This is a genomic window from Halobacillus sp. B23F22_5, assembly GCF_043497085.1.
Taxonomy (GTDB): domain Bacteria; phylum Bacillota; class Bacilli; order Bacillales; family Halobacillaceae; genus Thalassobacillus.
In genome coordinates this window covers 1-57,671 of record NZ_JBIEKI010000007.1, presented here as the reverse complement: position 1 = coordinate 57,671, position 57,671 = coordinate 1, and the positions used below count along the sequence as shown (strand labels likewise).

Annotated in this window: 62 protein-coding genes (1 of these 62 running past the window's edge); 16 read left to right on the top strand and 46 right to left on the bottom strand. The window is 40.6% G+C overall.

Annotated elements, in window-relative coordinates; all coding sequences use genetic code 11:
- The 9 genes in view from ACGTN9_RS11405 to ACGTN9_RS11365 are tightly spaced (at most 39 nt apart) and all read right to left on the bottom strand, a layout consistent with a single transcriptional unit that may run on beyond the window.
- Positions 1-696 carry the 5' portion of a carbohydrate ABC transporter permease gene (locus ACGTN9_RS11405; RefSeq protein WP_499592864.1) on the bottom strand. 171 nt of this gene lie to the left of the window's left edge, so 696 of the gene's 867 nt are visible here — the first part of the coding sequence; its start codon is at positions 694-696; its stop codon lies beyond the left edge, outside the window.
- Positions 693-2,966 (bottom strand): DUF5696 domain-containing protein, encoded by a 2,274-nt coding sequence (locus tag ACGTN9_RS11400; protein ID WP_499592862.1) that lies wholly within the window; start codon positions 2,964-2,966, stop codon positions 693-695. The genes ACGTN9_RS11405 and ACGTN9_RS11400 overlap by 4 nt, the downstream gene beginning before the upstream one ends.
- Positions 2,959-4,980: a YIP1 family protein gene (locus ACGTN9_RS11395; protein ID WP_499592860.1), complete on the bottom strand. Its 2,022-nt coding sequence runs from the start codon at positions 4,978-4,980 to the stop codon at positions 2,959-2,961. Before ACGTN9_RS11395 ends, ACGTN9_RS11400 begins: the two co-directional genes overlap by 8 nt.
- 18 nt (positions 4,981-4,998) lie before the next feature.
- Entirely contained in the window at positions 4,999-5,877 is an 879-nt protein-coding gene (locus ACGTN9_RS11390) for a carbohydrate ABC transporter permease (RefSeq protein WP_499592858.1), read from the bottom strand.
- A 29-nt stretch (positions 5,878-5,906) separates the two neighbouring features.
- Positions 5,907-6,794: a carbohydrate ABC transporter permease gene (locus ACGTN9_RS11385; protein WP_499592856.1), complete on the bottom strand. Its 888-nt coding sequence runs from the start codon at positions 6,792-6,794 to the stop codon at positions 5,907-5,909.
- Positions 6,787-9,720, bottom strand: coding sequence for an extracellular solute-binding protein (locus tag ACGTN9_RS11380; RefSeq protein ID WP_499592854.1), 2,934 nt, complete (start codon positions 9,718-9,720; stop codon positions 6,787-6,789). Before ACGTN9_RS11380 ends, ACGTN9_RS11385 begins: the two co-directional genes overlap by 8 nt.
- A gap of 30 nt (positions 9,721-9,750) precedes the next feature.
- A complete protein-coding gene (locus ACGTN9_RS11375) occupies positions 9,751-11,130 on the bottom strand; it encodes an ABC transporter substrate-binding protein (protein WP_499592852.1) in 1,380 nt (459 codons plus the stop codon).
- Positions 11,131-11,169: 39 nt separating this feature from the next.
- Positions 11,170-13,506, bottom strand: a complete 2,337-nt coding sequence (locus tag ACGTN9_RS11370; RefSeq protein ID WP_499593040.1) for a beta-galactosidase — start codon at positions 13,504-13,506, stop codon at positions 11,170-11,172.
- Positions 13,507-13,528: 22 nt separating this feature from the next.
- On the bottom strand, positions 13,529-14,518 hold the full coding sequence (locus ACGTN9_RS11365; protein ID WP_499592850.1) for a LacI family DNA-binding transcriptional regulator: 990 nt from the start codon (positions 14,516-14,518) through the stop codon (positions 13,529-13,531).
- Positions 14,519-14,844: 326 nt separating this feature from the next.
- On the opposite strand from ACGTN9_RS11365, the gene ACGTN9_RS11360 reads away from it, so the two are divergent.
- Positions 14,845-16,053 (top strand): prolyl oligopeptidase family serine peptidase, encoded by a 1,209-nt coding sequence (locus tag ACGTN9_RS11360; RefSeq protein WP_499592849.1) that lies wholly within the window; start codon positions 14,845-14,847, stop codon positions 16,051-16,053.
- 167 nt (positions 16,054-16,220) lie between these two features.
- Here ACGTN9_RS11360 and ACGTN9_RS11355 read toward each other — a convergent pair whose 3' ends face one another.
- Complete coding sequence (locus tag ACGTN9_RS11355) at positions 16,221-17,429, bottom strand: Bcr/CflA family efflux MFS transporter (RefSeq protein ID WP_499592847.1); 1,209 nt, start codon at positions 17,427-17,429, stop codon at positions 16,221-16,223.
- Between the two features lie 194 nt (positions 17,430-17,623).
- Here ACGTN9_RS11355 and ACGTN9_RS11350 point away from each other — a divergent pair, with 194 nt between their 5' ends.
- Positions 17,624-18,340, top strand: coding sequence for a vanadium-dependent haloperoxidase (locus tag ACGTN9_RS11350; RefSeq protein WP_499592845.1), 717 nt, complete (start codon positions 17,624-17,626; stop codon positions 18,338-18,340).
- A 274-nt stretch (positions 18,341-18,614) separates the two neighbouring features.
- Here ACGTN9_RS11350 and ACGTN9_RS11345 read toward each other — a convergent pair whose 3' ends face one another.
- From ACGTN9_RS11345 to ACGTN9_RS11335, 3 genes are read right to left on the bottom strand one after another with little or no spacing between them, the layout of a single operon-like run.
- On the bottom strand, positions 18,615-19,079 hold the full coding sequence (locus ACGTN9_RS11345; RefSeq protein WP_499592843.1) for a thioesterase family protein: 465 nt from the start codon (positions 19,077-19,079) through the stop codon (positions 18,615-18,617).
- 13 nt (positions 19,080-19,092) lie between these two features.
- On the bottom strand, positions 19,093-20,046 hold the full coding sequence (locus ACGTN9_RS11340; protein WP_499592841.1) for a 3-hydroxyacyl-CoA dehydrogenase NAD-binding domain-containing protein: 954 nt from the start codon (positions 20,044-20,046) through the stop codon (positions 19,093-19,095).
- Positions 20,047-20,048: 2 nt separating this feature from the next.
- A complete protein-coding gene (locus tag ACGTN9_RS11335; protein ID WP_499592839.1) occupies positions 20,049-20,939 on the bottom strand; it encodes a beta-keto acid cleavage family enzyme in 891 nt (296 codons plus the stop codon).
- Positions 20,940-21,237: 298 nt separating this feature from the next.
- Here ACGTN9_RS11335 and ACGTN9_RS11330 point away from each other — a divergent pair, with 298 nt between their 5' ends.
- Positions 21,238-22,782, top strand: a complete 1,545-nt coding sequence (locus ACGTN9_RS11330) for a BCCT family transporter (RefSeq protein ID WP_499592837.1) — start codon at positions 21,238-21,240, stop codon at positions 22,780-22,782.
- Between the two features lie 45 nt (positions 22,783-22,827).
- Here ACGTN9_RS11330 and ACGTN9_RS11325 read toward each other — a convergent pair whose 3' ends face one another.
- Positions 22,828-23,370: a TetR/AcrR family transcriptional regulator gene (locus ACGTN9_RS11325; protein WP_499592835.1), complete on the bottom strand. Its 543-nt coding sequence runs from the start codon at positions 23,368-23,370 to the stop codon at positions 22,828-22,830.
- Positions 23,371-23,584: 214 nt separating this feature from the next.
- On the opposite strand from ACGTN9_RS11325, the gene brnQ reads away from it, so the two are divergent.
- A complete protein-coding gene (gene brnQ, locus ACGTN9_RS11320; RefSeq protein WP_499592833.1) occupies positions 23,585-24,961 on the top strand; it encodes a branched-chain amino acid transport system II carrier protein in 1,377 nt (458 codons plus the stop codon).
- A 40-nt stretch (positions 24,962-25,001) separates the two neighbouring features.
- Here brnQ and ACGTN9_RS11315 read toward each other — a convergent pair whose 3' ends face one another.
- The 8 genes from ACGTN9_RS11315 to ACGTN9_RS11280 form a co-directional block, all read right to left on the bottom strand.
- On the bottom strand, positions 25,002-25,184 hold the full coding sequence (locus ACGTN9_RS11315; RefSeq protein ID WP_499592831.1) for a hypothetical protein: 183 nt from the start codon (positions 25,182-25,184) through the stop codon (positions 25,002-25,004).
- An 86-nt stretch (positions 25,185-25,270) separates the two neighbouring features.
- Positions 25,271-25,642: an iron chaperone gene (locus ACGTN9_RS11310; RefSeq protein ID WP_499592829.1), complete on the bottom strand. Its 372-nt coding sequence runs from the start codon at positions 25,640-25,642 to the stop codon at positions 25,271-25,273.
- A gap of 11 nt (positions 25,643-25,653) precedes the next feature.
- Entirely contained in the window at positions 25,654-26,238 is a 585-nt protein-coding gene (locus ACGTN9_RS11305) for a YdeI/OmpD-associated family protein (RefSeq protein WP_499593038.1), read from the bottom strand.
- A 118-nt stretch (positions 26,239-26,356) separates the two neighbouring features.
- Positions 26,357-26,551 carry a hypothetical protein gene (locus ACGTN9_RS11300; protein ID WP_499592827.1) on the bottom strand — a complete coding sequence of 65 codons (195 nt, stop codon included), beginning with the start codon at positions 26,549-26,551 and terminating at the stop codon, positions 26,357-26,359.
- Positions 26,552-26,597: 46 nt separating this feature from the next.
- A complete protein-coding gene (locus tag ACGTN9_RS11295; RefSeq protein ID WP_499592825.1) occupies positions 26,598-27,065 on the bottom strand; it encodes an NUDIX hydrolase in 468 nt (155 codons plus the stop codon).
- Between the two features lie 200 nt (positions 27,066-27,265).
- Positions 27,266-28,915 carry a catalase gene (locus ACGTN9_RS11290; RefSeq protein WP_499592823.1) on the bottom strand — a complete coding sequence of 550 codons (1,650 nt, stop codon included), beginning with the start codon at positions 28,913-28,915 and terminating at the stop codon, positions 27,266-27,268.
- Between the two features lie 257 nt (positions 28,916-29,172).
- Complete coding sequence (locus ACGTN9_RS11285; protein WP_499592821.1) at positions 29,173-29,685, bottom strand: hypothetical protein; 513 nt, start codon at positions 29,683-29,685, stop codon at positions 29,173-29,175.
- Between the two features lie 12 nt (positions 29,686-29,697).
- On the bottom strand, positions 29,698-30,099 hold the full coding sequence (locus tag ACGTN9_RS11280; RefSeq protein WP_499592819.1) for a hypothetical protein: 402 nt from the start codon (positions 30,097-30,099) through the stop codon (positions 29,698-29,700).
- Positions 30,100-30,313: 214 nt separating this feature from the next.
- Between ACGTN9_RS11280 and ACGTN9_RS11275 the strand changes: the two genes are divergently transcribed.
- Positions 30,314-30,478 carry a hypothetical protein gene (locus tag ACGTN9_RS11275; RefSeq protein ID WP_499592817.1) on the top strand — a complete coding sequence of 55 codons (165 nt, stop codon included), beginning with the start codon at positions 30,314-30,316 and terminating at the stop codon, positions 30,476-30,478.
- A gap of 119 nt (positions 30,479-30,597) precedes the next feature.
- Here the strand turns inward: ACGTN9_RS11275 and ACGTN9_RS11270 are convergent, their stop codons facing one another.
- From ACGTN9_RS11270 to ACGTN9_RS11245, 6 genes are all read right to left on the bottom strand, one after another.
- Positions 30,598-30,945 (bottom strand): DUF4260 domain-containing protein, encoded by a 348-nt coding sequence (locus tag ACGTN9_RS11270; protein WP_499592815.1) that lies wholly within the window; start codon positions 30,943-30,945, stop codon positions 30,598-30,600.
- Between the two features lie 155 nt (positions 30,946-31,100).
- Positions 31,101-31,574, bottom strand: a complete 474-nt coding sequence (locus tag ACGTN9_RS11265; RefSeq protein WP_499592814.1) for a DUF4367 domain-containing protein — start codon at positions 31,572-31,574, stop codon at positions 31,101-31,103.
- Between the two features lie 75 nt (positions 31,575-31,649).
- A complete protein-coding gene (locus tag ACGTN9_RS11260) occupies positions 31,650-32,204 on the bottom strand; it encodes a DUF488 domain-containing protein (protein ID WP_499592812.1) in 555 nt (184 codons plus the stop codon).
- Positions 32,205-32,306: 102 nt separating this feature from the next.
- A complete protein-coding gene (locus ACGTN9_RS11255) occupies positions 32,307-33,068 on the bottom strand; it encodes a class I SAM-dependent methyltransferase (RefSeq protein WP_499592810.1) in 762 nt (253 codons plus the stop codon).
- Positions 33,068-33,556 (bottom strand): GNAT family N-acetyltransferase, encoded by a 489-nt coding sequence (locus tag ACGTN9_RS11250; protein ID WP_499592808.1) that lies wholly within the window; start codon positions 33,554-33,556, stop codon positions 33,068-33,070. Before ACGTN9_RS11250 ends, ACGTN9_RS11255 begins: the two co-directional genes overlap by 1 nt.
- A gap of 135 nt (positions 33,557-33,691) precedes the next feature.
- The gene (locus ACGTN9_RS11245) at positions 33,692-34,051 is read right to left on the bottom strand and encodes a VOC family protein (protein ID WP_499592806.1); all 360 of its coding nucleotides are present in this window, start codon (positions 34,049-34,051) and stop codon (positions 33,692-33,694) included.
- A 148-nt stretch (positions 34,052-34,199) separates the two neighbouring features.
- Between ACGTN9_RS11245 and ACGTN9_RS11240 the strand changes: the two genes are divergently transcribed.
- Positions 34,200-34,622 carry a VOC family protein gene (locus ACGTN9_RS11240; RefSeq protein ID WP_499592804.1) on the top strand — a complete coding sequence of 141 codons (423 nt, stop codon included), beginning with the start codon at positions 34,200-34,202 and terminating at the stop codon, positions 34,620-34,622.
- 58 nt (positions 34,623-34,680) lie between these two features.
- Here the strand turns inward: ACGTN9_RS11240 and ACGTN9_RS11235 are convergent, their stop codons facing one another.
- The 6 genes from ACGTN9_RS11235 to ACGTN9_RS11210 all read right to left on the bottom strand — a co-directional run bounded on the left by ACGTN9_RS11235 (position 34,681) and on the right by ACGTN9_RS11210 (position 38,606).
- Complete coding sequence (locus tag ACGTN9_RS11235) at positions 34,681-35,313, bottom strand: YczE/YyaS/YitT family protein (protein ID WP_499592803.1); 633 nt, start codon at positions 35,311-35,313, stop codon at positions 34,681-34,683.
- 228 nt (positions 35,314-35,541) lie between these two features.
- Positions 35,542-35,943, bottom strand: coding sequence for a VOC family protein (locus ACGTN9_RS11230; RefSeq protein ID WP_499592801.1), 402 nt, complete (start codon positions 35,941-35,943; stop codon positions 35,542-35,544).
- Positions 35,944-36,198: 255 nt separating this feature from the next.
- Complete coding sequence (locus ACGTN9_RS11225) at positions 36,199-36,558, bottom strand: VOC family protein (RefSeq protein ID WP_499592799.1); 360 nt, start codon at positions 36,556-36,558, stop codon at positions 36,199-36,201.
- A 125-nt stretch (positions 36,559-36,683) separates the two neighbouring features.
- Positions 36,684-36,974 carry an RNA polymerase alpha subunit C-terminal domain-containing protein gene (locus tag ACGTN9_RS11220; protein ID WP_499592797.1) on the bottom strand — a complete coding sequence of 97 codons (291 nt, stop codon included), beginning with the start codon at positions 36,972-36,974 and terminating at the stop codon, positions 36,684-36,686.
- A 670-nt stretch (positions 36,975-37,644) separates the two neighbouring features.
- Positions 37,645-37,875: a hypothetical protein gene (locus ACGTN9_RS11215; protein ID WP_499592795.1), complete on the bottom strand. Its 231-nt coding sequence runs from the start codon at positions 37,873-37,875 to the stop codon at positions 37,645-37,647.
- 164 nt (positions 37,876-38,039) lie between these two features.
- Positions 38,040-38,606, bottom strand: a complete 567-nt coding sequence (locus ACGTN9_RS11210) for a GDSL-type esterase/lipase family protein (RefSeq protein WP_499592793.1) — start codon at positions 38,604-38,606, stop codon at positions 38,040-38,042.
- Between the two features lie 690 nt (positions 38,607-39,296).
- Here ACGTN9_RS11210 and ACGTN9_RS11205 point away from each other — a divergent pair.
- Positions 39,297-40,346 carry a DUF3231 family protein gene (locus ACGTN9_RS11205; RefSeq protein WP_499592792.1) on the top strand — a complete coding sequence of 350 codons (1,050 nt, stop codon included), beginning with the start codon at positions 39,297-39,299 and terminating at the stop codon, positions 40,344-40,346.
- Between the two features lie 56 nt (positions 40,347-40,402).
- Positions 40,403-40,858 carry a hypothetical protein gene (locus ACGTN9_RS11200; RefSeq protein WP_499592791.1) on the top strand — a complete coding sequence of 152 codons (456 nt, stop codon included), beginning with the start codon at positions 40,403-40,405 and terminating at the stop codon, positions 40,856-40,858.
- 146 nt (positions 40,859-41,004) lie between these two features.
- Here the strand turns inward: ACGTN9_RS11200 and ACGTN9_RS11195 are convergent, their stop codons facing one another.
- Together ACGTN9_RS11195 and ACGTN9_RS11190 are read right to left on the bottom strand one after the other, a co-directional pair.
- Positions 41,005-41,793 (bottom strand): hypothetical protein, encoded by a 789-nt coding sequence (locus ACGTN9_RS11195; protein WP_499592790.1) that lies wholly within the window; start codon positions 41,791-41,793, stop codon positions 41,005-41,007.
- A gap of 43 nt (positions 41,794-41,836) precedes the next feature.
- Positions 41,837-42,235: a DUF6157 family protein gene (locus ACGTN9_RS11190; RefSeq protein WP_499592789.1), complete on the bottom strand. Its 399-nt coding sequence runs from the start codon at positions 42,233-42,235 to the stop codon at positions 41,837-41,839.
- Between the two features lie 422 nt (positions 42,236-42,657).
- Between ACGTN9_RS11190 and ACGTN9_RS11185 the strand changes: the two genes are divergently transcribed.
- The gene (locus tag ACGTN9_RS11185) at positions 42,658-43,041 is read left to right on the top strand and encodes a VOC family protein (protein ID WP_499592788.1); all 384 of its coding nucleotides are present in this window, start codon (positions 42,658-42,660) and stop codon (positions 43,039-43,041) included.
- Positions 43,042-43,106: 65 nt separating this feature from the next.
- Here ACGTN9_RS11185 and ACGTN9_RS11180 read toward each other — a convergent pair whose 3' ends face one another.
- The 5 genes from ACGTN9_RS11180 to ACGTN9_RS11160 form a co-directional block, all read right to left on the bottom strand.
- Positions 43,107-43,577 (bottom strand): NUDIX domain-containing protein, encoded by a 471-nt coding sequence (locus ACGTN9_RS11180; protein ID WP_499592787.1) that lies wholly within the window; start codon positions 43,575-43,577, stop codon positions 43,107-43,109.
- 307 nt (positions 43,578-43,884) lie between these two features.
- Entirely contained in the window at positions 43,885-45,138 is a 1,254-nt protein-coding gene (locus tag ACGTN9_RS11175; RefSeq protein ID WP_499592786.1) for an aminopeptidase, read from the bottom strand.
- A 199-nt stretch (positions 45,139-45,337) separates the two neighbouring features.
- Positions 45,338-46,141, bottom strand: a complete 804-nt coding sequence (locus ACGTN9_RS11170; RefSeq protein WP_499592785.1) for a pentapeptide repeat-containing protein — start codon at positions 46,139-46,141, stop codon at positions 45,338-45,340.
- 211 nt (positions 46,142-46,352) lie between these two features.
- Complete coding sequence (locus ACGTN9_RS11165) at positions 46,353-46,847, bottom strand: DinB family protein (RefSeq protein WP_499592784.1); 495 nt, start codon at positions 46,845-46,847, stop codon at positions 46,353-46,355.
- A 255-nt stretch (positions 46,848-47,102) separates the two neighbouring features.
- On the bottom strand, positions 47,103-47,552 hold the full coding sequence (locus tag ACGTN9_RS11160; RefSeq protein WP_499592782.1) for a VOC family protein: 450 nt from the start codon (positions 47,550-47,552) through the stop codon (positions 47,103-47,105).
- Positions 47,553-47,963: 411 nt separating this feature from the next.
- On the opposite strand from ACGTN9_RS11160, the gene ACGTN9_RS11155 reads away from it, so the two are divergent.
- From ACGTN9_RS11155 to ACGTN9_RS11145, 3 genes are all read left to right on the top strand, one after another.
- Positions 47,964-48,203 (top strand): hypothetical protein, encoded by a 240-nt coding sequence (locus ACGTN9_RS11155; protein ID WP_499592780.1) that lies wholly within the window; start codon positions 47,964-47,966, stop codon positions 48,201-48,203.
- Positions 48,204-48,682: 479 nt separating this feature from the next.
- Positions 48,683-50,221, top strand: a complete 1,539-nt coding sequence (locus tag ACGTN9_RS11150; RefSeq protein ID WP_499593036.1) for an alpha/beta hydrolase — start codon at positions 48,683-48,685, stop codon at positions 50,219-50,221.
- A gap of 156 nt (positions 50,222-50,377) precedes the next feature.
- Positions 50,378-50,500, top strand: coding sequence for a hypothetical protein (locus ACGTN9_RS11145; protein WP_499592778.1), 123 nt, complete (start codon positions 50,378-50,380; stop codon positions 50,498-50,500).
- Positions 50,501-50,875: 375 nt separating this feature from the next.
- On the opposite strand, the gene ACGTN9_RS11140 is transcribed toward ACGTN9_RS11145, so the two are convergent.
- The 5 genes from ACGTN9_RS11140 to ACGTN9_RS11120 form a co-directional block, all read right to left on the bottom strand.
- A complete protein-coding gene (locus ACGTN9_RS11140) occupies positions 50,876-51,241 on the bottom strand; it encodes a DoxX family protein (protein ID WP_499592777.1) in 366 nt (121 codons plus the stop codon).
- Positions 51,242-51,283: 42 nt separating this feature from the next.
- Positions 51,284-51,967, bottom strand: a complete 684-nt coding sequence (locus ACGTN9_RS11135; protein ID WP_499592775.1) for an ABC transporter permease — start codon at positions 51,965-51,967, stop codon at positions 51,284-51,286.
- Positions 51,954-52,877 (bottom strand): ABC transporter ATP-binding protein, encoded by a 924-nt coding sequence (locus tag ACGTN9_RS11130; protein ID WP_499592773.1) that lies wholly within the window; start codon positions 52,875-52,877, stop codon positions 51,954-51,956. Before ACGTN9_RS11130 ends, ACGTN9_RS11135 begins: the two co-directional genes overlap by 14 nt.
- Before the next feature lie 132 nt (positions 52,878-53,009).
- Positions 53,010-53,945, bottom strand: coding sequence for a sensor histidine kinase (locus tag ACGTN9_RS11125; protein ID WP_499592771.1), 936 nt, complete (start codon positions 53,943-53,945; stop codon positions 53,010-53,012).
- 3 nt (positions 53,946-53,948) lie between these two features.
- Complete coding sequence (locus tag ACGTN9_RS11120; RefSeq protein WP_499592769.1) at positions 53,949-54,644, bottom strand: response regulator transcription factor; 696 nt, start codon at positions 54,642-54,644, stop codon at positions 53,949-53,951.
- Between the two features lie 383 nt (positions 54,645-55,027).
- Between ACGTN9_RS11120 and ACGTN9_RS11115 the strand changes: the two genes are divergently transcribed.
- The 4 genes from ACGTN9_RS11115 to ACGTN9_RS11100 all read left to right on the top strand — a co-directional run bounded on the left by ACGTN9_RS11115 (position 55,028) and on the right by ACGTN9_RS11100 (position 57,267).
- Positions 55,028-55,573: a dihydrofolate reductase family protein gene (locus ACGTN9_RS11115; RefSeq protein WP_499592767.1), complete on the top strand. Its 546-nt coding sequence runs from the start codon at positions 55,028-55,030 to the stop codon at positions 55,571-55,573.
- A gap of 226 nt (positions 55,574-55,799) precedes the next feature.
- Positions 55,800-56,288 carry a MerR family transcriptional regulator gene (locus ACGTN9_RS11110; protein ID WP_499592765.1) on the top strand — a complete coding sequence of 163 codons (489 nt, stop codon included), beginning with the start codon at positions 55,800-55,802 and terminating at the stop codon, positions 56,286-56,288.
- Between the two features lie 25 nt (positions 56,289-56,313).
- On the top strand, positions 56,314-56,766 hold the full coding sequence (locus tag ACGTN9_RS11105; protein ID WP_499592763.1) for an SRPBCC family protein: 453 nt from the start codon (positions 56,314-56,316) through the stop codon (positions 56,764-56,766).
- Between the two features lie 24 nt (positions 56,767-56,790).
- A complete protein-coding gene (locus tag ACGTN9_RS11100; protein ID WP_499592761.1) occupies positions 56,791-57,267 on the top strand; it encodes an SRPBCC family protein in 477 nt (158 codons plus the stop codon).
- Positions 57,268-57,671 lie beyond the last annotated feature (404 nt).

Below are 57,671 nucleotides of genomic sequence, written 5' to 3'. Positions count from 1 at the left end.
CGAGTAGGTGACGATCGTGTAGATCAGATTAACGATGATCATCGGATATAGCGTTGGTAAGGTCACTTTCCAAAAACACTCCCAGTTGGAAGCACCGTCAATTTTTGCTGCTTCATAAATTTGCTTGTCCGTCTTCTGCAACGCTGCTAAGAATATTAATATTTGGACGCCTGAATACCAGAGAATGATGATTAAATTATCCATCAAGTACACGAGAATCGTATTCAGTAACCCGCCTGTACTCGCTAACACCGTGGCAAAAATGGCATATTCCTCAACCGAAGGAATCGATGTGACATCCTGGGCCATCAAGTCCGTGATTACCGGGCCGCTGGCAATGATAACAGGGAGAAAGAATATCGTCCGGAAGAAACCTTTCATTCGGATCGGCTGATTCAATAACAACGCAATAATCAAAGAGAACACGATGATGATCGGCGTCGAAATGAGCAGCTCTCGGAGAAACTTAAGCAATATTGTTGTGAATTGACTATCCACAGTAAAGGCATAGACGTAGTTTTCAAATTTGATGAAATCGGTTTTTATACCACTTGGTGTGATTTTCACCTTTTGAAAACTGAGGAACAGAGAATAAACGAGCGGAAATGCCGTAAATACAAGGAACCCGATGATCCAGGGAGATAAAAATGAGATTCCCATCAGACTTCGCTTCTTTTTCAGTGACATTTGCTTCATGATTGATTCCCCCGGTCGGTAACCTTATATCCTTTGGCTTTCACTTCGGTTCCCTCTATGTTTATATCCTCATTAGTATAATTGACAATAATCGATTTTCCGTTCGAATAACCGACTTCCACAACCCCTGTGTCATGGACCTTCCGGAACGTGATAGTCTCCCCTTCCACTTGTCCCAGGCTTTCTTTCACCATTTTGTATTGATCGACAATCGCTTTCTCCCAATCCTGGAACTGGGAGGTATAGAGGTCCTCAGAAGGCGTATGCATCAACTGGTGAGAAGGTTCCGTCGTCAAGTAGAACGAAGGATAGGCACCATACTCAATCATGCGCAGCACTTCATCTTCGGGACTATACTGGAAATTAGAAAAGGAAGCGTAATAAGGAATATAGCCTTTCAACACAATTTGCAAAAAGGGAACCGTATCCGTCACAAAACTATAATTGGACGAGTACAGCGGAATATCCAGGTAACGATCCGCTTCAGAAAGTAAATAATCATTCGGTTTGTATAATGAGAGAGAATCTACAGATGTCTGCAATTCTTCAAACATTTCCTGGTAGACTTCCATCACTTCCGGCCGCAGTGCATCGTGGTTAAAATCAGAGAATAAAAGATTCGCACTGGAATCGACCGCTAAGTTATCCATACCGTTTTTCTCATATTCGGAAAGGTCATCCTTTGCTATTTCCAATGATTTTAATGGACTGAGGTAATAAAAATCTGCCTCTCCATCTTTTCCTCCCATTGTTTCCTTACTTATTTTTCTTGCAATATCTGTCTTTCCGGAAAAACCGGACGCTCCTTCATAGGCCTTGGTGTAATCCGTATAATAATAAAGCGGAATCTCGTGATCTTTGAAAAAGTCATTCACCTTTTCGAACTCGGCGTCACTGCCCAATTCATTTTCAAACGGAAATTTCTTCGGAAGTGTCCCTGTATATCCGCCTTCTGTCCAGCCGCGGTAAATGACATGCATATCCTCTACTTCCTGTTGTTTCAAACGTTCCACATAGTCTGGCAGGTCTGTTACTTTCGTCATTGGCTGGACAGAATCCCGCAACAACCCGCTTTTCACTTCCCCGCCTAAAAATTCCAATCGGATATCTGCCTGATCTTTCCGGGCAGTGAGCATCTCCTGATCAATCAGGTATTGCTGGTATGCTTGAGCCATCCCGACATAATTAGCTGCTTTATCCTCAAGAAACGTAATGCGTTCGTTCACATCGAATTTATTTCTTTCTTCCTGGTAGACATTATAGCCACTCATATTTTGACTGGTTGGCTGATAATATTGATAGCGGTAATTATACTGGGCCGTAATCCAATGGAAGTCAGTGGCGATACCCGATGGATAGGCGATGATATCTGCGAACGCTTTTCCTTCATCAATCACATTGATAAAACCGTTCTCATCGACTCCGTTCGTCACGCCATACACTGGCATCGTTATTTTTTGAGCAGGATTCACTTGGATGTCTTCGCCTTCTTCCTTGGCCGTCCGTTTGAATCCTTCGTCATCCCCATATATGGACGCTCGATACGGAGCCATCGACTGCACTTGTTTTTCATCGAAGCGCATGAGAGCCCCGCTTCCGTCCGGGATAAACAGGTAACCATCCGTGTCCGTACCTTCGACAGCACCTAAGAATGGGTAAAGCCGCATGGTGGCGAGTTTGTTTTCACCCTCTTCAATCCCGTCTTGCGGAACATGGATTTCAATCGAATCGCCATCTAAGTGGACGTCCAATTGAACCGTGATTTCTGCGTCTTCAAATGCAACTTTCGCTGAGAAGCCGTTGTCCTGTTTGGTCAGCGACACTTCAGATTCATTAGACAAAATGCTCTCGGTAGACGATTTATCTTTGTCATCGATATAATCAATGGTTATCGCCGAATGTGCCATTTGCGACCAGGTATTGTTCAAATTATATTCTTTGCCTTCTTCAAGACCCGAACTCCATAGATAACCGGTATGTTTATTTTTAATCTTAAGTGCCAAGGACTCCGGTTCTACATAAAGAGCAAGGCGATCATTCTCTGCCACCTGCTCATAACCATCGAGCGAGACGTCATTAACTACGGTCGCTTCCTCATCTTCCGGCTGGGTGTACTGGTTTGATTGATAACGAAGCATTTCATTCGAACGCTTTTCCTGCTCTTCCGTGATATCTGTATCTGGCTCATCATCCATCAGAGAATCGGCGATTACTTGGATAGGAAACAATAGGACAACGACAAGTACCATCCATTTCCATTTGTTAGACACGAAGCAGCACCTCCTCAATGATTGAAGTTACGAAGTCAATTACCTGGTCGAATAATACATAAAGAACAAAGAAAACAAGTACGGTAAGGAACATGCCGAACAAGGTGACCAGAATGTTTCTGACTGTCCCCCAGAAGGTAAAGTCATGCACTTCTTTGATCGTAGTAAACAAAATAATGATCGACCAGACGATGATGATTTGCATCGAAAATGTATAAATGAACGCTTCGTTGAAAGTAAGTACATTTGAGATCAGTGTCACCGGCAGTAAAAATAAAATAACCGGGGCCAGCGAGTAAATCGTACCAATATAAACGTCCCTGAATTTTCCTTCTCCGTCTGTAATCGTACTAACCAAATAGTTGACGACAATGAATAATAACAGCGGGAGCAGAACGGTACCGATCTCAAAAAAGATGTTGACGTTTTCCAATATTCTATTAGTGAACAAAAAGCCCGTCCAATAGATCGTCAATAAGTATTCCACTACCAGAACAAGATACAATAGGCTTGCGGATAATATCGATACACGTTCATAGTTTTTCAAATAATAGACACTATCAATCGGATGCTTGATGAATCGCGTTAAAAACAATAGTTCCTTAACAAGGCTTTGTGATGTGACCTTCTTCGTTTTCCTTCTGGCCGGGTCCAGAATATGCTTCTTCTTATCAGCAAATTTAACTGCGTACCTGGCCGTAAAGAATGCAAAGATGATCATAAAAGCACCAGACAGATTCGATTCGAGCCAGCGGTAGCGAATTTCCCAAAAAGCATTGGAGTAGCCGTCCTTATCATTGGCTAATTCGAATTCTTTCAGCGCTTCATCATAGTGCTGCTGTTTGTAAAGGGCCTCCCCTTTGGCTGTGTGTGCAAGTCCAAACGAAGAGTTCAGCCGAAGAATTTCATTCCAATATTTTTCACTCTCGACATAGTATCCTTCTTCAAAAAGGGCTAAGCCTTGATGAAGGACAGTCGTGAATTCCGTTGGCTCATAGACCTGGATATTTCCTTGCTCCCGGTCGGTCACATACAACCGGCCCACTTCGTCCACTTCGATACTGGACGGCTGCATAGTCAATCCCAGGCGGTTGTTTTCATTCGTTTTTCCCCCAAAAGAAAAGAGAAGGTTACCCGAACTATCATACTCATAGATGATGCCGTCATTACCTATTGTATAGATGTTTCCGATCGACCCTACGGAAATATCGACCAGGTTTTTCTCTTCCGTCATCTCGGAAGGAAGCACGTTTCCGCCAGCAATATTCAACTTTCGGATAGCTTCCCAGCTGGTACCGGAAGTGACGGTGTAGACTAACCCTTGTTCATCAATCGAAATGTTCCCTGGAGCAGGTGGTTCTTTCATGAAAAGATTCGCTTTTTGCCGCTGGGTCGTAATCATATCCTGCACGAAGGTACCTATGGAAGGCGGCAACGTATTGGCACCATAATAGCCCAGGAAGGTTCCATCCTGACTTAATTGAATAATACCGTTATTCGCACTTTCACCGATGATATAGATATTCCCGCGCTTATCTACCGATACTTTTTCCGGTTTATATGGAGCGCTTTTTCCGAATAATGGGGATTCCGGCCTTTCATACTCCTGGACTAGTTCACCATCTTCCTGGAATTTAAAAACCTTTTGACTCCCATAGTCCGCAACATATACATTGCCATTCCGATCGGCATGAACCCCCATTGGCTGCTTCAGTACATCTGTACCATATACCTCCATGTTATTTCCTTTTTCATCAAACTTGGTTACGGTTTTCATACCGGAATCCGCGACATAGATATAACCCTTATGATCGATATAAATATCTTCAGGATTGACAATTTCTGTTCCTTTGGCAAAAAGACCGATAGGGACATATGCGGTTTGCGTTTCGATAACATTTCCATCAGCTGTCAATGTTTCTGTTTTATAAGGAACAGAAACGGAAGCAGAGGAAAGTGTGGGAAACAATATGATCAACCAAAAGCAAAATACTGCAATGAAGAATTCCCTCATTTCCCTTCCTCCTAAAAATTACTTGATACCAGAATGTGCCATCGTGTTCATGACTTTGCTTTGCATGAAGATGAAGATGATCAAGTTAGGTACAAACATGATCAGTGATGCAGCAGCGGCCATCCCTTGACCTGCCACAGAGTTTCCGCCTGTATCAGCCGCTAACGTCGACATGAAAAATGCGAATGTCTTCAAGTTTTCATCATCGACGAATAAGGTGGATGTCTCTGCGTTGTTCCACACAGCCTGAAAAGCAAGAATGGAAATCGTAGCGATGGCAGGTTTCACTAACGGAATGATGATCTTAAAGAAAATTTGAAAATCGTTGGCACCATCAATCCTTGCCGCTTCGAGCAATTCATCTGGTATTTGGTCGATGAACTGCTTGACCAGAAACAATCCGACGGGCATCGCTAGTAACGGAAAGATATGAGCGAAAAATGTATCCAATAGTCCGACCTCATCAATCAACAGATAGCGTGGAATAACGACTGCTGCAGGTACAAACATCAAAGCCAGCGTATTGATTTCAAACAACGTCTTCTTGAACTTGAAGTTCTTTTTTGAAAACACGTAACCAGCCATCGTACTGATCAGCACGGTCAGGAAAACAACGATGATGGTGACGACGACACTGTTGAAAAGGTACCTTGACATCGGTACACCGGTAGCATTCGTGTTGCTGGCCAGGTCATAGAAATTCTGAAGCGTAGGCTTCTGTACAAAAAAACGCGGCGGATAAGCAAATAGCTCATCGATCGGCTTGAATGCATGGGAAAAGATATAGACGATCGGAATGATCATCAATGTTGCCATTGGTATTAGAAAGAAGTAAAACTTCAATTGGCTCCGGTGAAACCTGTCCGGATTAATTTTCGTTCCATGAAAAGATGCCATAGTCACACCCCTCTTAAGTTAGTAACCTATTAATCTTTTTCTGCAAATAGCTTCATAGCCACCCGTGAAAATCCATAGATGAACAAAAGCAATAGTACGGACAACGCGGCAGCGTATCCCATTTCATAACGGATGAACCCGAAATCCTCCAGATGGTTGACGATCAGCTGACCGGCATATTGCGGTGTCGGGTTCTGCCCCGAGAGTTCAACCCCGATTGCCCCGGCCTGAAACGTGGTAACCACCGCCATGACGGCACCAAATAGCATCTGTGGTTTCATCGAAGGAATCGTAATATAAATAATTTCCTGAAAACGGTTCCTGATTCCGTCGATATAGGCCGCTTCATAGATTTCTTTATCGATGTTAAGCACCCCGGATAACATCGCGAGGAAACCGACACCCATACTCCCCCACAAGGTCACGAGAATCATAATGAGCATCAAGTAGTCCGGCGACTGCAGGAACTGGATCGGTTCATGGATGAACCCCATTGAAATCAGTAAATTGTTCAAGTAACCGGTCTGATCTCCACTGAATATGATTTTCCAAACGACGGCCATCGCCACACCCGCTGTCATGGACGGGGAGAATAGAATCAAGGCGAGTACCGTTCGCGGACCTTTGGAAATCTGGGCTAGCATCCAGGCCAGTAAAAAGGCCAGGATGTAACCGCCAGGTCCGACAATCAGTGAGAAAATCAGTGTGTTAGGTAATACAAATTGCATGAACGTGTTGTCCTGCGTGATGATATTGACATAATTCGACAGTCCGATGAACGACGGCATTTCGATGGTATTGAAGTACGTGAAAGACAAACCGATGGCAATCGCCACCGGGATGACGATGAATGTTGTAAACAGGATCAAGTAAGGCGCCAGAAATATGGATGTACTTAAATAATTTCTGTTATTCATCTGCTTCCAGCCACCTTTCGATTGTTTCTATGGTCGGGATCGTATACGGCTTGACCACTTCACCATCTTCCATATAACCGAATTCTTCAAGCTTCCTCCGCATTTCACGATTGATCAATATCACGCTGTCATCGACAGCGGCACGGGCATTTTCGCCATCAAAGACGACCTTATTCCATACGTTACTAATCTCACGTTCTACCATATAGGAGTACGGTGTTTTCGGTACTTCCCTTAAATACTTCCACTGCTCGAGGACGACTTCTTTGTGCTCTTCCGGCAATGGCAATTGTTCAAACGATTGGAGATTCGCTGTGTTCCACATATATTCCGGTCCGAATAACGTCTGTAACGTAACGGCAAATTCTGTCTGAGTTTCTGTCGACATCCACCACTTCAACAGCTCCCAGGCATCTTCTTTTTTACCGCTCCCGTCAAAAATCATCGATGCCTGGCCGGAACCAGGTGCCCATCTTTCCACCGTGCCATCTTCCTGTTCGATCCCAGGCTGCGGGGTGATATCCCACCACCCGGAGATTTCCGGAGCGGCGGTTGTCAGCTCGACATAGGTCCCAAATGGCGCTACACCGATAGGAAGCGTCGAGTACCGGAAATGGTTATAAAATTTCGGCACCTGCAATGGCATGCTGTAAATCGTACTTAAATCAGCCATGAACTGGATACCTTCCAATGCATTCTCTTCATCAATGGTCGTTCCCATGCCATCTTCTTCATATAGGCTGCCGTTAAACTGATAGATGAACGGTGTAGTGACCTGGAATGCTTTGAACGCAGATTCCTGTGCTAATGGGGTATAATAATTCATCCCATAGCGCTGTAATTCCGGCAAAATTTCTGTCACTTCATCCCATGTATTTGGGATAGGGATGTCCAACTCTTCCATGATGTCCTTTCTGTAAAACTGGACGAAAAAGTCCTGCGTCTCAGGTAAAGCGTAGACACCATCTTCTATCACTAACGGCAGGAATGCACCTGGTGAAAATTGTTTCCCTACCTCGTTGAAGTCTTCGAATTGTCTCAAGTCCACGGCAGCTCCACGAATCGCAAGTTCATACGGCACCCAGTTACTGATCCCAAGGGCCAAATCCGGCTGCGTGTTGGCAGCGCTTGCCAGAACGAGCTTTTGTTCATCCGGCATCAAAGAGTACTTTACTTTGATCCCTGTTTCCGGTGTAAAATTCTGATCCGTAATATTCTGAAGCAATTCAACATACTGTCTCGGACGGTTCACCCACACTTCGAGCGTATCGTCCGCGACTTCAGAGGTAGCGAGATTATCTTCTCCGAATGATTGTAAAAAGCTTACGACCGAGTCTTTCGCTTTTGTTAAAAATCCAGCCTCAGCATCCGGGAGTCCAGTGTCTCCGTGAACATAGAAGCGATCCAATAACAATGGCTGTGCAGAAAGGTCCATCGCTATTTCACCCAGCAGCTGGGCAGCGGAATTAGAGCCTGTCGATAATTGGGTCAGGCGATTCGGAATCTCATCCGGTTCTGCTGCCAGTTTTTCTAACTTATCGATCGCGATATTCAAAGAAGTAACCTCAGTAGAATCCTCCCCACTACTTAGCGAACGGAGATAGGCCACTTCTTCTTTCAATTGTCCGGCCCAGCCCTCTATTTGTTTATCGATGCCAGGGATATATTCTTCAATCTCCCAATCTCGGGATCCTGACTGATTACCCACTAACTTTCGAATCGATAAGGATAACTTATCAATCTCCCGCATGACTTCATCGATTACAAATAAGACACGCGAATGAATAGAGGGATCTGCTTTCAGACTTATCTTGTTTGTTCCTTCTTCTAAATAAAAGAAGTAAGGGTCTCCATCTTCATTACTAATGGTCTCGTTGAACCATTTCTTACTATATTGGAATTGGTACTGTTCCACTTCCTCAAAAGGAACATGTCCATTGATCAATAATTTCCGGTAAACAGGGGATTTTGATTCTTTATCCTGTAACGCCTTGAATGTCAATTGATAGAACCCGGCTTCATCGACATCCACTTCCCAGCTGACTGTCTGCCCCGGCTCACTCCAGGAATCGCCCCCAAATGTGTTCAATAGCAGGTTATCTTTATCATAAGGGTGTACGGATGGGTCCTCTGTCGACTCCGGTCTGATATAAGAGCTGTTTTTCTCAGAAGGATGTTCTGCTTCAAATACCTTCAATTCCTTCTGTTTATCCGCATCCGGATGATTATCTAAGTAGCTTTGATAATCAGGGATTTGCTTAGGGGAAGTAACATGAACATCACCAACTAGCATCTCGCCCCTTAAGTTAAGTAATGTAATCGTATTTTTTCCTTCATTCAAATGAAATTTAAGCGGGCGTTTGTACATGTATGTAGAATCCTCGGCTTTTACATGCGACCATTCCTTGATAGGCTGCTGCTTCGGAATGATTTCATTGCCTGAGCGATCGGTTTCGAAATCTTCCGTTTCGTTTTTCCATTTACTCGGAAACACGATCTGCCTGCTCTCTGAGAAAGGATATTTACCATTAACCTGGATTGCACCCTCTATTGGCATTATCAAATCACCTTGTGGTAAATAATCAAAACCAATCTCATATACTCCTTCTTCTTCTACCTCTACTTCAACCGTTAATGATTTTTGATTACGCCAATAGAATACGCGATCCCCATAACCTTGGCTCTCCGAAGATGGTAATAATGCATCATCATCAATTCCTGTAAATGAAGAAGGTGGGATAGCACGCTCGAATTGAGCGGTGCTATCCAAACCTTGTTCCTTCCATTCGTTGAGTTCGAGGCGATAACTCTGTTCTTCGACTTGTTCGACAGCATCAATTCCGTCTTCATCACCATTCGCTTGAGCAATCGACTGGGGCATAAAAAACACCACTAATAGCGACCATAACAGCACTTTAGATTTCATGATGTTACCTCCTCAACCTTTCTCAAAGCTTTACTCTCCGATTGCTTCAAGTTCTTCCTGGTATTTCTGATTAGCCAGCTCATTGATCTGGCCCGTATAATTTTCGATATTGATATCTCCTTTGGTACTTGCATCAATCAAAGCACCCATCGTAGCATTTCCTTCTTCCCCTACGGCTACGCCAGTCGGTGCTTCCCATCGTGCTTGTCCATATCCAGGTGTCGTTTTGAACGGTTCAACCACCGCATTTTCAATGTTCTCGTAAGATTCCTCAAGACCTGGCACGTCTACTCTTTCAAAGTAAGCATCCAGCACTTCCTGATCGTTCAGCAAAGGTACACCATTAAGGCTTACTTCTTCTTCCGCATCAGCAATTTCCATCCGCTTCATGTATCCTTCTTTACCAAAGCCCATCCATTTCGCTAGCTCATATGCTTCTTCCGGATGCTCTGTAGCACTGGAAATACCATAATAGTCGTGGGTAATGACGGTTCTATCACCTGGAATACCGATGAAATCCCAGTCGAAGTCCGCGTTTTGCTCATAGACACCGATTGCCCAGCTGCCATCCCATCTGATTCCGATACCACTGTTCATCCATACTTCATTAGCATCTTCACCGTCGAAGTTTGCTTTTTCATCTTCCGATAAAGTGGCATAAGCATATCCATTCGTATTAATATTACTTGCCAGTTCGATTCCGCTAATAAATTCGTTACTATTTAAATGAAATCCATCATTGAATGTATACCAGCCCAATTCGTCGCTTGCAGCAGCGGGGTACCACTCAGGAATGGCATTGGCTTCGTTCAAACCGATGACACCTTGGTTAACATTCGTAATATTACTTACAGCTGAAGTAAATTCATCGATACTCATGCCAAGGTATGGAACATCCAGGTTCGCTTCATTGAACAAATCTTTATTTACGTAATAACCAAGAATGTGTTGAGCAGCAGGAATGCCATATACTGTCCCACTATATGAGTTAGCTTCCTTTACGGTATCAGGCAGAGTGTCATAGTCTTCATCTGCTTCCACATACTCCGTAACATCCAGCATCCAGTCATTAGCGATAGCAGTCGGTAAATGAGGAACTGCGTACACATCCGGCATTTCACCGCCACTGGCTGCTGAAGCGAGAGATTCATTCCAAGGATCACTGATGGAATCATCAATTTCCACCTTGATGTTCGGGTGCTCTTCCATGAACGCTTCCAGCATCATACGATCCAGGTTTGCTTCTCCTTCTGCACCGAACGACCAACTCGCTATGGAAAGGGTTACTTCTTCCCCACTGTCACTGCCACCATCATCTGATTCTTTTCCTTCTGACTGGGAATCGTCAGAACAAGCAACCAAAAGTGCGAAAATCGCAAACAAAGATACGAAAGAAAACCATTTTTTCATCTTATACACCTCTTCTAATTTTTTGGTAAATCAAAGGGCTTAAGTAGCTTCAACAAAATTGATTGTCACTTTTTCTTCCATTGATGGAAGCAGTTTGACTTTGAACTGATGGTCCGTTTTTTTCTCCACCTCCACTCCAGCAGTTTCCAATGGCTGCCAGCGTGTCGATTCCAACACGATTTCATCCTCGGTCTGTTTCAGTTTCACATCCAGGGATAACGTGTCTTTGGTCCGGGTAACATCAAAGATTTCTGCCGTACCATATAGGAGCTTTACATCCTCCGTAATTGGAATATTAACCGGAAGCATCAACCCGCTTTTCGGCGGAACTGTAATCGATGCGCCATCAAATAATGGTTGTGCATCTTTTTGAATGGGAGTTACCTTCTTGTATTCATCGAAATTATGGAGAAACACAAAATAACTATCTTTAGCAATCTCTCTTATAGAGATATCCAGTTCATCTTCTAATGTAAAGCTGCTTGTGATGCCCACTCGTTCAGCCAGTTGTTGAACCACGTCATATTGATAATGGTAATTAAGCTCCAGGCCGATACCGAAAACAGTCACCCTGCCTTTACCCAACTTCTTCTCAAAAGCCGCAACACTCTTGTCCTCATCTTCCGACCAGGCAAATGCACCTTCATCCACGTCGAATGTCTCCATGTATTTCGTTTGGACGCTATCGATGTCACCAACCGTGGCAAAACCAGTCTTCCTGCCATTCAAACCAACATCGATGTAATCTTTGAGCAGCGTACAAGCGTTGTAATTAATATCCTTGGCAGGAATAGATGGAAACAGAACCAAGTGTCCGCCATCTTCCAGATAATCGACCAGCTTCTGCTGCACACGGGCATCCATCCAGTTCATGGAGAACATCCACAGCGTCGGCACTTCTTCTACATTGATCCGCTCGCTGTTTTGGATATTGAGACTTTCAAAAATGATGTTATTGACTCGCAATCCCCTCGCTACACCGTTGTAGAGATGGAGATCTCGCTCCCGTTGAAACGTTTCAATAATGGTGGAAGAAAAAAGATTACTATATTCCGTCATGTAGTAATCCGGATAAAACGCCACACAAGTATTGGTTGTTTGGGTCGAATCAAGTAATGATTTTTCAAACGTATGGAACATCTTTCCTAAGTGCTGGATTGTCTGAAAATGCGGTTTCTTCTCTCCAGAAGCTGACAGCGGTGCCTGCCATTCATGCCTTCTTCCATTCAACCCGATATTTTCATAGTTTTCGCCACCGACGAACATGTAATAATTGACGGCATTCATCCCATTCGCAAAACAAAGACGTGTCGTCAAATCGAAGGTGCTCGGCTGCAATCGCGGCTTATCAGAAGAACATCCGCCCTGGAACTCAGCTGAAAACAGCGGCTGATCCGGCGATTGAATTGCTTTTGTAAAAGCATTGGCCAGTACGACATCGACATAATTATCAAACTCAATATTGCCTATATAATAATCGCCGGCCATCATGGTATCTTCCATTTTCGCCGCTTCCATCAATTGCGCCACACCAATCGGGTACATGGTGCCCCTTTTCAGGTAATCGATCGTATGAAAACCGTGTATATTGACGACAAAAGGAACGCTTATGCCCTTTTGGTGCGCCAGGTCTTTCAAGTGTTCAAGATAAATACGATAATGATTTCGCATAAACAGGTAATATTCATTTTTAAGTAGTTGCGCAATAGGTTCCTCGGGATGATTCACCATATAGGTAACCGGCTTATCGATATTGTAGGCAGTTTCATAGACTTCAAGATTTGCAGTTTCTGCCACTTGTTTTTCTTTTAAGTATCGTTCGAATTGTTGGGTCGTCACTTGATTGTAATCACCCTGATTGGTAACCCAATGGAACATGCCGACTTCATTGTCAAGCTGGAACATGATCACCGGGCCGCCTGCGTCGACCTGATAAGGCTTAATGATGGAACAGACTTCGTTGTACCAGTTTTCCACCTTTTCTAAAAAGGTCGGGTGCATATAACTGACCACCCTTGTCGGATGTGCCTTCCCTTCATCTGTCTGTGCCATAGCTTCCGGATAATTTTCAATGAACCAGGCTGGAACCCCGTGATCCACAATTTCCGCCATGACATAGGGGCCCGGACGAACAAGACAATACATATCCTCTTCAGACACCACTTGTAAAAATGCCTGGAAATCGCGTTCACCCCTCGTTTCCCCTGTAAGGTCAATGGAGCCCTCTTCATATTCATGGAACATCCACGGTACATACGTGCTGATCATATTGATTCCAGCATCTTTCGCTTCCTGGATACGGCTGCGCCAGTCCTGTTTAGGGATACGGAAATAATGAAGTTCAGCTCCATAAAGCAACGTCTCTTTACCATTGATAATGATTTTTTCGTTTTCTACTTTAATCTACCTTCACTCCTTTCATGCTTGATTTCCTCGGAATAAATTCAATTGTAATCTCCTCCTCTGCCACAGCGGCCTTTTTATCCAGCATATGGAATAATGTTTCTGCAGCAATCCGTCCCCATTGTTTTTTCTGGACACAGACGGTTGATAAAGATGGCTGAAAATAGCGGGCTAAGTCAATATCATCAAAACCAGTAAAAGCGATATCTTCTGGAACTTTCAAGCCTTTTTGCTGTGCGGCTTTGATCGCCCCCATCGCCATTTCATCATTGGCAGAAACAAACGCTGTCGGATAATCATCTTGCTTGTCCAGATACTCATTCATGCTGAGAAGACCGCTGATTTCTGTAAAATCAGCCCTGATCAAATCATTCTCATCAAACACCAAACCTCTATTGGCAAGGGATTCTTTGAATCCTTCCAAACGACTTTCACCATCAAACGATTCTTCAGATCCGGCAATAAAACCGATCCGCTTATGTCCTTCTTCTACTAAATGATCAACGACCTGCTCCATGCCAAGTTTGTTCGGAAGTAAAACCTGGCTGATATGAGGATTTTTCAGATCTCGATCCAGAACAACCAACGGAAACTTTTCACTCGCCAGACTGTCCAGTAAACTATCGTCGATATGATAATTCAGGATAATGGCACCATCCACGTATTGTTCCAACAATAAACGGTGCTTATCGTCAGAGGCACATACGACCATCTCATAGCCCTTCTTAATGACCGTATCCTGAATACCTTCTAACAATTCATTAAAAAACGGTCCCGTGAATCCACTTAAGAAAAAGCCGATGATATGGGTTTTGTTCTTCTTCAAATTTTTCGCATTTCCATTGGGGCGATATCCTAGTTCTTTCGCCGCCGATAGAACTTTTTCTTTCGTTCCATCAGTAATAAGATTACTTCCATTCATTACATAAGAAGTAGTTGCTAAACTGACGCCAGCTTTTTTTGCTACATCCTTTAAAGTAGCCAATATATTCCCTCTTCTCTAAGCTTTCATCTGCAAGTTAACATTTCATTGAAACGTTTCAATAAAAATTATAGCTAAACTTGAAAGCGATTACAATATAATTTTCAGAAATTTTTCACGGCTTGTCAAAATTCAGGTTTTAAGTACTATACTTTGGTTTGTTTTACCATTTCAATGAGTAATTTATTAGATACTGGATTGCTTCCTGCCTAATATTAATATTAAGCTTTAACAAAACCTCTTAATGAAAAACATGGTAACCTTAAATGAAGAGACTATGAGTGTATATCACTTCGGGGAGGTTGAGAATTATTTTAACAGGAAAGGACATGTCTTATCGTACTGTCACAGAGGTTCAGGACTGGGGTCCTGTGGTTACAAAGGTGATTATTCATTTAGGCAAAACAATACCCGTCAGCTCCATTACCAAGAAAACATTTAACGTTTATGTGCAAAGATTCGACAAACGGTTAGATACGCCATTGCTGGATGAAGGCTACCGTCCCGTAACAAAAGCCTATGTTTGTAATGAGGAAGGACTCCCGGCTGCAAAGGATGAAAAATTCATTTGCTTAGATATGAAAATCGGGCCTACTGATAAATTGGGTTCGGTTCATCATTTTGATGGGGAAGCTAATCAGTGGATCGATTCACACTATACAATCACACAAGCGGAAGATATCAAACTTGGTAATGAAACCCTTTCCGGGTTGGTTATTGACACATTTGCTGGAGACATAAAAAAAGTTGTAGAGGATTTTTCGACCGGAAAATTCACACATCATGATATTGCCTTGACCTATGCTGATTACGTACCGAAGAAAAACAATCAGAAAAGGCCATTGCTCATTTGGCTTCATGGCGGCGGAGAAGGCGGCACCGACCCAACGCTTCCCCTGTCTGCTAACAAGGCTGTCAGTTTTGCCACAGAGGATATACAACAATACTTTGATGGGGCATACATATTGGTTCCCCAAGCTCCGACGAGATGGATGGACGGGTTTACGGGAAAAGCGGATGGAACTTCCATTTACAAGGAGGCATTGATGGCTTTAATCAAAGCCTATGTTTCAGACCACCCTGCAATCGATACCAATAGAATATACATTGGGGGAGCATCGAATGGCGGATATATGACGTTGCTTATGACTCGCGATTACCCTGGGTATTTCGCGGCCGCATTTCCGGTATGTGAAGGGTTGGATGACTCGCTGATTTCCGAAACAGACCTTAAAAATATGATAAGGACGCCAACGTGGTTCGTTCATGCTAAAGACGACACTGTTTTACCGCCTAAGCTCTACACCATTCCAACGTATAACCGGATGATTGAAGCTGGCGCAGACAATGTCCTTCTATCCCTATACGATGATGTCCATGATAAAACGGGGCTGTACAAACGTGGCGAAGGATCACCATACCAATACCATAGTCATTGTTCATGGATTTATCTGTTCAATAATGACCCCTCTACAAAAATCAATGGAAAAATAACTACGATTATGGAATGGCTGGCTTCCCAATCATTAAATGATTAGCATGCAATATTTAAAGATGATTTTCGTTTTTTTGCAGGTTAAGTAAGAACATGTAAGCGTTAGGGCGGAACATAGCGGAGATTAGGCAGAAGATTCAAGCTCAAAGAGTAAATTAAAAGTGCCTGCCCCTCATTAAACAGGGACAGGCCACTTTATTTTTGACAATACTAAGCTGCCGCTGATTGGTTTTTCTTCGTCAATGTAAAAAACATCACACAGCCGATCGAAGCGGTAATGAATAAAGTGGCCCCCATCGGTACGGCGGTCGATTCATCGATGCCGACAAGAGGAGAAACAAGCGATCCGAACAATAACGGAAGCATTCCTAACACGGCACTCGCGCTTCCGGCACGATGTCCCTGATGCTCCATCGCAAGCGTAAACGTGCTTGTCAGTATCATCCCCATGGACGTCATATAAATAAATATCGGAATTACCAGAGTTGCTAACGGCCCTTCGATAATGGTCATGATCAGGAGGAAAGAAGTAGCACTCACGGCAATGATGACAGCAGCTCGCAGCAGGCTCCTTTCGTGTATGATACCACCCAGGCGCCCGATAATAGCACTGCCGGAAATGATGGCAAGTCCGTTAATTCCGAACAGGATGCTGAAAACCTGCGGGGAGACATCATAGATGCCCTGATAAACAAAGGGAGTTCCCGAAACATAGGCGAAACTGCCACCATGAACAAATCCGATCGTCAACGCATAACCGATAAAGGAACGGTCCTTCAGCAGCCGGCCGATCGTACGAATCGTTTCCCCAAGCTTACTTGGAATCCGTTTTTCTTTTGGCAGTGTTTCCGGTAATTTAATATACATGGTAATGACAATGATTAGTCCGACTAAAAATAAGAAATAAAAAATCGTACTCCACGAGGCAAATGGCAACAGCAGGATTGCTCCCCCTGTCATTGGTGCAATCATTGGTGCGGTCGCATTAATGACCATCAAGAGTGCGAAGAATTTCGTCAGGTCTCTGCCACTAAAAACATCCCGTACGACAGCCCGCGATAAAACAACGCCAGCCGAAGCAGTGAAACCTTGTAAAAACCGGGCAATCACAAAAATGTAAATATTCGGAGCCAGAGCACATAAAAGCGATGCCAACGCAAACAGGAAAATAAATACCAGAAGCGGTCTTCTTCTTCCCTGCGAATCACTGATCGGCCCAACGACAATTTGACCTACAGCAAGTCCGATAAGACAGGTGGTTAAACTAAGTTGTACAAACGAGGCGCTCGTCCCAAAATCATCAGCAATACCAGGGAAACTTGGTAAATACATATCTATGTTCAGGGGGCCTAAAACCCCAAGCATGCCGAGCAATAATGCCAGCCCGAGGCGCTCTTTTCCAGTTGGATTATGTAACATGATTCTCAAACACCTTTCTCATTCGTTGGAACACTATTAAACTAAGATTCTACTCTTCTGAAAAAAAGAATGCCAGCAAAAAGCCCGCCACTGCTCGTGACATTCACCAGCAATCTTTCAATATCAAGGTTCTTATTCTTCCCGTTCCCCCATATATTTTTAGGCAATAAGCAAAAATGTTAGGGGCTGGAACAATGAGAACTACTTACAGAAGGTGGTCAGCATATCCTTACCAAGGCGAGCAAAATCCTCCGACACCTTATCCTTCAGCAGCTTATTACCCAATGTTTTTTATTTCCAGGGGAGAAAACAATTCCTTTCTCGATCCTTTAGGAAACCAGATTAAGTGGGAAATTAAAAATCCATCTGAAATTAATTGGGATAGCGAATTATTGCTGGTGGAACAAACGTTATCACGCCTGACACCCCAACAGATTCAGATCGCAAACTACTGGGGAAACTCCGAAACAACGGAAAACATGACCCCGATCATCTTCCATTTAGCAAAAAAATACAGACTCGGATCCCCCTATATAGCTAGAATCCTGGCTTATTTTCATGCTGGAATTAATGATTCCTTTGTGATTTCATGGTATTTGAAATACCTTTGGGATGTAGCGCGCCCCAACCAATACGGCCGGAACATCACCCCAATTCTTCCTACACCCCGATTTCCCGCCTACCCTTCGGCCCATGCTACGGTGGCAGGATGTGCAGATGCGATATTAAGGTATGTATTTCCGGCAGATGCAACCGATATAAAGAACACGATGGAGCAATGCGCTATGTCACGTCTGTATGCCGGCGTACATTTCAAGGTGGATAATGATGAAGGATTAAGATTAGGCAGACAAATCGGAGGTATCGTTGCAAATGTATTAAAGAGGCAAAACTTCAATAGTTCCCGCTAATATATAAGTTCAGGTGCTTCCATTGAATGGCTGCTTGTCCTGCTGACCACGAAAGCGAGCTGAACTACTTTGTCGATGACATGGACAAGATTCATATATCAATAAAAATTCTGCCTTAACGACAATAACTTCTTTCCTAACCCAACCAACTTCTGCCCTAGCTCCCACATGTTCCTCCCTAACGAATATGTGTCCTACTCCAGCAGTCTTAATCATTAAAAACAGACGCCTTTTACCTTGCTTTGGAGGTTAAGGCGTCTGTTTTTCTTGGTTCCTATTTTTTTCTTATGCCAATGACTCTTCCAGCTTGTTTCGGCTTTTCCAATCCTTTTTGTTCTTTAAACATACCCGCTATCTTTTCTTCGATCTGCTCAGGAAAAGGCGCACCTCGTCCTTCATTCACGTCTATCCCCATCAGCATTTCTTCCAAGGTCGCTACGAGATCGCCATCCGCATTGTACATCGATAAAAACAGATGGATCCGCTTCTGGTCGTAATCAAGCACCTGGGAAGTAATTTCGAACGCTTGTCCCTCTTTCATCTCCTGCAGGTAGCAAATATGGGTTTCGAGTGTGAAAATCGTATAATTATACTCACTGCGAGCCGCTTCATCTAAACCGATATGATCGATGAAGGCATCGGTCGCCTGGCTGAACGCCCGGTTATATTCCGCATCATTCATATGGCCATTGTAATCCACCCACGCTGCAGGTACGGTTTGTTGAAAACGAAAGTCCATGACGATTCCCTCCTTACATGCGTGTTTTTTCTGTTTCTTTTGGCCAGTATTCCTGGACGAGATCATATAACTTGACCAAAAATTCGTTCCGATGCGCATCCAGTTCACTCATGGACATGCCGTTCGACTGCTCTTCACACCCTGACACGACTTTATCGTACAGCTCATCCGTAAGTTCCGGGGCTTCCAGCTTCGTCCATGGTTTTTTCAATGCCGGGCCGAACTGTTTCAGCATGTGGCGCATGCCGCCTTCACCGCCGGCTAAATGGAAGGTCAAGAACGGGCCATACTGGGCATAACGCATTCCAGCTCCATGCGTAAACGCTTTGTCCACCTCTTCAGTTGTCGCAATCCCTTCGTTGACGATGTGAAGTGACTCGCGCCAGATTGCTTCAATCAGGCGGTCTGCGATATGACCTTCTATCTCATGACGTACCAGCAGGACGCGCATCTGGATCGCTTCGTAAAAAGCCTTCGCCTTATCTGTATTCTCCGTCGTCGTCTGTTTTCCTGGTACGACTTCCACCAATGGCAAAATATAAACCGGATGGAATGGATGTGCTACGACGAACCGCTCCGGGTGCTGCAGGTTTGCCTGCAGTTCAGATGGCATGATCCCTGACGTGCTGGAGCCGATCAGCGCATCCGGCTTGGCATGACGATCGATATCCTGAAGTACACGCTGTTTCAGTTCTTCCACTTCCGGGACGTTTTCCTGGATCATATCTGCATCTTTCACCGCTTCCGCCAAATCTTTTTCAAACGTGAGACGTTCCTTCGATGCACCTTCCGCTAACACTAGTTGCTCCGCATATGGCCATGCCTGTTCAACGGCCTTTCGCATGCGTTCTTCTGCACCTTCTGCCGGGTCCGTCGCAACGACGTCGTATCCGTTAGCGAGCATTCGGACGATCCAGCCTGTTCCAATAACTCCTGTTCCGACTACTGCTGCTTTTTGTACTGTCATATTTATTTACCCCCGTTCGGATTACGTAAATTCAATAATTCTCTTGCTTCCTGTGGTGTCATCGGCTCCAAGTCCAGCCCGTTCAACATGGTAACTGCTTTATCAACGAGCTGTTCGTTTTTCGCCACAACACCTTTAGACAGATAGATATTATCCTCGAGCCCGACACGTACATTTCCGCCCAGAAGTGCGGATTGAGAAGCCATCGGCATCTGCATCCGTCCGATTCCGAATGCGGACCAGTGCGCATTATCCGGAATGCGATTTTTCATATAAGACATGGTTTCCACATCAGCCGCTGCCCCCCAAGGAATACCAAGGCAGAACTGATACATCGGTTCACCATCAATCAAACCTTCTGCTACTAATTGATTGGCAAAACGGACATGGCCAGTATCAAAGCATTCCAGCTCCGGTTTGACTCCACTTTCCTGGATAAGCTTCGCCTGATCACGCAGCCAATCCGTCGGGCTCATATAAATCATGTCGCCAAAATTAGTGCTTCCGCAGTCAAGCGTGCACATTTCCGGAAGCAGTTCGCCAACCGGTTCATGACGCTCAGCAGGCGTCTGGATATCCGTACCGTCTCCACCTGCTGCCGGCGTGTTCAGGCTTGGGATGAAGTCTCCGCCGCCACCGGAAGTGATATTGATAATTACATCGGTTTCTGAATCACGGATACGGTCGACAATCTCACGGTAATGCTCGACATTATGACTGATTCCGCCAGTTTCCGGATCACGGGCATGCACATGGGCAACCGTCGCGCCTGCTTTCGCAGATTCAATCGCTGACTCCGCAATTTCTTTTGGTGTGACTGGCACATTCGGGTTCTTCTTTATCGTATCTCCTGCTCCTGTTACGGCAGAAGTAAGGATCACTTTATTTTTCATGACAATTCCTCCTTCAAAAGGTGATTGTTGTTTTTGATTCCGTTAAAACTATACCATCCGGACTGTTAATATTCAAACCATTTATAAAAATAATCTCTAAATACATCCCTACATTCACATTTCAATATTAATCAGCAAAATTAGTGATTTAAGCGACTGAACTCCGCGCATATATTATAAGATGCTCTATCCTCCTGTTTCCTGCCTTATATCATCTTTGAAAGAAAACCGTCTGGATTGTACAGTTTTAAACGTCGATTAAAACAGAAGTAATTTCAACACATAGAGGAGGATTCTTTTGAGAAAAGAACTCATGGATTGGAAAACGTTTGGAGGGGCGCTGTCTTTATTATTACTCGTATCCCTGCCCCTAATCGTTTTTCCAACACAAGGAAAACAGGTAGTTTTAGCCATTAATGAAATAATGACACAGCGATTAGGTTTCTTATTTTTAGGCGTGGGCCTGGCCCTGCTCCTTTTTTTGATGTTCATCGGAACAAGCAGGTACGGGGACATCAAGCTCGGGGAAAAAGACACGAAGCCCGAATTCAAAACAAGCTCCTGGGCTGCCATGCTATTTACAAGTGGAATCGGGACCGGCATTCTGTACTGGGGTGTCATCGAGTGGGCATATTATTATGAAGGTCCTCCATTCGGACTGGAACCCGGCTCCAAGGAAGCGATCCAATGGGCAGCCACCTATGGATTTTTCCACTGGGGGCCGATCGCCTGGGCGATGTTCGCGATCCCTGCCCTGCCGATCGGCTACATGTTCTTTGTTAAAAAAACGAAAGTATTCAAAATCAGCGAAGCTTGCCGTCCGGTACTTGGAAAATATACCGACGGTCCGATTGGACGTCTCGTTGATATCCTGTTCATGTTCGGCCTCCTTGGCGGTGGCGGGACCGGTCTAGCGCTATCTGCGCCAATCATCTCTGCCGGGCTGAATCACCTCGTCGGCATCCCGGACACAATGACAACCAAGTCCGTCATTTTGATGTTCTGTACGATGATTTTTGGTCTCAGTGCCTACTCCGGACTGCAAAAAGGCATTCGCAGGCTGAGTGATATCAACCTTTGGCTCGCCTTCATCCTGCTGATTTTCGTGTTTGCGGTGGGACCGACGACCTTTATCACAGAATCAACGGGGACTGCGCTCGGAAGAATGATGGATAACTTCTTCCTGATGAGCACATGGTCTGAGCCATTCAATGATCTCGCTATGTTTGAACGGACAGGATTCCCGGAAGGCTGGACGGTCTTCTACTGGGCATGGTGGATTGTCTACGCCCCGTTTGTCGGCCTGTTCATCGCCCGTATTTCCAAAGGACGAACCATCCGCCAGATCGTTTTCGGCACCGTATTGTTCGGCAGCCTCGGTACCGTACTATTCTTCGGTATTCTAGGAAACTATTCCATGTATTTGCAATTGAGCGGACAATATCCGGTCATTGAAACATTGAACCAGCAGGGCGCACCGGCGGCAATTATCGGAACTTTGACAGAACTGCCCCTTTCAACACTTGCCATCATCGTCTTCGTCCTGCTTGCGACCATATTCTTATCAACTACGTACGATTCCGGTTCTTACGTCATCGCTTCGGTCGTCCAGAAGCATGTCGAAGGAGAACCGCTCCGCTGGAATCGCCTATTCTGGGCATTGGCACTATCCATCCTGCCAATGATTTTCATGAACATGGGCGGACTGACAACACTGCAAACCATCAGCATCATCGGTGGTTTCCCATTGTTAATCATTCTGCCGATGTTAGGCTGGTCCTTCATCAAAATGGTGAACGAGGACAGAGAAAAAGAAGAAGAAGCGAAAAAAGAAGCATCATAAATATAAAAAAGTCACCAGCTCTTCCCAGTAGAGCTGGTGACTTTTTTATTCTGATTCATAGGTTAGTTCGGTTAATCGCTGTAACACCTGTTCCCGTAACTTTGGAGGCAGCGGTCCCAGCCCGAAGATTTCGGACAGCCACAGGCCATCGACGGCAAGGCGCAGGATCGTCGCGTCCACCTGATCGATCCCATCGTGCTCGATATGATTCTGCCAATCCGCATATGTATCCTGCAGGGGCTGGAGCAGCTTCGGATTGATGCCCTGAGCTGCCAGCATCCCGGCACTGATCGTTCTATTTTCCGCACTTTTATCATGCATGACGTTAATGAAAGATCTGGCCCATTTGCCGGTTTCTTTATCATCTTTTTTTACAAGTTCTTCGACGTTTTCACGATAGATATCATTCATATATTGGACAAGCCCTTTGACAAGCGCTTCTTTGGTTGAAAAATGATACAAAAGTCCGCCCTTGCTGACTTCTGCTCGTTTCGCAACTGCATCCAGTGTCAGCGCATCACTGCCCTGTTCGGTCACAATCAGCGCAGCCGCTTCTAGCAATTTCTGGCGCTTCGATTCTCTTGGCATGGTCATTCCCTCATTTACAAGTCCATTTTTTACTAATGTTATCAGTACTCGCACCGATTTTCAATTTTGCTGTAACGGTAATTTCACCACCAAATAAGGATGGTATCGAAGTGGTGAAAATTTCTTTTAACAAACTTACCAAATTCTATTGTCCCTTTTCCGGTTTATTGATAGGATTATCTTTATTCATTTACAGCAAGAAAGGAACATGCAGATGAACCAGAAAACACCATTCTCGACTTATGCCATTATCGGCACCATGTTATTTGGCCTGTTTTTCGGAGCAGGAAATTTAATTTTCCCTATCCAGCTGGGACAGCTCGCCGGAACATCCTTCTGGCCGGCTTTGATTGGGTTTCTCGTTACAGCCATCGGTCTTCCACTGATGGGAATCCTCGCCATTGCACTGTCAGGTAGCAACGGACTTCAGGATTTAGCTGGCCGGGTTCACCCTTTATTCGGGATCGTCTTCGCTCTTATTCTTTATTTAACGATCGGCCCGTTTTTCGCTATTCCGAGAACTGCGACTGTTCCGTTTGTTGTCGGTTTTGAACCATTTATCCAGCCTGGTCAAAGCAGTCTGTGGCTTGCCGTATTCAGCTTTATATTCTTTGCTAATGCATACTATTTTTCCCTGAACGCTGCCAAGGTTATGGATATCGTCGGCAAATACCTGACCCCGGCTTTTTTATTGTTCTTATCAATTTTGATTATTACTGCCATCGTTAAACCGATGGGAAGCTTCGGCGAACCGGCAGGTGACTACAGCACGCTGCCATTTATGACCGGATTCAAAGAAGGTTACAACACGATGGATGCCCTCGGCGGTCTCGCCTTAGGAATTGTCGTTATCCATGCCATTAAAAACTTGGGAATTACGGACAGGAAGGCAATTGCGCAGGCGACATGGAAATCCGGACTGTTCGCCATGGGCCTCATGATGCTGATTTATGGACTGATCACGTATATGGGTGCCTCCAGCGTTTCCACTGTCGGTACGCTCGAAAATGGCGGACTCACGTTTGCCGCTGTTTCGCAGCATTATTTCGGTACATTTGGTGCTATCTTACTGGCGATCATTATCGTGCTTGCCTGTTTAAAAACAAGCATCGGACTGATCATCGCCTGCAGTGAATTTTTTCATTCGGTCTATCCAAAAGTCAGCTACAAAACATTCGTACTGATTCTATCGCTCGTTTCGTTCATGGTCGCGAACTTCGGTCTGACGAATATCATCCTGTACGCCGTACCGGTACTGATGTTCTTATATCCATTGGCGATCGTGCTGATTTTATTAGGACTAAGCTCGAATTTGTTCCAGCACAAACAAAGCGTCTATGCCGGCGCAATGATCCTGACCTTTTTCGTCAGTACCATCGATGGCTACAATGCCTTGGCTGAAACACTCCCAGGAGCTTCCAACTCTCTAATGGAAACCGTCAGCAACTTGTATCAAGCCTACCTGCCCCTTTACGGGATTGGGCTGGGATGGATCTTGCCAGCGTTTATCGGTGCCGCCATCGGTTACTTTTGGAAAAACAACAGCGAACCGGCCGTACTGCAAAGAAAAGCCGAAAACCTATCGCATTAACAACGAAAAGACCAAACCCTCGCGTTTGGTCTTTTTTCTATTATTCTCTTTTTTGTTTATACTTTTGAAACAAATAGTAATAGCTAATTTCGAATAGTATAAACGCTGCCACCAGGCTACCTAAAAAAGGAGATGGAGAGTCGAAAGCCATAAAGATGATCAGGCATAAGAAGAAAGTGACCAGGCCAATCAATAGGGAATACTTTGCATACTTTTCATGCAAGTCAAAAGCCTCCTTATTTCCTTTAACAGCAAATAAACCAGCCCGGAATCAGTAACATTACAACCAAAAATTAATTTCTTTATAATTTATTTCCGCCAAAAAGCAGTATAGTCCGCTTTATCTTCGATATTAAACGATATCATTCGCTCGAGTAAGGTATAATCAACTGGACTATCCCACGGGATACGCATGAGCTGCTTGGTGTGATCATAACCAGCTTTTTTAATGTCATCCGAAAAATGAACAATTCCTTTATTTTCAGGTGCCACAGCCAAATGCTTTTTGGCAATACTGAAGGCAATAATAAATGTCCCATGATCAGTGAACATTGGCTGATTCCACTTAATAGCCGGTTCTAAGTCCGGGAATTTTTCTGATACCCAGCCCAAAACTTCTTCCGTCCTGGCCCGGTGTTCCGGGTTATCAATATCTTCTAAAAATGGTGCAAAGACTTCCATTGGATTACCCCCTATTTATCATTTAAACCCTTTCCATCCAGAATATGCGGTGTATATTTTTCAATCCTTGAGGTGCGAGTTTCTGTTTTTTTCGCTTTCGAAAAATAAAGGATGTATGCTCGTTGTCGTCCCGGTGTTAATCCTTCAAAAGCAGTTTTCAATGCTGGATTTTCACCAAATTTTTGTTGAAGCTCTGCTGGAATTTCCATCTTCTTTTCCACTTTCACTTCCAAACCGGCCTTCTCCACTTCGATAGCTTCCAGGATATAATCTTTCAAAATGGATTCATTGTCCTTAATTTCCTCGACATTGGTGAACCGAATCTGGCGTCCTGCCTGAACATTCTCTGTCTGTTGGATTAAGATGTCATGCTTGTCCTTTAACAAGGCACCTTTAAAAAATAGAAGCGCACAATACTCTTTAAATCCATGAATCAACACGATGTTCTTATTCTCCAAGGTGTAACAAGGATTCCCCCACTTCACTTCTTCGGTAAGTCCACTGGTGAGAATGATTCTTCGCAACTGCTCGAACTCTTCCTTCCACTTCTGCGATTTGCTTAGTAGTTCATCGACCTTAGAATTCCTGTTTGTCACATCGAACACCTCTCTTTCAAAAGTTATTGGCTTTACTTGAATATACATCAACCTCGATCCATTTTCCATGCCCCTCCTGGCAAAAACACGACTTCAATCACCGCATGACGAAATTACTTTATTTGCTTTTTATTAAATCGATGAGGTAATGCACTTGTGCTATTAAATAAGATAATAATAATACTATTATGGAACCCACAGACAGGATTTCTGTTTCTAGATGGTTCCCGCCACCAAAGACTGTTTGACCTGACATATAAATAATGACACTCACTACAATTGTTGCAAAAAAGCTTTTTATGTATTTCCCCATTCTATCGCCCCTTTTGCTGGAAACTCTTTTAAGAGCTTGTACTATACTAGTTAGTATTAATACTCCTGTCTACTCTTTTAAGATAAGGGTGTATATAACTACGATATTCATCCGTTAACCCCTCAGGTAAGTGGTTTATAGGAAAATACTTTATTTCTAAAGACTCTGTGGGATCAATGTCGACGTCTCCCTCGACTTCATATGTCAGATACACAGCTGTGACGGAATATAACTCATCGCCATTAGACACTTTAAAATAAAATTCCGGACCAGAGAACACGTCTAGTAATTCAAGACTGCCAACTTTTAGTCCTGTTTCTTCTTTTACTTCTCTCCTGGCTGTATCTTGAAGGCTTTCTCCCAATTCCATTAATCCACCAGGAAGGCCCCAGCCTCCAGCGGTACGATGTTGAAGTAACAATTCGTTGTTTTCGTTAATAATTAAGACAACTGCACCTGTTAATATGAGAGGTTTATGGCCAACCAAACGTCTTATATCTTTTACATAATCCACTATGGAACACCATCCGATTCAAATTTAGAAGTTTATGAAAATATATGACAATTATTTCAAAACCATCCTCAATACTCAAGTGTACACGAAAGATCAAAACAACGTGTTTCAGATCTCCGCAACGTGAGGTTCGTCATTACCTAAATTAAGAAGGCTGCCTGTCAGCTGATACTGACAGACAGCCCTCTCTGGCTCTTACTTCAATAAGGGTCAGCCTCGTGACTTTTTTCTACAGCTTCTTCGACTGCTTTGTGCTGAGCGGTAGAACCACGACCATATTTTGTTTCTGCTGATTTACGACCTGGAACTTTATTATCCTCCTGCATCTCCTGCATTTCCTTCATTTTGGCTTCGATTCCTTCCTTCACACGGCGCCCGTAGTCTTCATCTGCCTGCGTAAAGTGATCGATCATCGCCTCTCGTATCCGCTTATCACAGATGGCGAGTGCATTCGAAAGGTTATTGATCAATTCTTCTCGCTCCCAATCCTCAAAGCTGCGGTACGTATCACCGGCCTGGCCATAGTTGTTCGGGCGGTCAATTGGCTCACTCATAGCTGCCGCATTGTACGTAGGTTCATGCGGCGGAGTTTTCGATCCATCTGCTTCCTGAAAACCGCCCACCATGGAAGGCTCATAGTTGATATGAGGATTGTCCCCAGACTCTCTCGGGTCGCGAATGTCCATTTGCCCGCGTTGCTGATTGGTCCGGACACCTTTCATCGGAGCGTTAACCGGCAGTTTTAAATAGTTCGCGCCGATACGGTAGCGCTGCGTATCGGAATATGAGAAGGTACGCCCCTGCAGCATTTTATCGTCTGAAAAATCCATTCCATCCACAAGTACGCCGGTGCCGAATGCCGCCTGTTCAATCTCCGCATGGAAGTCCTCTGGATTACGATCAAGCACCATACGGCCTACCGGATGCCAAGGAAACTTGTCCTCTGGCCACAGTTTCGTATCATCGAGCGGGTCAAAATCCAGTTCCGGATGATAGCCGTCCTCCATGATCTGTACAAACAGCTCCCACTCTGGATATTCTCCACGTTCAATCGATTCATATAAATCCTGTGTCGCGTGACTCACATTCTTCGCCTGGATCATGTCGGCCTCTTCCTGGGTTAAGTTACGGATTCCCTGTTTCGGCTCCCAGTGATATTTAACCAGCACAGCCTCCCCCTTGTCATTCACCCATTTATACGTATTCACTCCGGAGCCCTGCATATGGCGGTAGGTGGCAGGTATCCCCCATGGAGAAAACAAAAATGTAATCATGTGGGTAGCTTCAGGCGTACGGGAAACGAAATCGAACATCCGCTCCGGACTTTTGATATTGGATGCAGGATCCGCTTTAAACGCATGAATCATATCCGGAAACTTCATCGCATCACGGATAAAGAAGATCTTCAAGTTGTTTCCGACTAAATCCCAGTTGCCGTCCTCGGTGTACATTTTCACGGCGAACCCCCGGGGATCACGATCCGTTTCCGGTGCATCTTTCGCTCCGGCTACCGTTGAGAAGCGAACCATTAGTGGTGTTTTCTTACCTGCGCCTGAAAAAACCTTCGCACGGGTGTATTTCTCCACCGGCTCGTCTCCGACTTTCCCATACGTCTCAAAATACCCGAATGCGCCAGAACCCCTTGCGTGTACGATCCGCTCCGGCACCTCTTCCCGATCAAAATGGGAGATCTTTTCAATAAAATGATAATTCTCAAGTGTGGCCGGGCCGCGATTCCCAATCGTACGGATGTTTTGATTGTCCGTCACAGGGCGCCCTTGCCGCGTCGTTAACGTCTCACGTTCTACATTTTTTCCGTCAGAAGCCTGGTTATTTTTGTTGTTTGCCAAAAAGAAAACCTCCTTAACATAAACTGCCATTAGCTTTTCTCTGAACGGAAAATTTATACAATGTGCCGCCATCAGCTGGAAAAATAAACAGCATATGATTTAGATTAAAAAAGCGCCTCATCCCTACCAAACTAATTCATTAGCGAAGGAGGGATAGGCACCACAACTTCAAACGTATTTAAATGCGCAATCACTCGATCAAAAAAAGCACCTTCGCAGGGAAAGGTGCTTCACAAAAGTACTTGGTATAAAAATGTTTAATTAATTTTCTTATTATTTTTATCCCTTATAATAATTTCATACGGGACTTCTTTAATAGATAATTCTTCTATTTTTAATTCAATTATTTTTTCCACATAATCCTCAATTTCTTTAACCTTCTCATCGGAGTTCTTGAACCAGCTATTATTTATATTTGTCTTTATAATAATCTGTAATGGTTGAGGGTGGAAGGAACTAGCAAACCCTCTATATTCATTAAATTTCTTATTTGTTTCCTCACTTATCGCAGTAAATATGGGTTGCCATTCCATATCCCGGATTTCACTTTCGCTTTTCTTCTTTAATTTAACGGAATAATTCAAATTTGTCTTTGATAAAACCGCTTTAGAAATAAGTTTTTCGAGTTCATCATTCTCTGCAAAATCTTTATCTGTTCCTTCAATTACGATTTCTTTCTCCGGTTTCACCGATATCGAATAAGAAAGGTTATATCCTCTATCCTTTAATTCGTCCGAAACTACATTGGAAACCTTTTGTATGGATTCCATTACCTTTTGATCCTATTTATTTTGGGTAACGTTCCTATTCACTACCGTAAACGTTATATCAAAATCATTAAATCCTACTTCTTTCGCAGTATTAACTATTATATTTTCCATATGAACCTTGTTGTCCTCTAGAAGATCTTTATCATACACTTGTACGGTAAAGATACGTTCTTCATTAGAGTAACTTAAACCGACTTCTCCGAAACCTTCGTCCTTTAATGCTTTTGAACTTTTTGTAAATAACTTTTCTATTTTCTCTTTTTCATTTTTAGTTTCTTCCATACTTTTTCTTAATTCACTTTTTATTCGTTCATCAGATTTAGCATTTGCCGGTTCACCTGAGTTGTTTGCAAATACTAAAGTGAAACCTAAAATGATTATTATTAATACAATACCAATAACACTTTTCTTCATAATAACCACCTCTCTATATAAGAGGTGTATGTCCAATTTTTTACATTATTCCTTTGTCTGTATAAGTTTGGTGAAGTAAACTGCAAGCTATCGGAAGTGTTATGCCTGTTGGTTAAATTTTACATAATTGAAACAAATTTCATATTTATTCGTATATATAGTAAACAGCTTTCAATAATGACCGTCAAATGCTATCTAATAGGGAGGTATGGGAATGATCTGGCTTTATATGTTTAGTCCATTAATAATCTTTTTAGGGATCGGTATTTATATAGATACGAAAAATAAGAAGCACAATAACGTGAGAGAAAAAATAGATCGCAATGAGTATAAGTATAAAACATATCAGGAGGTTGACAGGTACCATGATATGAATTAATGATGAGTTTTTTTAAAAAACAGAAGCCTTAAAAGTGCCTGAGCCCCACATTAGTAATGTGTTAACGCAGCGGGATCAGGCACTTTTTATTAGTGGAATACTATCGTATTCAATATATATTAAACACGATTTAAATGCGTGTCTTTAAATTCTGTTGGATACTTTAACCCATATCCAATCATCCTATCCATCCCTATATGGGATGACCATATCAAACCGATTGCTAAAAAGGTCGGGCTGGATAGTAGTAGTCCAATGAAAATAACACCTATCGATACAATATATGTATGAAATAAATTATAGAGAATAGCTCCAATTTTATTACTTAATACATAACCAAGAATTGAAATATCTGGTGATAACAACAAAATAAAAAATAATCCCCAACTGAATTGACTATTTCCATAAAAATAAAGACTTAATATTAAAACCGCAAATCCTTCTATACGTAAAAGAATTTTATTCACCCTTCATCCCTCCAAATTCCTTTTTATATGAGCTCATTTTTTTCATAAAGGCCAGTATATCTGCCCCACCAAACTAAAGCTATAGCGTAAATGGAGGGTATGCGGCGAACCGAAGTAAGTTTATACTCTATCACGGTTAATTCTAAAAAGTTAGCCTAATTTACTTGGTTAAAATTATCGGCTATATTAAGTACTTCTTCTTTGGAAGTAGAGTCGCTATCCACAAATAGTTCATAATAAATATCATCTTTATTCCATTTCAATATTTTAACCTTTTCTTTTTCCCCGTATTTTCCTTCCAGGTCTCCATTTATTTTTACGTCTTCCTCTGTAAAATCAAATGCATTTTGGCTTTTTGATGCCTGAAAAGTGATCTCTTCTTGATTTTCACTTATAAAGGAAACTTTAATAAAACTATTCTCCATTCCTCCTATACCTTCAACGTTTACTCTTATCTCGGTTGGCTCAAATGGAAGCTTAGTTGGGACTTCCGGAGTAAACGACAAATCGTTTAATGCGTTAATTACTCTTTCTTTATTATAATCTACAAGTTCCTTTGAGTCGGTTTCATCAATGCATCCTACTAAACTAAAAATAAATATCAATACGATAAAAATAACTTTTCTCAATACTCTTCCCCCATGCTTTCGTTTATCGGATATTCTCTCACTTCTATTCATTCAGTCTCTCTGGGCTTTAGAAAATTAATCCTCAAGCATCGGATACACTACCGTTCCATCCTCTTCCACAATGGGCATCGCCCCCCAACGCCCAAGTTCATGACTGACCAGCTCCGTTTTTCCTTTAGAGTCGTTGATTAAATGAAAAACATCCCACCCATTCGCCTGCAGCCAGTTACTGATCAACAGGCGGTGGCACCTTGCCGGATGCCTCTCGGAGCACATATAGACCAGGTTCTTTCCTTCCGCTTCCGCTTTTAAATCCTCCAGCCCATTTTGAAACTCCTTCGTTAATGTATAATCCGCATAATTGTGGAACGAGCGATTGTCCCACCCGGTATTCAGATCCTCACCAATCTCGCCTGATCGGCTCCGCCTGCCACCAAGCAACGGGTAATGACGGTACGCGAGACCCGCTTCCTTAAGCCAATCACCCATGCTATCCTTGTTAAACTGCGGGTACTTACGGCTGGCAGGGAAGGCGCGGATATCAGCCACATATTCAATATCTGCAGCCTGAAGCATCTGCAGGAATAGTTGCTTGTTATGGTCGGAATGACCAATCGTATAGATTTTCATTACCCTGCCCCCTTTGTTATAACCTTATGTAACGACTATATCCTTCCACGATACTTTCTAAATCACTATCTGGAAGGGAAATCAAATGAATGAAATAACAGTTTATTTTTTTTGAGCCATACCAATCAATTCTGAAAAGTCATTAGTAACCATTGAATCAGGATCTCTTCCTAAATCCTGCTTCATCCTATATAGACCCTGTTCATATTCTTTGTCGTCAATAAGGGTTAGCACGGATATATCTCTGTTTTCCACGTGGCCTATATAATCTGCTACTTTGACATACTCCATTTGATACTTACAATCAATTCGAACCTCAAAACCTCTCTGAGAAAGCTCTTTAAATATAACTTCACGTTCCCAAAATCGCTTATAATCCTCTAATAATGCAGACGGAAAGTAATGATAGACCCACCATTTTTTCATTCCGTAAATATCTATATTATGTAGTTTGAAAATCCCTCCCCCTTTTAACACACGTTGTATTTCGTCTAAAGCTTTCTCTTTCTCTGTAAAGTGATGAAAAGCATAATTATTAGTTATGATATCAAAGGTTTCATCTTCATAAGGCATGCTTTCTGCACGTGCATGCTCAAATGCTACAAGATCCACCTTGTCTTTTGCTTTATTTAACATATCCTTTGAAGCATCAAGTCCGTACCAGTGAATGTTAGAATCCTTAAAAAATTCTATTTGATGGTGGAGGTAGATACCTGTTCCACAAGCCAGGTCCAGAAAATTGTATCTTGATTTAGGATTATCAGTTAAAAAGTTTTTCAAGTCTGAATCTGCTGCTACTTCCTCGAATCTAAATTGGTTCCTATCATAGACTTTTGCTACTTCTGAATAGTCAGTGACTTTCATCATAACCCTCTTTCTGAAATGGATTTTTCTAAATGCGTGCGTTGACCATCATTTAGATAGGAATGATAACCGTTGATAGAATAAAAATGTAGAGCACTTTCCCAATTATTATTGGTTTCTAAAACAAGTTTCGTATAATCAAGTGCCCTTGCATACGACTCGATAGACTGTAACATTCTTTTCCCCACGCCCTGTCGCCTATATCGTCTTTTTACCGACATCCGCTCAACCCTTCCCACCCGCTCACTTTCTTTAGTAAGAGCTCCAGTCGCCACTAGCTCTTTGTTTACTAAGGCAACTAAAAATATATTTCCCTCTTTATTAAAATGGATCATAATGTCATTCAGATCAGGAATAAGGGAATGATCAATAAAGCCAAAACGTTCTAATAATCCATCTAATATTAGGAGCTTGGCTTCTTCTTCAAACTTTTTATTGACCGGTAAAATTTGCAGAGTTCCAAATGGAAAATCCCAATTATTTCTCACCCTGTACCTCCTTTCGTGATCTGTCTAAACAGATCGTCAATTCCAATTATTCCAAAACCTTCTTATTAAAACAATACTCATTGCCCACAAAAAAAGAGGCTTTCCTTATCCGGAAAGCTCCAAAGTTAATAGACTTTAGTCCGTAATATTATCTTGTACAAATCCCAACTCATTGCCATCTATATCAAGAATCGTAAACTTTCTACTTCCATATGGTATAGAAAATAATTCCTCTACTACTTCGGCTTTGTTCTTTAATTTATCCCATAGACTATCTACATGATCGACATAAAAATTAAAACGACCTGGGGTTGGATGATTTTCATGTTCCAATAAAGCAAACATCGCTCCCCCTTCATCTTCAAAATGAACGTAATTAGGATTTTCCGGTGGCCATGTTGCTGCAACAGTAAAACCTAGTACTTCTTCATACCATTGTACTGACTTTTTTAAGTCCTTTACATTTGCCCGTACATGCAAGAGTCTTGTTTTCATCCCTGAATTCCTCCTTAAAGTAATTTTAGATTCCTTCAACATAACTACATGCCTCGATATTCCTTACAAAATAGCAATCCAAAAGAAAACAGAGCATGATACACGTGTTACCATGGAAATAAATAGTACATGAAGGAGTTGATTCGACATGACCATACGAGCATTACCCCATTTAATGTTTGACGGAAATGCAAAGGATGCGATCCAACACTATAAAAACATCCTGGATGCTAAAGTTTTATCAATCCAAACGTACGGAGAGATTCCGGCATTTCCTGGAATGTCTTTTCCTGAAAAAATCTTGGACTTTGTGGCGCATGCAAGGCTACAAGTTGGTGAAACGGAAATGATCCTTTTCGACTCGCCAGGGTTCCCCCGTCAAATAGGAAACCAGGCAGCTATTTATGTGACAACGACCGAAGTGGAGAAAACAAAACAAATTTTTGAAGCCTTTAAACAGGATGGAAAGGTAATCGGTCCATTGGAGGCAACTTCCTTCACCCCTGCTCAAGGGTATGTAATGGATAAGTTCGGTGTAACCTTCACAATAATTACTGAAACTAAAAACTAGATTCCTATATAGGTAAAGCATATAATTCTAACTATCCTTTATAACTCAACTTTGATGATTAATGGCTGTTATTTGCTATTTGTACAGGACGTTTATGAAGAATGCCCAACACATATGGGCGAGCCCACTGGATGATAACCCCTGTAATTAATGCATTTAGCAACGTTCCGATACCAATAGCCCCATTGAAAAAGAAAGCAATAATAACTAACACAATACTAATGATCGCCCGTGACCTGCTAAAGGACCAACTTGTTTTATCAGTTAAAATAACCATGGACCGGTCCATAGGATTTGGTGCAAAATTTGATTCTAAATAAATCGCAATACCTATACCGCCTAAAAAAATGCCTAGTAATACTAATAATACTTGTTCTAATAAGTGATTAGGAATTAACCATTCTCCTAATAAAAAAAGCCATGTATCAATCCCCATCCCAGTAATAATGGAAGTTAATATAGCTAAAATTTCCGGTCTTGCTTTTAAAGCTGCTGCATTAAGCAAAACCATAGTAGAACCCACTACAATTTCCCAAGTACCAATGGTTAATCCAAATGTGCGATATAAACCAACGAGTAATGCATCAAATGGTGAAGTGCCTAATTGCGATTGAATAGTGAGAGCAATTCCTAATGTTAATACGGATATCCCAATAAAATAGATCAGAAATGATTTACCGATTTTTCTCATATATATCCCCATTCCCATAAAACGTTTGAAGCTTCTAAGTCCATAACTGCTTTTATTTCCTCAAGTCTAAACTAGTTACTTTCATAAACTTCAGCATACTTTTAAGTAATCTGTAACCTTCATAAGACCCCTTCTCCCGTTAGGTATATACACAGCAACATTATTATACAATCTTATAAAGAACTTTCCCTCGTTATTTAATATTCGATTTCAAGATTGTTTAAAATATCATGAAGATGGTGCAACAAATTCCACTTTTATCCTATCCGGATCTTCAAAATAAACTGCATAATAATCTTCACCGCCCGCGAAAGGGTGTTGGTTTTCGTATAAAATGTTTATATCTCTCTCCTTAAGCATCTTTGTCATCTCATCTACTCTTTCTCGTGAAGAAGCGTGAAAAGCCAAATGATTTAAACCAGTCCTACGCCTGTGATAAGGAATATCTAAAAACTTATCTTCCGTCTGGACAAACACTAAATAAGTTTCTCCTAACTTCCAACTTTGTCCTTCATTCCATTTTTGGTAAGGCTGGTAACCTAACTCTTCCAAGAACCAGCCCCAAAATGCTTCTGACTTCTCTAAGTTCGAGATATAAATTTCTACATGATGAAATAATCCCTCACACACTACAATCCCCCCCTTTATATACCTATTTTCATCATAACATTATCGGATATGAAGAATCCCCCTTATTAGGACGTGAAAAATTTACTCTCTTCAAGCTGCACAATTATTATAAGTAAAAGAGTGGGTTTCCTACTTCGAGCAGTTCTGGGATAATAAGCTTTCGATGTTGAAGTATATGGTTGAGGAAGATTTTGAGGATTAGAAAGAAAAGGTGCTTGTCTAATGTGACAGGCACCTTTGATTTTTATAAAGTATCTATTCTGAAATATTATCTTGCACAAATCCCAATTCATTGCCATCTATATCAAGAATAGTAAACTTTCTACTTCCATATGGAGTAGAGAACAATTCCTCTAATACTTCAGCTTTGTTTTTTAATTTATCCCATAGACTATCTACATCATCGACATAAAAATTAAACCGACCTGGGGTTGGATAATCTTCATGCTCCAATAAAGCAAACATCGCTCCCCCTTCATGTTCAAAATGAACGTAATTAGGATTTTCCGGTGGCCATGTTGCCGTAACAGTAAAACCTAGTACTTCTTCATACCATTGTACGGACCTTCTTAAATCTTTTACATTTGCACGTACATGTAAGAGTCTTGTTTTCATAGCTTCCTTCCTCCCCAGCATAATTTAATCTACTAACCATTTACTTGGCAGCTTAATACCCGCTTGCTTTAAAGATACAAATTAATGATCTTGGTGTATAATCCAGGCGATCTCCTTGAGGAACTTTATTTTTTAAAAGATAATCCATTTTCCTTCAAAGCTTCCTTTAGTTTCGGGATAGACGCAGGCCCCAAACCATGAAGTTTCAGAATCTCTTTTTCACTGTATGTTGATAATATTTGTAAAGAAGTCACTCCGTTGTTTTCCAAAGCTCTTCTGGCTGGTGCTGAAAGCAATGAAAGAAAGCCATGTTTAGGTTTTCGTTCATTTTCACAAATCGGACAAGTGGGACAATCGCTACTTTTATAATATTTGTGTCCATTGTCACAAATCCTTAGTTTGTTATTTGGAGTCATAATAAAAAATCATCTCCTTCACTTCTACAAAACCCATTCCTTTCTTGCTCCACATTTGCGCCCCTCCATTTTTATGTATTAAAGAGGAATGATTTGTTATATTGAAGAAAGGCTAATCCTAAAAGAATAAGCCCTAAATTTCCGACTACCATAAGTATATGTCTTTTCTGTATTTCCTCATTCAATCTCGTTGCCCCCTTTGAAGTTCTTCCGCAACTACTCTATCCCGTTGGAATAGCTCTTTTAAGAAAAGATATTAGATAAATCGGTTCTTTTGAACCATCTTATAAATTCATCAAGTGAGAAAAATAAGGCGGCTATTGGTATTGCCCATATGAGTAGGAGCGGATAGATTATTAAAGGTAAAGTGGCTCCTAAATGGAATATCAATGAATAAAACAATCTGGCATATCCAAGTTTTTTAGTAAGGTTTTCAATCAAAATAGAAATAAGGATACCGTACATTACTCCTACCGATATGTAGTGCAAAGATATAAAAACATTTGATATAGGACCGTCCACTTCAAATAAAGGGAGAGAAACACCGAAATATGTAGAGGTAATTAACGTAGTTAAAACACCGGCATACAGTTTTCTTTTCCACAATCTACCTCACCACTTTTCTTATAACAATGAACAAATCAAAATTGTTTCCCCTTTGATCCGCCAATTAAAAAAAGTTTGTAAACCCGATAATTAAACCTAAAGCAAGGAATAGTCCACCAGATATTTTTTCTTTTCCAAGCATCATACCTAAACCGGAGAAAAATAACATGGTAAAGACCAACCACTCACTCACAGTATCAGAATAAGTGAATCCAATTAAATTAGATAATATAAACATCGTTAGGAAAACAGCTGCACTTACAAAACCGATTCCTTTCATCACCTTGCTCCACATTTGCTCCCCCTCCATTTTTATGTATGTATCGAGGAATAATTTGTTATATTAAAGGTCTTTTGTATCCATATCTTGGGTTGTTTCTTAACTAACTCATTCTTTAATTAAATAGGGTACTCACCTCAAAATACTCCTTCAACTGTTCCCGTATAGCCCCCGTTAGCTTAATAACAAACTTCTTTAATCTTCTCCACTAATAAGCAAACAAGAAAGTCATAACCCTTGTCTCCAAAATGAAGTCCATCGTTTCTTATCCCTTTAAGTATTTGAGGATAGTCATCCAGAGCAATCACTTTCGAAAACAAATCGATGAAATGACATTCAGTATCACCTGCTACTTGTTTTACTGCCGAAGCATAATCCAATAAGACTTCATTGGTTCTAGCAAACTGAACCTTTTCATCAACTGGAGATGGTGTTATTAAAATTGTTCTCTCAGGTTTAATCATCTCGGTTATTTTATATATGTTAGTTTTATAAATTTCCAAATCCACCACCTTATGAAATGCTGCATCATTAGCACCAAATAATACTGTTACTAAATCTGGATCATGTTTAATCACATCATTCTCAATTCTGGATATAGCATCGATAGTGTTATTTCCTGATACACCAGCATTTATAACCTCAAATCCGTCCACTTGCTCAGCTAACTTTGTGGTGAGCATAGGCGTAGCCCGGCCTTCTTTTCTAGCCGTAATACTGTCACCAAAACATACTAATTTAAGCATCTGACTTCTCCTAATACATTTTTGTTTAACTATACTGCTTCGTATGATAGCCACTGTAAAACTACCACCCACCATACATGATGACTCAATTTAGAGATAACCACCTTCTGATAGCAGCTTTAAAACTTAACACCAATGTGTATACTCACGCTTGACTTTGGGATCTTCAAATATGTATTATAATTTCTCCTTTCCTCCTATATCACTACCAATTATTTCAAAACAGCGTTGAATGCGCAATCAATCCAGCAAAAAAACACCTTCTTTTTGAAGGTGCTTTTAAAAGTACTTTGTATAAAAAATCTTGTCTTAGTTTTTCACTCAGTTGAGCATAAATCTTTGTCGTCTTACTCTTTTCGTGACCAAGCAAACTTTGGATAACGTCAATAGGAGCGCCGTTTTTCCATGTAATATTCCAAAAACCTCATATTCATCGTCTTGTTTTGATACCCCATCCAAAGTGTTCCCAATTCTGCACTCGAAATGGACACGTGGTCTGAAGTTGTCCTATCTATGGCCTCCCACTATTTAAACCGTTTATCTTTAATCTGTCTCCAATCTTAATATTTATTACTTTAGACACTGCAATACATGGAGGCCACACGCCTACATGGAAACATAAAGAGTAATAATAAATTCTCTGAGAAGAACTAATACTACATTTAAATATGATTACGGAGGAGGTCAACAATGAATAAAAATGAGGAGCTACAAAATCAAATTTCAGAGCATCAAAAAAATAAACAGTTAACTTCTGCTGAATTAGCAGACTTGTATAACAATTATCTTGGTGACTCTCTGTTTAGTTGTATGTTTGAGCACTTCCTTCAACTTGTGGAAGATGAGGAAGTCAGAGATTATGTGGAGTTTGCATTAGCACGTTCTAAAAAACACATTAAGGAAATAACAGCCATTTTTAAAAGTGAAAATATTCCTGTCCCAGTTGGGTTTGGAGAACAAGATATTCGTAAAGATGCTCCACGTCTTTTTAGTGATGAGTTCATGGTTTTCTATATTGTTCAGATGTCAACCTCTTCTATTATCACCTATGGAAACGCATTTTCAACTTCAAGCCGACAGGATATCATGCATTATTTTCGAGAATGTGTCAATGATTCAGCAGAAACATATGAAAGAGGAAAGCATTTATTATTACTCAAAGGAATAGATACTAGCTACCCAAACATCCCGTATGCATCAAAGGTTGATTTCGTTGAAAAAAAATCTTATATTTCCCTTATCACTGGTAGAGAACGTCCACTTGCCGCAAATGAAATAAAGCAATTGCAATATAACATTTTCACGAATGTTTTAGGTAAATCACTTATGTTAGGGTTCAGTCAGGTTGCCTCCTCGGAAAAAATCAGAAAATATTTTCGCGATGGAGCTGAACTTTCAGGGAAACAAATAAATAGTTTCTCTCAACATTTAACGACTCAAGACCTACCGGCACCTACTTTAATGGATGAACATATTACTGATTCCACTTCTTCTCCTTTTTCAGATAAATTAATGATGTATCATGGGTCATTGGCTGGCAACATTGCGCTCTCTAACCTAGGTACTGCGCTTTCGCAAATGTTTAGACACGATCTGGCAGCAGAGTTAATGAAGTTAATTCCTATTATTGGTAAGTACAATAATGATGGACTCAATATCATGATAGAACATGGCTGGTTTGAAGAACCATTTACGGCAGCGGACAGGGATAAGTTATCTAAATCATCCCAGAGAAATTGACATAACAAGTAGATGGTTTCAATAAATCTCCTCTTTATTGAAGGAGGGCAAAAAATGTGAATATAAAGGTGTTTGAAGTCTTGTTATGGTCAATTGCACTACCTGGGTTTGGCCAAATCTTAAATAAAAATTATGTAAAAGGAATTCTGTTCCTTTTACTAGAAATGCTCATCAACCTTCAGTCTGGATTTAATAAATTAATCATTTTAAGCTTTCATGGGAATACGCATGCTGCTATAGAACAGGTCAACTTCCAGTGGCTTATGTTTTATCCCTGTCTGTACTTCTTTGCAATGTGGGATGCTGTAAAGGATGCTTACGAAGGAGAATGTTCTCCTTTGTTATTTCTCCCTTTTGTTTTTATAGCATACTCTGTAACTGTGGGATTGATCTATTCCCCAAAGATCATCATTTTTGGTTACTTAGCAGGTCCTGTTTTCTTGCCTATACTATTCATTATTCCAGGGCTAATAATTGGAATTATTGCAAAAAAACTCATTTCTCGTTCATAAATGCTCGTTTAAGAGTAATTTAATTCGAAATCAAGTCTTCCATAACCTCTTAAACAACATTAAGAAGGGGACAATTCTTTTGTTTCAGAATTGCCCCCTCTACTTAAAGACTTGATTTCGAGATATTTCAAAGGTAAGTAAGCGAATTAGTCAGCCAACCATAATTCCTTTGCTTCATGCTTAGATAGTTTAAACTTCTCAATAAAGAACTTCTGGAGGTTAATCTCAGAAGATTTATCTCCCCAATCCTTATAGCATTCAATTAACTTATCCATGTCTCCTCCACAATATTTTTCAATCAATACGTGAACGATATGAGTGCTTCTCCAGTAATCATAAAAAGCAGATGAATAAACAAGGTCATTTCCACCTCGGTATCCGGATTCACCAAAAAAATCGATCGTGTATTCTCCATAGTCAGCCTTATGTAATTCAATTAAACTACGTTCAACTTCCATAATTGCATTGAATTTGTCCGTTGATAAAATCATTTTCCTTGGAATGTAAAAACACATCCCTTCTTCAAACCACATGTTCTCTTCTTCATCCCAATTATCAAACTCAGAATGAAAAAAATCAGCATGGTGGGTTAACTCATGCGCTGCAATAACAGCAATATCCTCTAACGAAAGATTCTTGTAATACTGTTCAGCGTTTATAAGGCCTCTTGTCGTTGATAAAAAAATGTCCTTCCATGTATCTATCAGCGGGTTTATATGTATTAAGTCTCTTGAAGTATATGCCTGGAGAGGGATCGTTGAATAAAGCTCTGTAGCCGACTTCAAATCATGGAAGATGATCCCTCTTGGAGATCCAAAAGTAGTTATGGCTTCCAGCGAACGTGAGAAATGGTTAAGTTTTTCTAAAAGGAGTAGTCCGTACCTTTCAATTTCTTCAGTATAAGACGTATTTGTAACTGAAACTGCGTATTCCATCCAATCCGCCTTCCCTTGGTGAAGAATTAGGAGATGACTAACACTATTTTTTAGATTTCATTGCTTTTATCTTTTTGATACCCTTTGTTTTTTTTAGATCTTGATACCTCTTAGACTCCACAGGAACTAATTCTGCCTTACCGTTGGAATCAAAATAGATGCCCCAGCCAAAACGTTTTGGTAATGCTGAAGTTCTCATACATGCACGGCTTTTATCCAAGAAACGCACCCTTTCTTCATTACGCTGAGCTTCAGGAATATCTTTGTGTTTCATATAAACCTCAAATTGTAATTCCTTCTGCGTATAAAAACCAGGCTTCTCACTGAGAAGCTTGTATTCGATTTCAGCTATTGTTTGTTTTTTTCGTTTAGATTCAGGAACCCTGCTTTCGCATACGCCACAATCATCAGAAATTAAAATAAACGTATTATGATAATTCATCGAATCCTCCCTAGTTTTTAAATAATCATTCTCTTAATTCCAATTATTACAAAACACTAAAACTAACTCAATAGCTTCAATTTTAGAAAGAAGCTTATCTTTTTTGAGGATAAGCCCCTTTAGTTGACGACTCAGTATCAAGATGAATTCTATTTCATTTTGATAATGGTCCAACGTGCCAATGGTTAAATTTAACTGAAATAGTTGGCGAGCCGTATGCGGTGAAAGTCGCACATACAGTGCAAACAGGGGGAAAAGGGGGCGATAACGTAAAACTCTTACCTATCTGTATAATAAGATTAGCGCCGATATCACATATATGGGGCAGATTGTGGAGTAAAAACATTTTTAGCAATCGAGAATAAATCCTGGGCAGACGTATGTGATAAATTTAAATGGAATCATAAAGAGGAGGTTTACTAATGAATGAAGATCAAAATAACCCCCAACCTGGTACGATTATTTCTGCTGATGTAACCGTTAACCAATCAGAGGCAGTACGTGATTTCTACAAGAAAGTCATCGGATGGGACCATAGTGAATACAAAAGGGGAGACTCTACCGACTATTTTATGACAACTTCCGACGGGCAACCAGTGGCGGGTATTTGTCAAAGAGCTGGAAGTCTTGCCGAACTTCCCCCGGTTTGGCTCGTTTATTTTGGAGTCAATGATCTAGCAGCAAGTCTGGAAGAGTGTAGAAATCTTGGTGGCAAAGTACTCACTGAGCCTCAAAGTGTGGGTCGAGGCAGTTATGCTGTCATAGAATATCCGGTTGGTGCTATTTGTGCACTTAGCCAAATATAAGGTTTTCTCGTTTAATAGCGCCATTTACTGTTTCTTCTATATAAGGGCCGTTACTTTAATAAGATTTAATTAACATCTCCCAAATAAACAGGAGCTTTTTCTTTATTAAAGTGTTTAACAATATATTTCCTTATCTCTTTTGGATAAAGTCTGTATTCCAACAAATCATTTACTTGTACCCATTCTATTCCTACTTGATGACTATCAGGGTTAATAGGCTCGATATGGTTATTTTCATTGTCTTTTAGGTCACAAACAAAATAGTATTCCACTTGATGAACAGCATAATCAAATTTTGAGTATTCATGGTTCTTACCTATATACTCTCGTATGTGTAGGAGTTCTCCAATCTCTATATGAAATCCCGTCTCTTCGATACATTCTCTTTTTAAGGCTTCATGAAGTGTTTCACCATGTTCTTGCCCACCCCCAGGACAAAGATAAAAAAAACCTTCTTTATCTTGATTTTTTGTAAGGAGTACCTTGTCTCTATCACTATTCACAATAATTGCTTTTGCTGAATTTCTAATGTTCATTACAACCCTCCTAATTACCTTTATATTAAATCAACCAATTTAAATAGTTGTTAAATTAACCTGCTCTGTTAGCACAATAAGCGATAGCCGCTGTACAGCTATCGCCCCCTTTAATGGAAGACTTGATTTCGAAATATTGAAGTAGATTTTCAACTAACGCGCCCGTTTGTTTAAGTACATTCTTTCACAAACATAACCCATAATCTTCATTTGTTACAGGTATGCTGCCCAGTTTGTTTTCACTATAACTAGCACTAAGTATAAACCACCAGAAATCAGTTTTCTCTGCTTTTAAGTTGGAGACGCTTTAGAATTGGAAACCCCCATTCTTCATTAGCAGGGCTTCAGTTCCACCTTCTTTAATGCCCACTACTTTCATATCTTCGGTACCAAAGGTCACATTGACTAACAAAAGTGAAGTATTCAGACCCGCTGCCTTCAACTCTTCCTCAGATTGGTCAATGCCATTTTGAATATTGGAAGGAGATGCATTTCCGATTCCAATATGACAGGACGTATTTTCATCAAACAATGTATTGTAAAAAAGAGTATCTGTCTGAGCAAGAGGAGATTTATTAGAGACCAAGGCGATTTCACCTAGATAATGTGAACCTTCGTCTGTTTCGATGAGATTTTGTAACACTTCCTGTCCCTTTGCGGCATAATAGTCGGTAATCCGTCCATCTTTAAAAATTAGATAAAATTCATCGATGACACTTCCCCCATAGATAAGAGGCTTAGCACCTACCAATTTGCCATTCACCTTATTTTTATGGGGAGCAGTAAATATTTCTTCCGTAGGAATGTTCGGAAAGAAGGGTATTCCATTTTTATCCATAACACCCCCACCGATATAGAGGTGATTTTTAGGTAGACCAACTAATAAATCAGTTCCGCGGCTATTTGTAAAATGCAGGGCTTCAAATTGGCTCTCATTTAGGAACTTTTTTCGAGACTCAAAGGCTCTATTGTGACTCGCCCAATCTTTTATAGGATTTTTCCCATCTGCCCGAGATCCTTTTAAAATTAATTTCCATAATGATTGTAAAGCTTCCTCTTTACTTAGGTTGGGAAAAACTTTAGTTGCCCATTCAACGCTCGGGACAGCTATAAGACACCAGCGTACCTCATGGGATCTAATTTTCGCATGATAATCACTCAATTTGGTACGAGAAGCTTTTTGGAAAAGATTTATCCTTTCTATAGAAACCTCCTTAAAGACTTCTAAGTTTTCAGAAATAATATGTATATAAGCAGCACCTGCATCGTCCCATTCCTTAAAACGGGCAGCCTGCCAATCAGGAAAGTGATCGATGGCACTATCTGCTGCATGTAAATAAAATTCTTTGGTAGACTCTTCATCTGTCCAATCTATAAATACATTTGAAGCTCCTGCCTCGTATGCTACCGTTTGAATTAGACGTGCAAACGTAGCATTTTGTATATCACTATGAATAATCAATAATTGATATTTTTGCAGATTTACACCAACTCGTACAGCAAGTTCTGCATACTTTTTTAACTGTTCTTCACTTATAAATTCATATATTCCTTTAATCATTTAATTCCTCCCCTGTGATGTTCTTGCATAGTTTTTACTACAGAACCCTGACCTACTTAAACTAACCTGCTCCGTCAGTTATACAATCTAAATTCCCAAAAACTCCAAATGCTTATGTAATAAGGGCGAGCACTCTTTTAAGCAATCGCCCCCGATACAGGAATCTTGAGTTCAAGTTCCCTCGAGAAATCTTAATTACTTACCTCAGCCAGTGTATTGGCCTAACTAGATACTCTGGAATTTTAGTCTGTGCATTTCCTTTAGCAGAATTGATTTGTGACTGAGTTAAAAACAGTGCTTCATTTAAATTAGCTCCACTGAAGTTTGCATCTCTAAGGTCAGCTCCAATAAAATCAGCCTTTCTCAAGTCACTATGTTTTAAATTAGCAGCAATCATAAGTTTTCCTCTAAGGTCCTCTCCGCGTAGATCCTTACCATTTAAGTTAGCCCCTATATAATCTGATGATTTTATTGTCCTTGGCTTATTTATGAAATCTGCTCGGTATAGTTTGCTTGTCTCTACTAAATGTTCATTTACAAGCATTCTGTGAGTTGGAACATCAAGCTCTAATATCTCTTCAGGGGTTTTTGAAGTTAATTTAACTGTTTTATTATATACCTCAAGCAGGTTAGATTGAATGGGAATGGTTTCTTTTAAGCTTAGAGCTTGTTTAAGATACCAAAGCATCTCATGTAATTGTTGGACAATAGGAAAAACCGTAAACATTTCTTCGGCACGCTCACCACATTCTCGCCAGCTTCTTCCTTCATATAGAACTTGGGAAACATGCTGTCCGGCACCGAAACATTCATAGGTTATACACCCATTAAATCCACTATCTTTCAATTGGTCATGTATAGAACATAAGTGATTCGAGCATAAGTTTTTGCAAGGTTCTCCTCCTTTCTTATCAAAAGGAAAGTCTGCTGATTTAGCAAAAGGCAATGCTACACAGCATAACCCAAAGCATTGCATACAATTTGACTTTAATTCTTCAATCAATATCGAACACTTCCAATACTAAAAATTTCTCTAATTAGTGAAATGTTTACCATTCACAAGTATATATTGTAAAATATTTCATTTTCACCTTATTTAATTAGATTATCTCAAAATCAAGCCTTCCACAATACGGCCCGTTAGCAAAAAAGCGATTGCTCATATTGAACAATCGCCCCTATAATTGAATAACTGTAAAGCTAATGATGCTTTTTTAAAAACTTCGTTTTTCTGGCCAAGCTCCTTGCATTTTACTAAGGAACACAATTTGCCCAATATGATATGCGTCGTGCATTGCTAAGCTCTTCAGTTCAAGTACTAATGGATAATCTTCATTTGGGATTTGTCTATACATATCGTCATGGTCTGCTTTTGCTAGTATTTTTCCAAGTTCACGATGAACATAAAAGTATTCTTGTTTTGTTTCCTTCCAATTTTCTAACGTCTCATTTGGTAATTGAAATGTAGCATCATTATTTTCTGCGTGTGGTTCATTTTCTGTTTCACCAAGAAAGCGCATCAGAAATCTCTTTTCAAAGAAAAGCAAATGACACACTAATTCCCAAATGGAATTCATTGACCCATCAGCTGGTTTCCAAATTGCCTGTTCTAATGAAATATCTTCTAGCACTTTTTCAAGGGGTGGAAACCAGTCTTCTTCATCTAAGCAGCTTGCCCATTGTTGTAACAAGAGTGTCTTCACATCCATTTTTTATTCCCTCCAATTTAATTACTTTAATAGATAATCCCTTTGGTCATAATTCATTTGCGATGTGTTCTGGATAGCTCACTTATAAGGTGTCATGCCAATCCTTAAACTTCTTTCAACAATCAGCGGAAGTTTTTGCATATATAAAATTACTTCTCAAAGTTTCTACCTCCTCAACCTTTACTTCCATAAAAAAGAGCATTTCTCCTTCTTAGAGAAATGCCCCCTATTCTCGAAAACTCAAATTCGAGATACTTATAGGTCTTGATATAACCCAATTCTGTTACCATAAGGATCCTCAAACGTACACCAGGCAGCTGGAACGCCCTCCCTAGTATTTACATCTTCTATTGCTATGTTTAGCTCATCAATCAAACGTTTTCTCTCATTTTTGATATCTTTTACTCCTAATCTAAGAGGGCCATTACCATTTGTTGGTATCCCTTTAGCGACCTGAAGCCATGCTCCTTTGGTTATTTCCCATTCTGCAAAGTCCTCATGCGGTATAAAGTCAGGCTTCCTATTAAAAAGTTTTTCATACCAAAGCATTCCTTCTTCATATTCTGAGATTCTTACCTGAAATGTTACACCAGTATTCATCCTACTTCCTCTCCCTTCCCTATTTAAAAAAACAGGCCAAACTATACTTTCTATAAATTGACTTAAAATTCCTTCGCTTACATGTAAGGATTTATAACTGCTCATACCTCGGTAAAGAAGTAGGTATTCATGTTACGCCAACTGGATAATTAAAAGGGAGCAAATCACTTTGTTACGGATTTGCCCCCTTATTATGGAGTTACTCTTACAGGGATATTTCTTAAATCAAAGAAGCAGTTTACCCCACTCGTATACGACAACTACTGGCTATCGGACACGCCCGATGTTGTTAAATCGATCTCTTGGGGCAACTCAATTCCACAGATGGTGAACAATAGACTTCGGGACTATTCCTTTATGTTTAAGAAAAAGACATTCGAGGAAGATATCCTATACTTAGTAATGCATGCCTTTATTATTTGTGCATTATTCAGTTATATAGTTTTCCCTCGTGCTATTGGATCCGTTCATCTTGTAATCAGATTAAGCATTTACTATTAAAAAAGGGGGAGTGATGTGGAGCACATTCGTGTATTAAGCAATTTTCTTGAGTCTATATTGATGAGTGATTATGAAAATGTACAGGTACATGATTACCCATATCTTGCCTACGGAAAAAAAATAGTGGATCAGCAGGGCGATTATATGATTATATATTTTCATGAAGAACTCAATCGCTTTGTCTATACCTTCAAAGGAACGGAAGATATCTTTTTCTCTTTACAACTAAAGAGAACTAATCCAATTATTTACTAGAGACTTACTTTTTTCTCGGGAGGCTATTTAACTGCATCACCAAAAAACGTTTACGCTGATGGCAGCGTAAACGTTTTTTGGTGATGAAAAGGAACTGATTAGAAAGTTTTATTGAGGAAAAAGTGTTCGATTCTATCAAGTGGAAACTGTTGAGGGTTTTGGGCGTTATCACATCATTTCTACAACCTTCCAATCTTTTCGGTTACTTGAGTAAAGTATAATGGACTGGAACTAATCTTTTCAGTGCGTTGTTCGTTTCGCTTGTTGTTGTCGGATAGCCTAATTTTCCCTCATCAAGTTTACTAATTAACTTGTATCCTTCTCCGTTCTAATCAAGATTTTCCCTCTATTAATCATTAAAACCCCCTACCAACTCTTATTTAAATTCTTTCTCTGTTGGGAAATCATTAGGTGCATTTTTGAAACCTTCTATTACATTTCTCGTATATCTATTTGAGAGATAACAAGATATAGGAGGAATTCATGTGAAAAAACGATGGCGAAGTAAGATTCTTATGCTGGTGTTAGTCTTTTCTTTATGTATCCCTTTGACTGCTTTTGGCCAAGCCCCTGGAAAGATTTCGACCTCTGAAGAACTACCTTCCAAACTTATTCCAGCAGCTAATTCAGGAATTACCCAATCTCCCAATCTGTTAAAAGGTATAAACAGTTTTAATCCAAAAAAGCAGAGCGAAGCTTCAGGTAAAGGTCCGGTCGTAAAGAAGGAGAAGCAAAAGCAGCGTTTCATTCAGAATGCTGTACGTTTTGTGAAAGATCTTGATGCTGGTAACTACCAGCAGGCGGTTAAATCAGCTTCTCGCCCTTTAAAGAAAACCATCTCCGCTGGATGGATGGAAACTTATTGGACTGCTAATTTACAGCAATTAGAAATGATAGCAGGACCTTTTATCGGAGTTGGTTCAGCCGAGTTAACAGAATCCAACCTTGTCCATACCAATGTTGAAATCGAGCTTCAATTCGAACACGGCTCACTTCCTTTCATACTGAGAATGGAGAGGTCGGGGAAAGTCGATGACTTTTTCATCAACCAGTTTACAGGGCCATTCGCTGAGCTTCCTGCATACGGTAATCCCGATTCCTATACTGAAAAAGATGTCGTGGTTGGGAAAGGAGATTTTGCATTACCTGGCACCCTTTCGATTCCAGAAGGTAAGGGCCGGTTCCCGGTTATCGTACTAGTCCAGGGGTCAGGAGCAAGTGATAAGGATGAAACTGCATATGCTCTAAAACCATTCCGAGATTTAGCCCATGGACTCGCATCTGAAGGAATTGCAGTTTTACGTTACAACAAACGCACATTTGAACATGCAGCCAAAACAATGGCAGACCCGAATCATACCGTGGAAAAAGAAACGACGGACGATGCGCTTGCAGCAGTGCAAACTTTAAAAAAAGAGAAGAAAATCGATGATGGCCAGATTTTTATTCTTGGCCATAGCCAGGGCGGGATGATGGTTCCTCAAATGCTGGATAAGGATACACACGACACTATTGCTGGTGCTGTCGTAATGGGTGGACCTGCACGTACGATACAGGATGTCGTGCTGGATCAATTTGACTATCTATTTTCTATCGGTCAACTCGCTCAACCTGAGTATAATTTTTATAAGGAACAATTCTCTATGTTAAATGACCCCAATTTCTCAGGGGATAACCCTCCAGAAGGATTCCAGCTGGGGCAACCGGTGTTTTGGGATTCTATAAATGATATTCGAGCAGCCGAAATGGCAAAGGACCAATCAGAACCTCTTTTAATTATACAAGGTGAGCGGGATTATCAGGTAATGGCAGATAGTGAAATTCCTATCTGGCAGGAAGAGCTGTCTCATCGGAATGATGTAGAATTCCAGCTTTACCCTAAGCTGAATCATTTCTTTACCGAGGGTGAAGGGGAAATGAGTACGCCTTATGAATATTTAGTACCAGCAAATATTCCTGATTATGTGATCAACGATATCGCTGAGTGGATTCATTCCAGACCTTCTACGGAAGATTGAAATAAGATGAGCTGAGATTACGTGGTAACAGGCAAAACCGAGTATAAATCACCAATGTTAAAAGGGGAAGTATTTTATATCGGACAGGTAATAAGATATAATAAAAAAATGAATCATTTTTGTTTGTCTTATGATGACAAATAGGAGGTACGAACCATGTCAAAATTGACGAAGGTTGCAAAACTGCTGAATAATCCCAAAGTAAAAAAAGCAGTTAAAGAAAAAGGTGTACCGATGATCAAAAAGGCAATTGAAAAGAGAAAAAACAGATCGAAGTAGGCGATCGCAGGTTGTTGCGGTTGTCTTTTTTTTGTGACGATTATTAGCGTTTTCATCTGTACTATGTAAGGGGTACTACCAGCAAATTGAGGAAACGTACGCAAACCATAATATAAAAACCTCAGAGATAAAAAGAGAGATAAGAGGCAAAATTAATCCTAGCCTAACGGCAAGACCGGTGAAGTATCTCTTCATTGATTGGTAGAGATAATTTTATTAAGGGTCTCACATGGAAAACATTCTTTCAATCCAAAGTAGCTGTGTCCACATAAAAAAAAGAGCCTCTCAAAAGATTATGAACTCTTGAGAGCCTTATAGATTTCAGTGGACATTTTATAAACCAGTCATAAAGATAGTTCATGAGATTTTCACATTTTATGAGAGAATACTCTGTAATTCAGAAAAATTCATTGTACTTAAGATGATGGAAATGACCAACAATACGAGCGCTGGCACGGATTCCTTGAACGGATCTTTTACTCTGATATGCGCGAACACCGCAACCAGCATGGTAACGGCAAACCATAATCCTGCTATGACCACAACCCATGGCAGCCAAAAGCCAATAATCAACCCCACCACACCAACTAACTGTATCCAGCCAGTTACAACCCGAAACCATTGGGGAAGGTTAAGGTTCTTGAAAATGTCAACCTGCAGCTGATAACCCACTATTTTCTGTATGCCGAGACTTAAAAATAATACACTGAGAATACCCTGTAGCACAAATGAAGTAATCAAAATAATCCCTCCATTCAATATGAATATAAATATAGAACAATTTCAGCTCTCTCCTATTTTCTCCACCGTAATAATCGAAAGAAAAATACTGATACTTCCTAACACACACAAAACTGCAAGGACTAGATTAAAAGGAAGGTTAATTATTGATGAGAGAAATGGCGACTGCATCACGACAATCGCGCAAATCACAGTTGGGACTGTCGCTCGTTTCCAAATTCCAAAATAAAAAAGCGGTATAAAACTAATCAAAGTAATCATTAATGAATGAAGAATCATCTGACTAAAAAACTTAGTAAAATCTGTACGAGTCGGAGCGCCATTTATAATAGGATGCACTTGGTCAACTAAATAAGTGACAAAACCTGTTAATAAATAAGTAACTATAATGAGGAGAAACACAAACGTAGCGATAAATAGTATTTTCGCCCCAAATAGTTTTTGCCTGCTTATTGGGTACCTAAAAGATAGAGAGATGGTTCTGTTTTTGTATTCGTCAATAAAAACCTGATTGATTAAGGAGGCTCCAAATAAGGTATACCCCATTTGAATCGACATGTTCAAATCAATTACCTCCGCATAACTCTGACCAAACTCAGGACTGACAATTTCTATAAAAAACACGGGCAAAAACATTATTATGAGTGGATAGATAACCACTTCACCTATTACCGATTTTTGTTTTAGTTTTTTCCACTCTAATCGCATTAATTTAATTATCGACATCACCCCCATTAATTTGTTGATAAAAGTAGTCTTCTAATGAGTAAGAATGTTTCTGTATTTCTTCAATTCCGATATTATGAAGAATAAGCGTTTTCGAAATGTCGCTTTGGGTATGCCTTATATCATATATGCGAATTTTACGATCTTGAATTATTTTCATATTTGAAATGTGGAGCTCGTTTTCCAATAAACAAACGGCTCGCTTCACGTCTGTCACCACAAGCTCGATATAATCGGAACGTTCTTTTCGAATATCAGCAAGAGTAATCTCATTTAATAATTTCCCATGATGAATGATACCAACTCTGTCAACAATTTGCTCCAATTCTCCTAATATGTGGCTAGAAAGAAGAAACGTCATCCCATATTCCATATTCAGCATCCGAATTAAATTACGCATATCTTTAATTCCGATTGGGTCCAGTCCATTTGTCGGCTCATCTAATACGATCAGTTCAGGCTTTGTGATAAGTGCTCTCGCAATCCCTAACCGTTGCTTCATCCCAAGCGAAAAATCCTTCACAATTTTGTCTTCAATCCCTTTTAAATTCACCAATTGTAACGCTTGTTTCATGTCATGTTCGTCATAAAATCCTAAATACTCACAATGTAACTTCAGGTTCTCCATTGCGGTTAAATGCTCAAAAAAGACCGGATATTCGATAATGCTTCCAACTCTGACTAGTACGGATTTTGCTTTTTCAGTAAGCCTCTGACCAAATAACAGAATTTCTCCCGTTGATGGCCTCGTTAATCCTGTGAGCATTTTCATAATCGTTGTTTTACCAGCACCATTCCGGCCAAGAAAACCGTAAATTTCTCCCTTTTCTATGTGAATATTTATTTCAGAAACAAGTTCTCTCCCTTTAACTTTTTTCGTTAAGTTGTTCGTTTGAACGACATATCCCACGATTCAACCCCCTTTGTATCTATCATAATTAATGAAGATATCATTTTTCTTTCTCGTTCCTTACAAATTTCTTAATTATGTTTGAAATAAAAAAGAGGCCGTTCCTGAAGAACACCTCATACGAAAAAATTTTTAAAACGTATTTCTTTTAAAAACACATGTGAACACTGTTTTTTCATATGGTTCGCTCTGCAGTCGAATTTCACCATTCATCACCTCAATTAAGCGTTTGGTTATGCTTAAGCCAAGACCGCTTCCTTGAAACTGAGGATTTCTTGCATCATCCAACGTATAAAGCCTATCAAATACGTAATCAAGATGGGGCTCAGCAATGCCTTTGCCGCGGTCCCAAATATCAATGGCGATATTTTCGCCATCTTGCCGAATGGTTAATCCAAATACGCCTCCGTCACTGCCATAATGAATTGCATTAGAAATCAAGTTGCTCAAAATCCGATTTAACGCATTCTCATTACCAAGAATGAAATAATTCTGCTCTGGAATATCTACCTCTACATGAAGACCTTTTGATTGCAATAAATGATAAAATTCCAATACATTCTTGCGGCATATTTCGTTTATGGATAACCGGCTAAATGATAAATCAACATCATGTGACTCCAGTTTAACAAGGTCAAAAAATTGGTTCATTAAACCAATGACACTTATTGTTTTTTCATGAAGGCGATCCAATACCTTAGTTTGCTCTTCTTCTAACATTTTGTCCTGTTGTTTTAATTTCTCAACATACCCAAGAATAACGGTCAGAGGCGTCTTCAAATCGTGAGACATATTGGAGAGCATTTTTCTTAAACTTTCTTTCGTTTTAGCGTAATCGGCAGCGACTTTCTGGTTATAGCCTAACAGACGATTAATTTGGATAAGTATTTGCTGGATGGATTGATTATTCGTTTGCAGGAACACTTTCTCAGCAGTTTCCTTTTCTATAATTTCAGCTAATTTGTCACTCATTTGATTGAGTTCACCATTGGTTTTTCGCATTGATAAATGTTGTGCACCTACGACAAACAGTAAAACAATGACAATCACTAAAAGTATTAATTCCATACCTTACTCCCCTAATTTGTAGCCAATTCCCCAAACCGTTCTTATATAATATGGATTGGACGGGTCCTCTTCAATCTTTTCACGGAGCCTTCGAATATGGACATTGATCACATTTTCATTGCCAAAGTAATCATCTCCCCAAATCAACTGATAGATTTGCTCTTTTGTAAAGACTCGGCTTTGGTTGGTCATGAAAAGCTTTAAAATATGAAACTCTTTCGATGTAAGCTGTATATTTTTCGAGTTTATTTGTGCAGAAAAAGTATCCATTTCTAGTGTCAGTGTTTTGAACCGAACAATACTTGGTGAAGCATATTCCGTTTCAGCAAGATACTGTGTAGCCCTTCGAATTGCAGCATGAACCCTTGCTGTCAATTCGATAACGGAAAAGGGTTTGCTAATATAGTCATCCGCTCCGAGTCCTAGACCTAACGTTTTATCAACATCACTTTCTTTTGCTGAGATGATAAGTATCGGCACAAAGCTTGACTCTCTAATTCTCTTCAAAAACTCCATGCCATTTAACTTCGGAAGCATTATATCAAGCAATACAAGGTCAATTGAGTTATTTTCAAATAACTGAATTGCCTCTTCTCCGTCAAAAGCGTTAACCACTGTGAAGTTTTCCTGTTCTAAATGACTTGTAACAAGTTCATTTATTTCCTTGTCATCTTCAACAAGTAATATCTTCTTTTGCATAGTAAAACATCCCATCCTTTGCGATTATAATTTTATTATAAACTTTTGGCAAAAAAGATGGGAAAAATCATATTAATAATATAGATTGAAGCATTATCATAAAATCAATCGCTCTTACTCTAGTATAACTGAAGTTCTTTTGTAATTATTCAACCATCTCACGTAACATAAACAGCAATAAATACTTACTAGTCTAGGTATCTAAACAATTATATGAAGCTAAAACTTTCCCTTGAGAAGCTTGACTCTTCCGTGACGTAACGGTATATAGTAAAGTCACCGGTAGAAAAAACGCGCAGATGGGATGATTATTGCAGAAAATTGTTTGAACATTGGCGAGCTTGCTAGCTTATAGAGAATGTGTAACGAAAGGATAAGTAAATATGTCAAAAGTATATCTAGGCATGACTTTATCGATCGATGGATTCGTCAACGATAGAAAAGGCGAATTTGATAAACTCTTTGCCAGCTTCGAACCAAATGAAGAATTAGCGGCGATGTTGAAAAATACCGGGGCTGTGGTTATGGGACGCAATACCTTTGAGGAGGCTGACGATACTGATTCGTATGCTGATTCATACGAATTCCAGGTACCTTTGTTTGTGTTGACAGAAAAACCGCCAGCTAAGCATCCCAAGGAAAACGACGAATTGACTATTACCTTTGTGACCGATGGGATTGAAAGTGCAATAAAACAAGCCAAGATCGCTGCTAAGGATAAGGATGTTGCGGTGATGGGTGCAAATGTCGGCCGGCAATTACTTAAAGCTAACTTGGCAGATGAACTTCAAATAACAATCGCACCTATTTTACTCGGCAAGGGACTGCGACTATTCGAGCATTTGGAAGATCTTGAAATTTACTTAAAAAAACTGCGAACGATTGAAACCAAACAGCAGGTAGAAATTTGGTATAAAGTAAACCGGTAAAGCAAGGAGCGACTCCTCATGGGACACCAACTTTATAACTGTTAAGGCTTAATTGTTTGATTATACCATTGGTATCTGGGATGCACTTTTCTCCTATCTTAGACCCGATTAGCTCGTCCCACTCATAGGAAATAATTTAGAATATATTTTTTCTTAACCTTGACCCTTACGTGACGTAACGGTATATAGTAAAGTCACCGGTTAAAAACTCGCGCGAAATGAGGGGATGATTATTGCAGGAAGAACATATTGGAAAATAGGCGACCTTGCTAAGTTAACAGGCTTAACCATTCGAACCTTAAGATATTATGATCAAATTGGTTTATACTCTCCATCTGAATATTCGGATGCAGGATACAGGTTGTATAATAAATCTGATATTTCCCGCCTACAACAAATTTTAGCATTAAAAGATCTTGGTTTATCCCTTGTTGAAATTAAATCTATTCTTTCGGAGGAAGATTACAATCCAGCCGAAATCGTATCCCTTCAGATAGATCGACTAAAAGAAAAAATAAGAATTCAACAGAAGCTGTTAAAAGAATTACAAAATGTATCAAACCTGATGAAAATGGAAGAACCCTTGACTGTGGAGGATTTCACAAAATTATTAGACATGATGAAACAGAGTCATGAAAAATATTTTAACGAACAACAAAAAAGCATGGAGCACCACCTCGACAAGCTTGGTGCCTTTTTCGAGAACCAGCCTTAATGTTATTCCGAAGGAGGAATGAATGATGAGCAAACGATTTGCAACCCATGACACGTTTGTTATTGAGAGGATCTATGATGTTTCACCGGATAAAGTATTTGCTGCCTGGTCAGCTCCCGAAACGAAAGCCCAATGGTTTCCAAAAGCTGATGAGTTCGACTTTCGAGTTGGCGGGAAAGAGAGCAATAGAGGGGGGCCACAAGACGGCCCCATCTTCACTTTTGAAGCTCTCTATCAGGAAATCGTTCCTGATGAACGTATCGTCTATTCCTATACCATGGACCTCGGTAAAACACGAATATCTGTATCAGTGACGACGGTAGAGTTCCACCATACGGAAACCGGGACTCAACTCGTCTATACCGAGCAAGGAGCCTTTCTCGACGGCCACGATACTTCCTCCCAGCGCGAACACGGAACGAAAATTATCTTGGACAAGTTGGGAGAAGTACTACGGAGTGAACGTGAAACTAATTAACATACAAAGGAGGAGGATTTTCAAATGGCTTTTAACGATGCGACAAATAATAATCCATCTGAGAAAATTTCAGACCGCGAGATCGTCAACTCACGCATCTTCCATGCCTCTCGAGAACACATTTTTAAAGCATTCAGCAATCCGGATAAACTGAAAAAATGGTGGGGACCGAAAGGGTTTTCGAACACGTTCTTCGAATTCGATATGAAGCCTGGCGGCCATTGGCACTACGTCATGCATGGTCCCGAGGGCATCGACTATGAAAATAAGAGTGTCTTTTTAGAGGTCGTTGAATCTGAAAAACTCGCCCTTCGTCATCTGGAACCGGATCACGAGTTTCTACTGACAATTACCTTATCCGAACTGGATGGGCAAACCAAGCTCACCTGGCATATGCTCTTCGATACGCCTGATGAATGCAATAAAGTAAAGAGTTTTGTCATCAAAGCGAACGAACAGAACTTGGACCGCCTTGAAGACCAGCTGAAATTATCTTACTGAAGCGAACAAAATTAAATGAAATAAAGGAAAGAAAACGGGGCTGTCCCATAAGTCTGTAAAAGACTTACTGGAGCAGCCCCTAGGTTGCGAGGACATTATTAATCTTTAAACAGAAGCAACTTTATTTAGCAATTGCCCCCGTTACTTGAAGACTCGATTTCAAGATAACAATATGGAAAGAAACTATTTTTTCTCGAATCTGAGTCTTCAACTATCCTGCCCTTTTTTCTTGAATAGAAGAAAAAGCTGAAGATCAACTATACAATCTTCAGCTATTGCCCCCTTTAACAGAAGACTTGAATTCGAGATAACTTTGTTGTTTACCCTTTAATTTAAATAAAAAAGAAACAGTAACTATATCACTGAAGTGGTAGATGCATTTTCCTTGTTGGGTTATAAACGTC

What these genes read in the sequence shown, in the direction of transcription:
- ACGTN9_RS11395 (WP_499592860.1), bottom strand. Translation starts at nt 4,980, where the DNA reads ATGAGGGAATTCTTCATTGCAGTATTTTGCTTTTGGTTGATCATATTG.
- ACGTN9_RS11240 (WP_499592804.1), top strand. Translation starts at nt 34,200, where the DNA reads ATGACCATACGAGCATTACCCCATTTAATGTTTGACGGAAATGCAAAG.
- ACGTN9_RS11185 (WP_499592788.1), top strand. Translation starts at nt 42,658, where the DNA reads ATGAATGAAGATCAAAATAACCCCCAACCTGGTACGATTATTTCTGCT.
- ACGTN9_RS11325 (WP_499592835.1), bottom strand. Translation starts at nt 23,370, where the DNA reads ATGCCAAGAGAATCGAAGCGCCAGAAATTGCTAGAAGCGGCTGCGCTG.
- ACGTN9_RS11310 (WP_499592829.1), bottom strand. Translation starts at nt 25,642, where the DNA reads ATGGAAGTCTTTGCACCATTTTTAGAAGATATTGATAACCCGGAACAC.
- ACGTN9_RS11255 (WP_499592810.1), bottom strand. Translation starts at nt 33,068, where the DNA reads ATGAAAGTCACTGACTATTCAGAAGTAGCAAAAGTCTATGATAGGAAC.
- ACGTN9_RS11175 (WP_499592786.1), bottom strand. Translation starts at nt 45,138, where the DNA reads ATGATTAAAGGAATATATGAATTTATAAGTGAAGAACAGTTAAAAAAG.
- ACGTN9_RS11235 (WP_499592803.1), bottom strand. Translation starts at nt 35,313, where the DNA reads ATGAGAAAAATCGGTAAATCATTTCTGATCTATTTTATTGGGATATCC.
- ACGTN9_RS11190 (WP_499592789.1), bottom strand. Translation starts at nt 42,235, where the DNA reads ATGAATTATCATAATACGTTTATTTTAATTTCTGATGATTGTGGCGTA.
- ACGTN9_RS11280 (WP_499592819.1), bottom strand. Translation starts at nt 30,099, where the DNA reads ATGAAGAAAAGTGTTATTGGTATTGTATTAATAATAATCATTTTAGGT.
- ACGTN9_RS11220 (WP_499592797.1), bottom strand. Translation starts at nt 36,974, where the DNA reads ATGACTCCAAATAACAAACTAAGGATTTGTGACAATGGACACAAATAT.
- ACGTN9_RS11225 (WP_499592799.1), bottom strand. Translation starts at nt 36,558, where the DNA reads ATGAAAACAAGACTCTTACATGTACGTGCAAATGTAAAAGATTTAAGA.
- ACGTN9_RS11245 (WP_499592806.1), bottom strand. Translation starts at nt 34,051, where the DNA reads ATGAAAACAAGACTCTTGCATGTACGGGCAAATGTAAAGGACTTAAAA.
- ACGTN9_RS11380 (WP_499592854.1), bottom strand. Translation starts at nt 9,720, where the DNA reads ATGAAATCTAAAGTGCTGTTATGGTCGCTATTAGTGGTGTTTTTTATG.
- ACGTN9_RS11105 (WP_499592763.1), top strand. Translation starts at nt 56,314, where the DNA reads ATGAGCAAACGATTTGCAACCCATGACACGTTTGTTATTGAGAGGATC.
- ACGTN9_RS11210 (WP_499592793.1), bottom strand. Translation starts at nt 38,606, where the DNA reads ATGCTTAAATTAGTATGTTTTGGTGACAGTATTACGGCTAGAAAAGAA.
- ACGTN9_RS11205 (WP_499592792.1), top strand. Translation starts at nt 39,297, where the DNA reads ATGAATAAAAATGAGGAGCTACAAAATCAAATTTCAGAGCATCAAAAA.
- ACGTN9_RS11160 (WP_499592782.1), bottom strand. Translation starts at nt 47,552, where the DNA reads ATGAGCAGTTATAAATCCTTACATGTAAGCGAAGGAATTTTAAGTCAA.
- ACGTN9_RS11260 (WP_499592812.1), bottom strand. Translation starts at nt 32,204, where the DNA reads ATGAAAATCTATACGATTGGTCATTCCGACCATAACAAGCAACTATTC.
- ACGTN9_RS11300 (WP_499592827.1), bottom strand. Translation starts at nt 26,551, where the DNA reads ATGGGGAAATACATAAAAAGCTTTTTTGCAACAATTGTAGTGAGTGTC.
- ACGTN9_RS11350 (WP_499592845.1), top strand. Translation starts at nt 17,624, where the DNA reads ATGAGAACTACTTACAGAAGGTGGTCAGCATATCCTTACCAAGGCGAG.
- ACGTN9_RS11100 (WP_499592761.1), top strand. Translation starts at nt 56,791, where the DNA reads ATGGCTTTTAACGATGCGACAAATAATAATCCATCTGAGAAAATTTCA.
- ACGTN9_RS11125 (WP_499592771.1), bottom strand. Translation starts at nt 53,945, where the DNA reads ATGGAATTAATACTTTTAGTGATTGTCATTGTTTTACTGTTTGTCGTA.
- ACGTN9_RS11275 (WP_499592817.1), top strand. Translation starts at nt 30,314, where the DNA reads ATGATCTGGCTTTATATGTTTAGTCCATTAATAATCTTTTTAGGGATC.
- ACGTN9_RS11285 (WP_499592821.1), bottom strand. Translation starts at nt 29,685, where the DNA reads ATGGAATCCATACAAAAGGTTTCCAATGTAGTTTCGGACGAATTAAAG.
- ACGTN9_RS11120 (WP_499592769.1), bottom strand. Translation starts at nt 54,644, where the DNA reads ATGCAAAAGAAGATATTACTTGTTGAAGATGACAAGGAAATAAATGAA.
- ACGTN9_RS11335 (WP_499592839.1), bottom strand. Translation starts at nt 20,939, where the DNA reads ATGAAAAATAAAGTGATCCTTACTTCTGCCGTAACAGGAGCAGGAGAT.
- brnQ (WP_499592833.1), top strand. Translation starts at nt 23,585, where the DNA reads ATGAACCAGAAAACACCATTCTCGACTTATGCCATTATCGGCACCATG.
- ACGTN9_RS11355 (WP_499592847.1), bottom strand. Translation starts at nt 17,429, where the DNA reads ATGTTACATAATCCAACTGGAAAAGAGCGCCTCGGGCTGGCATTATTG.
- ACGTN9_RS11180 (WP_499592787.1), bottom strand. Translation starts at nt 43,577, where the DNA reads ATGAACATTAGAAATTCAGCAAAAGCAATTATTGTGAATAGTGATAGA.
- ACGTN9_RS11345 (WP_499592843.1), bottom strand. Translation starts at nt 19,079, where the DNA reads ATGGACTTTCGTTTTCAACAAACCGTACCTGCAGCGTGGGTGGATTAC.
- ACGTN9_RS11215 (WP_499592795.1), bottom strand. Translation starts at nt 37,875, where the DNA reads ATGTGGAGCAAGGTGATGAAAGGAATCGGTTTTGTAAGTGCAGCTGTT.
- ACGTN9_RS11135 (WP_499592775.1), bottom strand. Translation starts at nt 51,967, where the DNA reads ATGTCGATAATTAAATTAATGCGATTAGAGTGGAAAAAACTAAAACAA.
- ACGTN9_RS11110 (WP_499592765.1), top strand. Translation starts at nt 55,800, where the DNA reads ATGATTATTGCAGGAAGAACATATTGGAAAATAGGCGACCTTGCTAAG.
- ACGTN9_RS11340 (WP_499592841.1), bottom strand. Translation starts at nt 20,046, where the DNA reads ATGACAGTACAAAAAGCAGCAGTAGTCGGAACAGGAGTTATTGGAACA.
- ACGTN9_RS11375 (WP_499592852.1), bottom strand. Translation starts at nt 11,130, where the DNA reads ATGAAAAAATGGTTTTCTTTCGTATCTTTGTTTGCGATTTTCGCACTT.
- ACGTN9_RS11115 (WP_499592767.1), top strand. Translation starts at nt 55,028, where the DNA reads ATGTCAAAAGTATATCTAGGCATGACTTTATCGATCGATGGATTCGTC.
- ACGTN9_RS11360 (WP_499592849.1), top strand. Translation starts at nt 14,845, where the DNA reads ATGTCTTATCGTACTGTCACAGAGGTTCAGGACTGGGGTCCTGTGGTT.
- ACGTN9_RS11195 (WP_499592790.1), bottom strand. Translation starts at nt 41,793, where the DNA reads ATGGAATACGCAGTTTCAGTTACAAATACGTCTTATACTGAAGAAATT.
- ACGTN9_RS11145 (WP_499592778.1), top strand. Translation starts at nt 50,378, where the DNA reads ATGTCAAAATTGACGAAGGTTGCAAAACTGCTGAATAATCCCAAAGTA.
- ACGTN9_RS11165 (WP_499592784.1), bottom strand. Translation starts at nt 46,847, where the DNA reads ATGGATGTGAAGACACTCTTGTTACAACAATGGGCAAGCTGCTTAGAT.
- ACGTN9_RS11390 (WP_499592858.1), bottom strand. Translation starts at nt 5,877, where the DNA reads ATGGCATCTTTTCATGGAACGAAAATTAATCCGGACAGGTTTCACCGG.
- ACGTN9_RS11385 (WP_499592856.1), bottom strand. Translation starts at nt 6,794, where the DNA reads ATGAATAACAGAAATTATTTAAGTACATCCATATTTCTGGCGCCTTAC.